Annotated in this window: 36 protein-coding genes and 2 pseudogenes; 21 read left to right on the plus strand and 17 right to left on the minus strand. The window is 54.9% G+C overall.

Annotated features, from left to right (window positions below):
* Positions 1–333: 333 nt before the first annotated feature.
* The 4 genes from ACFPOU_RS16835 (at position 334) to ACFPOU_RS16850 (ending at position 3,188) form a co-directional block, all read left to right on the plus strand.
* Positions 334–1,269 (plus strand): sulfatase-like hydrolase/transferase, encoded by a 936-nt coding sequence (locus tag ACFPOU_RS16835; RefSeq protein WP_379723674.1) that lies wholly within the window; start codon positions 334–336, stop codon positions 1,267–1,269.
* A complete protein-coding gene (locus ACFPOU_RS16840) occupies positions 1,224–1,760 on the plus strand; it encodes a substrate-binding domain-containing protein (RefSeq protein ID WP_379723677.1) in 537 nt (178 codons plus the stop codon). The genes ACFPOU_RS16835 and ACFPOU_RS16840 overlap by 46 nt, the downstream gene beginning before the upstream one ends.
* 481 nt (positions 1,761–2,241) lie before the next feature.
* Positions 2,242–2,733 (plus strand): type II RES/Xre toxin-antitoxin system antitoxin, encoded by a 492-nt coding sequence (parS, locus tag ACFPOU_RS16845; protein ID WP_379723680.1) that lies wholly within the window; start codon positions 2,242–2,244, stop codon positions 2,731–2,733.
* Positions 2,730–3,188, plus strand: coding sequence for an RES family NAD+ phosphorylase (locus tag ACFPOU_RS16850; protein WP_379723683.1), 459 nt, complete (start codon positions 2,730–2,732; stop codon positions 3,186–3,188). The genes parS and ACFPOU_RS16850 overlap by 4 nt, the downstream gene beginning before the upstream one ends.
* A gap of 503 nt (positions 3,189–3,691) precedes the next feature.
* On the opposite strand, the gene ACFPOU_RS16855 is transcribed toward ACFPOU_RS16850, so the two are convergent.
* Together ACFPOU_RS16855 and ACFPOU_RS16860 are read right to left on the minus strand one after the other, a co-directional pair.
* Positions 3,692–3,988 carry a hypothetical protein gene (locus ACFPOU_RS16855; protein WP_379723686.1) on the minus strand — a complete coding sequence of 99 codons (297 nt, stop codon included), beginning with the start codon at positions 3,986–3,988 and terminating at the stop codon, positions 3,692–3,694.
* Between the two features lie 457 nt (positions 3,989–4,445).
* Positions 4,446–6,059, minus strand: a pseudogene (locus ACFPOU_RS16860) (methyl-accepting chemotaxis protein).
* Between the two features lie 284 nt (positions 6,060–6,343).
* On the opposite strand from ACFPOU_RS16860, the gene ACFPOU_RS16865 reads away from it, so the two are divergent.
* The 4 genes from ACFPOU_RS16865 (at position 6,344) to ACFPOU_RS16880 (ending at position 7,542) form a co-directional block, all read left to right on the plus strand.
* Positions 6,344–6,595 carry a response regulator gene (locus ACFPOU_RS16865; protein WP_379723689.1) on the plus strand — a complete coding sequence of 84 codons (252 nt, stop codon included), beginning with the start codon at positions 6,344–6,346 and terminating at the stop codon, positions 6,593–6,595.
* 181 nt (positions 6,596–6,776) lie between these two features.
* Positions 6,777–6,968, plus strand: a complete 192-nt coding sequence (locus ACFPOU_RS16870; RefSeq protein ID WP_379723692.1) for a hypothetical protein — start codon at positions 6,777–6,779, stop codon at positions 6,966–6,968.
* The gene (locus ACFPOU_RS16875; protein WP_379723695.1) at positions 6,965–7,177 is read left to right on the plus strand and encodes a hypothetical protein; all 213 of its coding nucleotides are present in this window, start codon (positions 6,965–6,967) and stop codon (positions 7,175–7,177) included. Before ACFPOU_RS16870 ends, ACFPOU_RS16875 begins: the two co-directional genes overlap by 4 nt.
* 2 nt (positions 7,178–7,179) lie before the next feature.
* Positions 7,180–7,542: a hypothetical protein gene (locus ACFPOU_RS16880; RefSeq protein WP_379723698.1), complete on the plus strand. Its 363-nt coding sequence runs from the start codon at positions 7,180–7,182 to the stop codon at positions 7,540–7,542.
* Positions 7,543–10,378: 2,836 nt separating this feature from the next.
* Here ACFPOU_RS16880 and ACFPOU_RS16885 read toward each other — a convergent pair.
* Both ACFPOU_RS16885 and ACFPOU_RS16890 read right to left on the minus strand, forming a co-directional pair.
* Positions 10,379–11,434, minus strand: a complete 1,056-nt coding sequence (locus ACFPOU_RS16885; protein ID WP_379723701.1) for a ParB/RepB/Spo0J family partition protein — start codon at positions 11,432–11,434, stop codon at positions 10,379–10,381.
* Between the two features lie 32 nt (positions 11,435–11,466).
* Entirely contained in the window at positions 11,467–12,582 is a 1,116-nt protein-coding gene (locus ACFPOU_RS16890) for an AAA family ATPase (RefSeq protein WP_379723704.1), read from the minus strand.
* A 2,366-nt stretch (positions 12,583–14,948) separates the two neighbouring features.
* Between ACFPOU_RS16890 and ACFPOU_RS16895 the strand changes: the two genes are divergently transcribed.
* Positions 14,949–16,316: a RepB family plasmid replication initiator protein gene (locus ACFPOU_RS16895; RefSeq protein ID WP_379723707.1), complete on the plus strand. Its 1,368-nt coding sequence runs from the start codon at positions 14,949–14,951 to the stop codon at positions 16,314–16,316.
* A 245-nt stretch (positions 16,317–16,561) separates the two neighbouring features.
* On the opposite strand, the gene ACFPOU_RS16900 is transcribed toward ACFPOU_RS16895, so the two are convergent.
* The 7 genes from ACFPOU_RS16900 to ACFPOU_RS16930 form a co-directional block, all read right to left on the minus strand.
* Positions 16,562–17,446: a hypothetical protein gene (locus ACFPOU_RS16900; protein ID WP_379723710.1), complete on the minus strand. Its 885-nt coding sequence runs from the start codon at positions 17,444–17,446 to the stop codon at positions 16,562–16,564.
* Positions 17,433–18,455: a tyrosine-type recombinase/integrase gene (locus ACFPOU_RS16905; RefSeq protein ID WP_379723713.1), complete on the minus strand. Its 1,023-nt coding sequence runs from the start codon at positions 18,453–18,455 to the stop codon at positions 17,433–17,435. The genes ACFPOU_RS16900 and ACFPOU_RS16905 overlap by 14 nt, the downstream gene beginning before the upstream one ends.
* Positions 18,456–19,930: 1,475 nt before the next feature.
* On the minus strand, positions 19,931–20,449 hold the full coding sequence (locus ACFPOU_RS16910) for a hypothetical protein (protein WP_379723716.1): 519 nt from the start codon (positions 20,447–20,449) through the stop codon (positions 19,931–19,933).
* Positions 20,450–20,691: 242 nt separating this feature from the next.
* Complete coding sequence (locus tag ACFPOU_RS16915) at positions 20,692–21,216, minus strand: hypothetical protein (protein WP_379723719.1); 525 nt, start codon at positions 21,214–21,216, stop codon at positions 20,692–20,694.
* Positions 21,217–21,989: 773 nt separating this feature from the next.
* The gene (locus tag ACFPOU_RS16920; protein WP_379723722.1) at positions 21,990–22,313 is read right to left on the minus strand and encodes a hypothetical protein; all 324 of its coding nucleotides are present in this window, start codon (positions 22,311–22,313) and stop codon (positions 21,990–21,992) included.
* A gap of 398 nt (positions 22,314–22,711) precedes the next feature.
* Positions 22,712–23,077, minus strand: coding sequence for a hypothetical protein (locus ACFPOU_RS16925; RefSeq protein ID WP_379723725.1), 366 nt, complete (start codon positions 23,075–23,077; stop codon positions 22,712–22,714).
* A gap of 1,067 nt (positions 23,078–24,144) precedes the next feature.
* Positions 24,145–24,645: a hypothetical protein gene (locus ACFPOU_RS16930; protein WP_379723727.1), complete on the minus strand. Its 501-nt coding sequence runs from the start codon at positions 24,643–24,645 to the stop codon at positions 24,145–24,147.
* A gap of 229 nt (positions 24,646–24,874) precedes the next feature.
* Here ACFPOU_RS16930 and ACFPOU_RS16935 point away from each other — a divergent pair, with 229 nt between their 5' ends.
* The 4 genes from ACFPOU_RS16935 (at position 24,875) to ACFPOU_RS16950 (ending at position 27,537) form a co-directional block, all read left to right on the plus strand.
* Positions 24,875–25,345 (plus strand): 3'-5' exoribonuclease domain-containing protein, encoded by a 471-nt coding sequence (locus ACFPOU_RS16935; protein ID WP_379723730.1) that lies wholly within the window; start codon positions 24,875–24,877, stop codon positions 25,343–25,345.
* 49 nt (positions 25,346–25,394) lie between these two features.
* Positions 25,395–26,105, plus strand: coding sequence for a hypothetical protein (locus ACFPOU_RS16940; protein WP_379723733.1), 711 nt, complete (start codon positions 25,395–25,397; stop codon positions 26,103–26,105).
* An 86-nt stretch (positions 26,106–26,191) separates the two neighbouring features.
* Positions 26,192–26,608, plus strand: a complete 417-nt coding sequence (locus tag ACFPOU_RS16945; protein ID WP_379723735.1) for a hypothetical protein — start codon at positions 26,192–26,194, stop codon at positions 26,606–26,608.
* A 437-nt stretch (positions 26,609–27,045) separates the two neighbouring features.
* Positions 27,046–27,537: a transposase gene (locus ACFPOU_RS16950; RefSeq protein WP_379723738.1), complete on the plus strand. Its 492-nt coding sequence runs from the start codon at positions 27,046–27,048 to the stop codon at positions 27,535–27,537.
* Between the two features lie 1,316 nt (positions 27,538–28,853).
* Here the strand turns inward: ACFPOU_RS16950 and ACFPOU_RS16955 are convergent.
* Positions 28,854–30,108: pseudogene (locus ACFPOU_RS16955) on the minus strand (IS3 family transposase).
* 640 nt (positions 30,109–30,748) lie between these two features.
* On the opposite strand from ACFPOU_RS16955, the gene ACFPOU_RS16960 reads away from it, so the two are divergent.
* Positions 30,749–32,281 (plus strand): hypothetical protein, encoded by a 1,533-nt coding sequence (locus tag ACFPOU_RS16960; RefSeq protein WP_379723741.1) that lies wholly within the window; start codon positions 30,749–30,751, stop codon positions 32,279–32,281.
* A gap of 318 nt (positions 32,282–32,599) precedes the next feature.
* Entirely contained in the window at positions 32,600–32,836 is a 237-nt protein-coding gene (locus ACFPOU_RS16965) for a hypothetical protein (protein ID WP_379723744.1), read from the plus strand.
* 130 nt (positions 32,837–32,966) lie between these two features.
* Here the strand turns inward: ACFPOU_RS16965 and ACFPOU_RS16970 are convergent, their stop codons facing one another.
* Positions 32,967–33,164, minus strand: coding sequence for a hypothetical protein (locus tag ACFPOU_RS16970; RefSeq protein ID WP_379723747.1), 198 nt, complete (start codon positions 33,162–33,164; stop codon positions 32,967–32,969).
* Positions 33,165–33,812: 648 nt separating this feature from the next.
* Positions 33,813–34,220, minus strand: a complete 408-nt coding sequence (locus tag ACFPOU_RS16975; RefSeq protein ID WP_379723750.1) for an H-NS histone family protein — start codon at positions 34,218–34,220, stop codon at positions 33,813–33,815.
* 451 nt (positions 34,221–34,671) lie between these two features.
* Here ACFPOU_RS16975 and ACFPOU_RS16980 point away from each other — a divergent pair, with 451 nt between their 5' ends.
* The 3 genes from ACFPOU_RS16980 to ACFPOU_RS16990 are packed head-to-tail and all read left to right on the plus strand — an operon-like array spanning position 34,672 to position 38,462.
* The gene (locus ACFPOU_RS16980; protein WP_379723753.1) at positions 34,672–36,447 is read left to right on the plus strand and encodes a CHASE2 domain-containing protein; all 1,776 of its coding nucleotides are present in this window, start codon (positions 34,672–34,674) and stop codon (positions 36,445–36,447) included.
* Between the two features lie 10 nt (positions 36,448–36,457).
* Positions 36,458–36,829, plus strand: coding sequence for a hypothetical protein (locus ACFPOU_RS16985; RefSeq protein ID WP_379723756.1), 372 nt, complete (start codon positions 36,458–36,460; stop codon positions 36,827–36,829).
* On the plus strand, positions 36,804–38,462 hold the full coding sequence (locus ACFPOU_RS16990; protein ID WP_379723759.1) for a M48 family metalloprotease: 1,659 nt from the start codon (positions 36,804–36,806) through the stop codon (positions 38,460–38,462). The genes ACFPOU_RS16985 and ACFPOU_RS16990 overlap by 26 nt, the downstream gene beginning before the upstream one ends.
* Positions 38,463–38,733: 271 nt before the next feature.
* On the opposite strand, the gene ACFPOU_RS16995 is transcribed toward ACFPOU_RS16990, so the two are convergent.
* Complete coding sequence (locus ACFPOU_RS16995) at positions 38,734–39,867, minus strand: sensor histidine kinase (protein ID WP_379723762.1); 1,134 nt, start codon at positions 39,865–39,867, stop codon at positions 38,734–38,736.
* Positions 39,868–40,386: 519 nt separating this feature from the next.
* Here ACFPOU_RS16995 and ACFPOU_RS17000 point away from each other — a divergent pair.
* The 3 genes from ACFPOU_RS17000 to ACFPOU_RS17010 all read left to right on the plus strand — a co-directional run bounded on the left by ACFPOU_RS17000 (position 40,387) and on the right by ACFPOU_RS17010 (position 42,729).
* Positions 40,387–40,968 (plus strand): recombinase family protein, encoded by a 582-nt coding sequence (locus ACFPOU_RS17000; RefSeq protein WP_379723765.1) that lies wholly within the window; start codon positions 40,387–40,389, stop codon positions 40,966–40,968.
* Positions 40,969–40,978: 10 nt separating this feature from the next.
* The gene (locus ACFPOU_RS17005; protein WP_379723768.1) at positions 40,979–41,260 is read left to right on the plus strand and encodes a hypothetical protein; all 282 of its coding nucleotides are present in this window, start codon (positions 40,979–40,981) and stop codon (positions 41,258–41,260) included.
* 113 nt (positions 41,261–41,373) lie between these two features.
* Entirely contained in the window at positions 41,374–42,729 is a 1,356-nt protein-coding gene (locus ACFPOU_RS17010) for a transposase (protein WP_379723771.1), read from the plus strand.
* A gap of 103 nt (positions 42,730–42,832) precedes the next feature.
* Here the strand turns inward: ACFPOU_RS17010 and ACFPOU_RS17015 are convergent, their stop codons facing one another.
* Positions 42,833–43,207 (minus strand): SpoIIAA family protein, encoded by a 375-nt coding sequence (locus ACFPOU_RS17015; protein ID WP_379723774.1) that lies wholly within the window; start codon positions 43,205–43,207, stop codon positions 42,833–42,835.
* A 167-nt stretch (positions 43,208–43,374) separates the two neighbouring features.
* Positions 43,375–43,568 (minus strand): hypothetical protein (locus ACFPOU_RS17020; RefSeq protein WP_379723777.1); only part of this gene is annotated, 194 nt, incomplete at its 5' end.

Below are 43,568 nucleotides of genomic sequence, written 5' to 3' on the forward strand. Positions count from 1 at the left end.
CGCTTCACAAACGCAATTATCTAACCACCAATTCTGGCCCCGCACACAGAATTCCTGACAGGTCCGAGCGAGCACGCAGATCCCTCAAGATATCCGATTGATCCCGTTTGGCCAGAACATTTTCGAGAGGGGTTACACCACGAGCTCGAGCATCAGGCGAACGAACAGAGTTTAGTCGAAGACCAGCAGCGAATTGTTCGGTTCTTTTACGCATCTAGTTTCACTCCTTTCTCATCCATGTAAGTGTCGAGGGCATCCCAGCATCGATCGTCACCAAGATCGAAACACATCGTCATCGTATAGCAATCGGCTCGCCACAATGCCCTTCCTGCTTTGGTTGACATCAGGTCCAACAAGTCTTTCGCACCAAAACGCACCTGGAAGGCCGCCAGCGCGGTAGGGCTCAACCAGTACCGCCTGCGCGGCGGCCTGGAAGAGCCGATCGCCGGGCCGTCCAGGAGCATCGGCCTGCCGCCGGAACACCCGACGCTGCCCTCGCTGCTGAAGAAGGCCGGCTACCGGACCGCCCTGTTCGGCAAATGGCACCTGGGCTTCCTGCCGGTGTTCAGTCCGCTCAAGAGCGGTTATGACGTCTTCTTCGGCGACTACGGCGGCGGCATCGACTATTTCACGCACAAAGCGCGTTCGGGCGCGCAAGCGCGCGACGACTTGTACGAAGGCGAGGTGCCTGTGCAGAAGGTTGGCTATTACACGGACCTGTTGGCCGAGCGCGCGGTCGAGTATATCGGGCAGCAAAAGAGTGACAACCCGTTCTTCCTGTCGCTTCACTTCACCGCGCCGCATTGGCCATGGGAAGGTCCGCAGGACGAACAGATAGCGCGCGACGTCACCGATATCTTTCACTACGACGGCGGTAACCTGGCCACCTACGCCAAGATGGTGACTGCGCTCGACGCCGCTGTGGGCCGCGTGCTCGCTGCCCTGCAAAAGCGCGGCCTGGCCGACAATACCATCATCGTCTTCACGAGCGATAACGGCGGCGAGCGATTCTCGCGCACCTGGCCATTCAGCGGCCAGAAAACGGAGTTGCTCGAAGGCGGCATCCGCGTCCCCGCCATCGTGCGCTGGCCGCGCAGGCTGGCCGCGGGCCAGGTGTCCGAGCAGGTGGCGATCGCTGGGTGCACATCGAGTCGCCCGACTTCGAATACCCCCAGCGCAATGCAGGCCGGGACATCGAGCTCGACGCGCTGCGCAGCGGCTATGTGGACGCCATGTTCCTGCGCGGGGCTCAGGGCCACGCCACAGTAAGCGACCCGGCGCTCCTCCAACTGGCTGACCTGAACCGGTTGGACGATCCCTTGCAACGCGTCAACAACGGCACGCCAAGGCCGATCACGGTCGACCGCGCTTTCCTTGGCCGCCATCCGGACGTCGTGCGCCGCTACCTTGATGTGCTGGTGCATGCGGCGTCATGGGCACGTGACAATCCGGCCGAGGCAACGCCACTGATCGCGCTCGATAATCCTGGCTATACGGGCGCCCAGGTCGCGGGCGCGCTTGGAGCTGCCTGGCACGACGGGCTGACGCCCGCGCTCGGTTCCGTGCAGGCGGCCGGGCTGGCAGCCCAAAAGGAGTTCTTGCTGGACTGGGGCTATATCCGGCGCGATTTCGATGTGGACGACTGGATCGACCCGGCGCCGCTTTCGGAAGCTTTGGAAGCAACTGCTCGCGTTGCATTGGATCGAACACGAATCACAACCTGTCCTGTGCAAATCGAAAACATGCTTCAGGTTCATTAAATCGGCGAGCGCCGGCGCAGTGGCAAAGCCCAGCGCTACGACAGTACGGATGACCAGACGCGCGAATCCGCTGGGCGAGATATCGGCTGCTGCGCACAAACGCCTGCGCCCTGCCAATGTGGAGATGGGAACATCCGTCTGCGGCGTTCGCGCCACAGACAAAAGCGGCCCCCTCCGCGTTTCCCCATTCTTCGATCGTTCCAAGTGAACGTGCGCTTCTGAAGACTTACTGAATTGTCACGGCATTTCTAAACACTCGAGAGCCGCTGAAAATACTGCTTTTCGTACTCGCCCGGCTGTTGACATTCTGATGCCGCGACAAGAGCAGCCGAGTGGCCGACAGCGACCTGACATTGATGTCGAAAGGTGAGCCTTCACAGGGACCGTGAGCCCCCGACTAAATTACGGTTACTCATCAATTGATCGAGCGCGTCCGCAGTCAAGCGGCAGTAGACGCACTCAGAATTCCATTTGGTGTATCATGAATTACCAAATGGAGGATGCCATGGACAAATCAGATCAGCGAGACCCAAAAGGGGCAAAGCGAGCAACGGTAGGGAATATACAAAATCTGTTTGCAGTGTTGCGCCGGGACCTGAAAGCTGGTCGCGATCCGATCGAAGCGATCCGTACTGGCTTGAATGCAGATCTGCTGACAGCAGCTGGAGATTATTTTGAAGTTCCGGCGGCCCGCATACGGGCTATCACACACGTACCGGATACCACGGCGCACAGACTGATCAAACGCCATGCGCTGCTCGATGCTGCTGCGTCGGAGCGGCTGTGGCGCCTGGCTGATGTTGCCGCGATGGCAGAAGACGTCTTTGAAGACGAGGCAACGGCCAAGCAGTGGTTAAGGTCTCCAAACCAAACATTCCTGGGCACGGCACCGATTGACTATCTGGATACGGAACCTGGTGCGAAGGCGGTGCGGCAGGTCTTGAATGCGATCGCCACCGGCGGAGCGTTGTGAGGCTGTGGCGCATTGCCCAACGCAAGTATGCGCTAGATCGGTTATGTGCTGGGGCAGCCCTGTATGGCGGTCGCTGGAACCCTGTCGGCATGCCGGCACTATACTGTGGTGCTTCTATCGCTATCTGCGCGCTAGAGAAGTTCGTGCACGTGGGACAGGCAGCGCTTCCGCCCTTGGTTTTGGTCTCGGTCGACCTTCCTGATGACTGCGATATTTTGACACCTAAGACAAGTGACCTTCCTGCAGGCTGGGACGAGCTGCCAACCTCGACCAGCGCCCAATCGCTCGGACGGACATGGCTTGAGCGAGGAGAAGCCTTGGCCATGCGTGTGCCCTCAGTCATCCTGCCAGAGGAAAGTAACGTGATCGTCAATCCTCTACATCCGGATTATGCCCAGGTGAAGCTCACCGTAGTGCGGCCCTTCACCTTTGACCAGCGTATGTACAAGCAGTAAGGAGCGGGGCAATTTCCTACCAAGCGTCCTGTTTCAGGTCCTCATGTATGGAACTCGACATTACATTCTGTAATGTCGAGTGAAGCTTTGGTCGAGCTATGATGTGTAGTGACACCATCCGAGGGATCCTATTAACGAAGGAGTTCGTCTAAGCTTGTTGCGTGCTTTGACAACGTGGCGAAACGTGTCGGTCCTGCCGCTTCACGATTGTTCGATCTCGCTGAACTTCCTATCTCATCAGCAATCTGCTCCTTAAGGAAACGTTGCTGAGGCGATTCCGCAAAATGGCGTCATGCCGACCGCGGCGACGTCGAGCGCATCGACGCAGTCGACCCGTTTGACACAAGAAGACGCCGCTCCCCACTTTGCGTCGCAACTAGTCTAAAAACCACACGAGCAACTTTGCTATGCCGGACAGTTGATGTTTGTTCTGACGGTCGAGTCCAGGACGAGCGAGCGCCTTCTTGGTAGTAGGCTCAAGGCATGCGGAAGCGAGTGCATACCTACTGCAACAGCTCGTCTGACCAGGTGAGAAGTACTGCGCACTCGATGGCGCCTCCGTTATCCATGGAGCACCCAATCAATTCTTCGGCCGTGAGCGTGGCCATCTGGAAATGGTCAGGATCTATTTCCATTAAGCTGATCCACTCATCGCGCGAAACTAATTGGCGAGTGACGATTGGCAAGTCTATCCAGAACCCTGTCTCCCTTTCTGCAACTGCCTTGTAGAGTTCTAACTTTTTTCCCATAGTCCAGGTTGGGTTTGATGATTTCAATTTTAATTCATCCTCAGCGTCCATCCTTCTAGATGACCTCCGCAGAGACGTCTCACCCGTCAACGTAGAAACGCCGAGGATTGAGCCACTATTTCTTCTTCAAAACCTTAAAGCTAGTCTGCTACCGGCCTATTATGTTGAAAAATTCGGAAGGCAACATTTTCGGACGATGTGTAAAGCCTTATGTTTCCAACCAAACGACGTTCGTTGAACAGGCGCGGTTTTGGACAGTCGAGGTAACGCTCTTTAATGACCTGCGAGCAAGCTCACTGAGTTTTTGCAACACAATAGGCCAGAAGCGGACCGAGATCGGCGGTGTTTTGGCCGTACAAAAATGCATCCTTCGTCATCAAGGACATATGCCTCGCTTACTTGCCAGACCGTATTGTCGCTCCCGAGCATTCGCAGCAACACTAGCGTGTCCACTGCAATGCAATGGCACGGTCGATCTCACTGCTGCCGCCCAGCGGCGTAGTGGCATCTAGGTCAGCAGGACCCTGCCGCTAGCGCTCGTGCCCCGTACAGGCTTGCTCGCCCGAGTCAGCGCGTTATCGTTGGCGGCCTGCGCATCGTCCTCAAGCTTGAACACGCTAACTACGTCGTTGAGTGCTACGGTCTGCTCACTGAGCGCTTGGGCTGCTACTGCCGCTTCTTCGACCAGAGCCGCGTTCTGCTGGACCGCGCTGTCCATTTCCGTGACGGCGTTGTTGACCTGGTTGATGCCCGCGCCCTGCTCTGACGTCGAGGCGCTGATCTCGGTCATGACGTCCATGACCCGTTTTACGCTGGCGACGATATCAGTCATGGTTGCGCCCGCTTCATTGACTAGGGCACTACCGGCTTCGACGCGCTCACTCGAGGCGCCGATCAGGGCCTTGATTTCCTTGGCAGCCGTGGCGGAACGCTGGGCCAAGTTGCGCACCTCCGATGCGACGACGGCAAAGCCGCGGCCCTGTTCACCGGCGCGGGCCGCTTCCACTGCCGCGTTCAACGCGAGGATATTGGTCTGAAATGCGATGCCTTCGATGACGCCGATGATATCTGCTATCTGTTTCGACGATTCCGTGATGGATTCCATCGTGCCTACTGCACGCTGGACAACCTCGCCGCCCTTGGCGGCAATCTCGCACGCACTGGCGGCAAGCTGATTTGCCTGGCGTGTGTTTTCGGCGTTCTGCTTCACGGTCGAGGTAAGTTCGTCCATCGATGCTGCGGTCTCTTCCAGCGCGCTGGCTTGCTGTTCAGTCCGATTAGAAAGGTCCAGATTGCCCTGAGCGATTTCGCCCGATGCTACCGAGATCGTCTCGGCGCCGCTGCGCACTTTCGTTACGATCCCGACCAGGCTGGCATTCATATCCTTCAGCGCCGCCAGCATTTGGCCAGTTTCATCGTTTGAGGTAATGTGGATCCGGGCACGGAGATCGCCAGCGGCAACCGATTGCGCCACCTTCACGGCATGGCCGAGCGGACGCACGATTGAGCGCGAAACGACGAGGCCGGCAGCAATTGCGGCGCCTGAACCCAGCACCATGGCAAGCACGCTGAGGAGCGTCGCACGCTCGCTTCCAGCCGCTGCCTCGGAAACACTCTTTGCGGTCGCGGCAACGATCTGCTTGCTTACTTTTACCAGCAGTTCAGAGGGCGCCCGATCCTTTCCCTTCACGGCATTATCCCCTGCAGTGGGCTCAAACCCGGCAGCTATAAATTGTGCGTAGCCCTTCCGGTAGTCTGAGCCCATCTGTACATGCGCTTAACTGAACTGCTGTAGAAGGTCGCGTTCCTGACCTGCGGGAAGCGCCTTGACTAGCGCTGCAGCTTCTTCCGTCACCTTGCGTTCACTCTCTTCGAAGGCCTTCCAGTATTTGGCGCGCTGGCTGTCGTCCTTCCCGCGCAGGAGTGTGGTCTTCCATTCCTGAATCTGAGTCTTAAAGGCCGACTGCAGTGTCTCCACCCCTTGCGCCTGGCTATAGCTGATGACCGCGCCTTGGTAGGTGCCGATCGAACGGTTCAGCTCTGAAAGGCCAAAGAAACCCGCGCAGGCTACCAGTAAGGCGACGGCGGCAAAACAGAGGGGAAGTTTACGACTGAGTTTCATGGAAGCTCTTTCTTAGAATTTGCTCGTGTGCAGTTAGTTGCGCCATCCAGGATGCAACGCGGGCAGGCGCGCGCGGATTACCGTTAGTCACTGGCATATGTACATGGATGGTCTAGTCTACGGTAGGAGTAGTCCTACGGAAACTTTCGACTCAAAGAATAATATTAATTAGGCAAGTGTGTCCGGTTTACACCACAGTGAGATAAAGGGGGAGGCGCCGCAACGGCGCCGCCGCTCCTGTTCCAGCCTCGCAGCGGCACCCTACGCCCGGATACCGCTTGTGTATGCTCGAGCGCAGCGCCCGGTTCGGCTACCGCGGGCAGCACCCCTTGCCCGCGCTGGTCCTGCTCGACCTGAAGCTGCCGAGGCGCTCGGGCCTGGAGGTATTGCGCTGGATACGCAGCCAGCCGCACCTGGCGACGATGCCCGTGGTCGTGCTAACCTCGTCGAGCGAAGACGAAGACATCCAGAAAGCGTATGCGCTGGGCGCCAACTCCTACCTGCAAAAGCCGGTGGCGTTCAATGGCTTGGTGTAGCTGCTGGGCGCGCTCGGCCTTTACTGGTTCCAGCCCAACCTGACCCTGCCGCTGCTGCCAACGCTGGCGCAATTTTAAAGGAACACGCAAGAATGAAAATCAACGCATGACCCGACGATCCTGCGGCTCGACGATAACCCGGACGACCGCGCGCTGACGCGGCGCGAACTCGAACGCCACCTTGCCCGGCTGCGCCATCCGCGAGGCGAGCGATCAAACTGGCTGGGAGCGCGAGCTGCAGTCCGGACTGCAGCTCGACCTCGTCAAAACGGATTTCCAGTTGCGCTGGATTACCGGCCTGGACATCCTCAGGCAGGTCAATGCCTTCGATGCGCAGCCACCGGTGCCGAGGAAATCGCGGTCGAAGCGATGAAACTCGGGCTCGACGACTACGTCATCAAGAGCCCGCGCCACTATGCGCGCCTGCCGGTGGCGGCGCGCACCTGCCTCGACCGCAGCAAGGTCCGTGCACGCGCGATACGCTCGGAAACCCGGCTCGCTGCCTTGCTGGAAAATATCCATCTCGGCGTGTTGCGCATGTCGCTTGAGGGCGAGCTGGAAGAGGCCAACCGCGCCTTCTAACGATGCTCGGTGCCGACCCGGCCGCGCCCGAGTCGCTGCGCCATCCCCTGCTCGACCAGGTCGCCGCCCGCCTGCCGCAGTTGCAGGTGGCGTTCGATACGGCGGAATTGCAGGCCGAACTCGGCGCAGTCGACGACACCGGACGTTTCTTCGTCGTGAAGCTGGTACAGGTGAAAGTCAATGGTCACGACGCCATCGACGGCATCGCCGAAGACGCCACCTCGCCGCGCCGGCGCCGAAATCCACCGCCTCAATGCCGAGCTCGCACAACGCATCATCGCGCGCACCTGCTTACGACTACTTCCCCCTCTCTCTGGCTTTACACCATCAGGACGGGCGCTATCGAAAGGCTCATCCATTCGTAGCCCAACGATAGCTACTTGCGATTTCGTTGCACCGTATCGGCCCGGATCCCTGCAACGGATCGGTCAGACCTTTAAGCTCTCGCCACCGGCTCGGAAGGCATGGCTAAGGGCGGTCGCGACCCGCTCGCAAACGATTGAGGTGCAATCGACCGGCGCATGGGTTCACTGCTTAGCATGTGCTTGAGTCGCCCGCTTGAACTCATCCTGGCTAGGGCGCGTGAAACGCGCTCCGCGTCCGGCTGAAAGAGCGAGGTCAACAATGCCCAGTGGATGCAACAGCTGCGGACTGCAGCGTGCTAGCTCCCGTCCTCGTCAGGATCGGGAAGTTGCGTGCGTATCTTCGCGCGGCAGAAGCACGTGATTATCCTAAGTTCTCCACCCGTTGGCCTCATTCCACCATCAGTCGTATTGTTCCGGGACGACGTAAGATTCCAATGCACACTGACGGAATGTCCGTAATGGCGGGAAAATACAGGTATCAGTTCTGTCGAGCGAGCGGGTCTAACGTGCACGCAAGGCTGCGTCACCTCCTGAAGGTGACCGGTGAACCAAAATTGGGATAAGTTATAAGCTGCTTATAAACGCTGAAGATGGCCTTCAGTGACACCGATTTTAGTTTACGAATTTTATAAGCAGCTTATAAGCCGTTAGTCCGACAGTCGAAGTCAGCATTGAGCAGTCGCTCCAATAACAATGTCGGCATCGAATAACCGGCTGGTTTCGTTCCCTTACGGACACGGAGGTCAGCGTTGACAGCGTCGTGGTGCGGCGCTATTTGGGGCGCCGCTCGCGGAATTGGACGCGCGCACTCACGGAAGCTATACGTGAGGGGTTGGTCTGGCAGGATCATTTACGGCTGAGAGGCCGTCATGATTGGGAAGCCGGTACCCAGTTGTGAACCCGTCTCTGGTTGTACGATGAGCGCTTGCCGTACAGGACGTGAACGAATGGCTCGCGACAAGCGACGGGGGCCAAAGTAAAAACGAAGATTCCCAGAACCTGTCCTGGCAAGGCAACCGACACAATCAGCTTTATAAGCAGCTTATATCGGCACTCGTATTGTTCGGAACCAAGCTCGTCGATTGAGTCGGAAGGACAATGCGTCGCTACCACTATCTTTTGAAAACCGCGGAATCAGCCTGCGATAAACGTCACAGCTTGCGGCTCATTACAAAGCACTTTGCTGTCCAATGTGGGGGGGAGACGATGGCCCGGCCTCGGTTCAAAATGCCAATAACACAAATTGACAAGTCCTGATCGCATAGCGACCGGATAGATTGGAAAGCCAATGCCGCCCGGAAGCGAACTCTAGGGATCCTTGCAAAGCTTCCATAAAGCTACGGTGGACTAAACACTCAGCAAAAAGTTGATTGTAGCCAGAACACCTATCAATCCATTCGCTGATGCCGGTTCACGTGACCTAGGTTTATTGCGGGCGGTTTTTCAATGCGGAACTGATCTCAGCACGCTGTTCGGGAAAAACTCATCAGGTCGTATAGTTTGTGGAAATGCTTGTTGCGAAGATGTGGGCTGGCAACCCTGGCCTGACTCGAACAAACGCAACTTTTCATTCAGCAACATCAAACCGGCAATCTGCGAGTGAGGCGCCTGTCCTTAAGTTCTTCGATCGAACCCATCCTCAATCTGTCTCGGCGCAGCTTCTCTACTTGCGCGCTTGCCCAAGCGGCCGAAACCCCACCAACCAGTGAAACTATTTCGCGTCAGCCGATGTGAATTGTGCTCCCTGTTCGGTCTCACCTTTGATGGCATGTTCGTCTGCTCAGCACGCCGATTCACATCAGGAGGCGGCCACTCGACCCGTAAGGAGAACTTTGCAGGAGCGAATTCGTGCGTTCCACCCTGGCCGATATCGAGATACTTCTAGGGTCAATACGTAGGAAATTTGCATGGGTCTGGTCAAGGTTCCGATCATCGTCAGTCCTACGTTTCACGTCCCTGCGGGAGCTCACCATGCTAATAGGTCGTTTTCGATACCCTCTCGAGTTCGTCCATCCGATGTGCCAAGTGAGCTTGTTTAGCATAGGGGTCTGCTACCACCAGCATTTCGTTGTCGGCAGTTAGTTTGAGGCGTCAGGTACAGCGCACAGCTTCTGCGAAGCTTAGGGACCGAAATGAGCTCACTGACGATGGCCTGTAAGCACTCACCTTTCGACTCGACCAATGCCCGCAGGAGCGCGTTTTTTAGTCGACCATCGAAAAACCCTGGCGTGCTGTGCGTACGCGTCGCCACGACCGGCATATGGCGCTTGTACCGGGGCCTTGCGTATCGATGCCCGTGTCTTACTCCCTGTAGACACTCACCTTTCGCATCGAACTGGCACCGTTCTGAATAAATTTAGAGACAATCCACCGGCTTCGGTCACGTACTGCCGGGATCTTGCCACTATTGGTTTTTTGCCGAGAGACATCGGCGACCAAGCTCGCGAGAAAATGGTAGAGAACGCGTGGCAAGCTTATAGGCTTACGAAGTAAGCCTATACCGCGAACTGCGAACATCCCTTGTTGGGGGATGAGGGGCTGCCTGGTCGTGACGAGACGGTCCGGGGAGGGTGGCCGAACATGCCTCGGATTCGACGTCACAGCATGCGTGAGGACTGCGGTATGCCTGTAGCCTGTTCCTCGGTCTCATCACCACATGCTGCTTGTATGGGTGTCACGGACCACTGGTACAAAGCCTGGGTAGGCTTGTGCAGCGTCTACACCCATGCTCTGACTGTGCGTCGCTAATCAAGGGCGCAGAAGGCGCTTGAGTAGCGGTTGTCACGCGCTGGCGAACATCCGTAGCCCATGCGTGGATAGCTGCGGCGACGCACGATCAGTCCGGTGTCTTGTTGGATTTTTGTTTTTTAGGCAACTCAAGCGTTACGGCGAGCTCCCGCAAGGCCAGCACGGCGCTTTGTAGGGCCAGCTCGACGTCTACGCCATCTTCGACCTGGATCACGATATCGCGAGATTTGACTTGAACTCGAAAGGCCGATTCACCGTTCTTATCATTAATGGTACGTGGGACGGGAGCTTTCGTGCGGACACGCTTGGCCTCGAACGGTTTTAACAATACGGCGCGCAGTTCTGACTGATCCATTTGCGGGGTGTCAATCAGAGCCTCGACCGCACGGATGATCGTATCTTCACCAGACGGATGCTTAGCCAAGACTTCCTTGATGACGCGCGCCTTGCGATAGGTGATCAGTTCCGGGTACTTCGCCATCAGTTCCAGCAATGGCTGAGGCAGATCGAACAAGCTCAGACATTGGGAGACGCGCGCTTGCGTACAGCCGAACACCGTGGCAACCCCGGACTGGGTCGACGCATAGCCCTCTTTAAGTGCCGTCTGGTAAGCCAGGCCGCGCTCGTAATCCGATAGCTTGACGTTGCTCTCGTTGTGCACCAAGGTCGCGAGGCAGGCTTCCCGGTCCGAAAAACTGGCGATACGGGCATCTAACTCGGACCAGCCTACCAGTCGCGCGGCTCGAACGCGGCGATGGCCGGCAATGAGCTCATACTTCCCGCCATCAATCTGCCGGAGTGTAATCGGTTCGTCTTGTCCACGTCCCTTTAAGGTCTCGCCCAGCAACTGCAGCTCGGACTCATCGTACTTTTTGCGTGGTTGATAGGGAGAGTCGACGATCAAATGCAGTGGAACGCGCCGAGTCGCGATGACACCGGGATCGTCCAGGCCGGGCGCACGTGGTGATTCATGTGCCGGAGGACTTTGCGATGGCTGGTTTTCGCTCAGCAGGTCGGTCAAGGATTTCGACGGCCCGCTCGGGAGCTCATTCATGTGCATCGGCGCCGCGGTTCGCGGCACGGCGCGCAGGCGTTCCGCCAAGGAAGCGTTGAAGTCCGCTTCTGACTGCTGGTGTTTCGTCACAGATTCTCCATTTTAGGATTGACCGGCCTTGTTTACGCGACGCGCAAGCCATCTTTCTGGGCACTTGAGTTCAACATCGCCATCCGCTCAACCAACTCGCGGGTTGTGGCACGCAGTTCGTCGGCGGGCGTGCTCGTTGGCCGAGCCAAGGCCAACGGCAGGCCGTCGTCGTCGTCGAGTACCTTTTTGAATTCCTCGCTCGAGCTGATTTGATTGTCCATCCACGCTTCCGGATATTTACTCGTGAGCGCAATGACCTGGGCGGCGACGCGTACCCGCTTCGCGTCGAAGAAATTACCAAGTACCGACAGCTGAGGGAACTTGCTATACGTATCCTTCATCTCACCGATCACGTCAGCCAGGTAGGACACTGACTTAGTACTGTAGCGCTCCATCGATACCGGAGCGACAGCGAAGTCGCTGGCTAACAAGGCCCCCCGTGTAGTTTGGTTTTTTGCCGGGGGAGCGTCGAACATGACGATGTCGTACTGTGACAGATCCAAGTTTGGATTACTGCCTGACAGTCCTTCGTCGAGCCAGCGTGCGATTGCCAACTCGGGTTTCTTCCCCATGATAGCGTCGACAGTAAACAGCGCCTCCAGGCGGTCGAGCGTGACTTCGGACGGAATCAGATGGGGGCCGTTCTCTCCGAAAGGTTTTTTGATGACCTTGACCAGTGGCTGTACCGTACCATTTTGTTGCCACTGTGGCAGTAGATGGCCCAGGTGGTACTCGACGCAGGTCGATTGCGGGAGCCCAGCGGCGGTGGCCTCCTCGGGAGTGAGCTCAGGGTCGTAACCAAACGATATTGTCAAGTTGGCCTGGAAATCGAGATCGATCACGAGCACTCGCAAGCCCATCAGGGCAAGAATACAAGCGATGTTCGAACTGATGGTGGTTTTACCTACCCCACCTTTGGGTGCGTACACCGTCAAGATACGCTTGCTCTTGGGCGTCAAACCGTATTTGCGCCCGCGGTGTGCAGCCAAATCGAACACGTTCTCGACGGTGAAAATCCTCGTCTTGGGTCCGCTTCCACCTTGGCGTTCAATTTGCAAGCCGGCTTCGTCGGCGTCACGACGTACAGAGTCGACACTGATGCCAAGCAGTTTGGCCACGCCTTGTACCTTGAATGTCTTGCGTCCCAAGTCAGCCTCCCGAATGTTGATTCAGCAATTTTCTCTCACATGTGGGACTTAATGCAAGGAAAATATGTTGAAATCAAAGGAAATCCTCGCAAGGGCGACTATCGGCTTGGCCGACGGGTTCTCCTTGCAAACGTCAATTTCCAGCAGGATGTCTCCGTCAGGTGAGTCGCTACAGGGACATAAAAACTGAAAACCCGGTGTCAAGGAAGAGAAACGATGGTGGTGACGCAGCGTACTCGTGCGCTTGGGTTTCTGGCAAAAAAAAACCGATGCCTGTGTCGCTAAGGTGAGCCTATACAGGGAGCACTGTGTGCGCCAACCCCGGATCTTTTATTGCTCCTCAGAGAGATCGTTGGGACCTGGCTCGATCCGGTGAACTCCAACGGGGACCGTAACAAATGTACGGCACGGGATGCAATTTGAGCTCAACTTGAACGAAGAGCTTGCGTTGCGGAAGGTGAGGGTGTACGGGGAGCTGGGTCTTCCGCGTCTGTATCGTACTGGAGCCAGTAGATGGTGAGCCAATACAGGGACGTCTCGCTAGGTTTATACGACGACAGCGATATGGCTGACCCAGATGGCCGATGACTCATCATGGCGAATTATGTACTGGTAAGCGGAACATCATGCGGATTTCAGACCTTATCGATTATATGCGTTTTCGCAGGTGGATTGAGAGGTTTTATTAGAAAGAACAAAGTTAACCCTTGTTTACCTGTTTACATCGGCTGAAAGCCAGCATCCATGCGGCTTTCACGGGGTTGAGGTGAGACTCTACGGTGAGAGGGGTGAGATTCCACGGGGAGGTCGGTGAGCGCATACGGGGATGTGGGCTTTGTTGGGTGAGGTCACGCAGGGAGCGAAGGTGAGCGGATTCAGGCACCCACAGCGCTCAAGGTGAGAACAAACAGGGACTTTTGGCAGGAGAGGGTGAGTATCGGCAGGGAGCGTCGGCCTCGGTGAGGTGCTACAGGGAGTCTGCCGGATCGCCGCAGTGCTTATAGGTCGCACATCCCCTGGCTGAGTCGACGATCAGCTTTTCCGGGCAGCCGCCTTGCCTGAAGGTGAGGTTGTTCGGGGACTTGCGTTGGGCGATTTAAGAAAGGTGAGTGTGTACGGGGACGCGTGGCGAATGCTTCTGGCGCCATCTGATAGAGCCACCTGCCCGCCAGGTACACCTAAAGGGGCGATTCATGCGGGTTAAGCAGCTGGAGAAAGATGGTGTCCTTGCTTTGACAGTGCTGGTAACGGGGTGCCGTCGTATTTATTCCTTGCACCCGGATGTTGCAAGAAGACCAGGTGTCATCTTGACTGTCTGGCTTCCATATGGGGCGTTGGAGTCGCTCCCTGCCATCTCGCTGACTGGAGCGGCAAGCAGCTGCCAGGGTAGGCAGGCTGATACGCGACGGCTGTTCGGAGCAGCCTCCGTTTGATCCATGGTTTACCGATGTTCACCGTGCATGCGACCTGTGGGCGTCTCAGCCATTGAGAAGGTTTTATTTGAAAACCATAGTTAACCACCGTTTACCTGTTTACGTTTCTTGAAAGCCAGTGTTCATGCGGCTTCCAGCGATTTGAGGTGAGGCTGCACGGGTACCTCGGTGAGACTGCGCAGGGACCTGGGTGAGTACCTGCGGGGATGCGCTTATTGCAGAGTGAGCATATCCAGGGAGCTAAGGTGAGTGGATTCAGGGAGATCTACTCCAAAGGTGAGATCTGGCAGGGAGTTGCGCTGCGCTTTTGGTGAGGACAAACAGGGACGCCGAGCAGAAAGGTGAGCTTGTACAGGGAGGACGTTGCCTTATGCGTGGTCAGAAAATGCTTTTCCGTTTCCAGTGTCTACATTTTCCGTCTGCCATGCACGCCAAGGTGAGCTTGAAGAGCTGCAGAGCACATGGAGAGCATCTAAGGTGAGTATCTCCAGGGACTGAGACGAATACGTCGGCGCTCCACGCATGTGCGACGTCGTGACCTTGTCGTGCTTATCTGGGAGCGATAGCTAGGCAGGCGGGGACACACCACGATGTCTTCTTGCGATTGTCTCGTGTACCGCTGATGGCGGTCAGGATCTGCAGGGCGTCGGCGACTGCAACATAATGCGTCATCTGTGCGCGCTTGTATCGTGCTATCTCGACGGTGCGCCCTCATGCAGGGGCTGGATTGCCCGCCAGAGCTGGCAAAGGTGAGCTTATTCAGGAACTACAACGTGAATAAAAACACAAGGTGAGACTTTTCAGGGAGGTGACGATTGGTGTGTAGCGGCGCTCACCTCGCGAAGGTGAATATACTTGACTCACGTATGGTGACGCATGTAATAATGTGTTTTAGCAATGAGCCTGGGCGCAACGAGGTAAGGGGAGATGTGAATGGCGGTGAAGGCCCATGAGACGGCTGCCGGTACGAGCGATGTTGTTGACGTGGCTGTGAAGCCGACAGCGCCGCGTTCAGAACTCGAGATTCGTAAGTCAAACGAGGCGATCGGACTTCGCGTTGTTTCTGGCCGTCTGACTCTGCTGAACCGTAAGGTGTTCAATGTCCTCATGTACCACGCTCAGCGGATTCGCAAGCTGGGACAGGACGCGCCGATCGACACTCCCGCTGCGCAAAAATATTTCTGGGTGCCGCTGTCGGTTCTGGCGCGTAACGCAAGTTACGACAGTCGGGACATGCAGTTTTTGCGTGAACAGATTTCCGAAATGCAGGACATTAAGCTTCTGCTCGAGACCGACCGTCAGTGGACCAGCGAGCGTCTGATCGCATCGGTTACCTTCGTGAATCCAAAGGGGCTACATAGCCGGACTGGTCAGGTATGGGTCGGCTTTGCGTTCCCCCCCGAAGTGCACGAGAGTGTCATGCAGCCGGAAACATATACCCGGCTCAGCATTCATTACCAAGGACTCCTCAGGTCCGGTACCGCCTTGGCCTTGTACGAATTGTGCCGGCGCTACGCGACCAATCCATCGAAATTGACGTCGCCTTATTCAGTCGAGCATTGGTACGGTCTGCTTACTGGCAATCCGGTGCCCGAGAAGCCGGAAGATTTACCCGAGTACAAGTATTTCAAACGCGATGTCCTCAAAAACGCGATCGCTGAAGTCAATCGGGTCACCGATATCGAAGTCGAGCTGATCGAGCATAAGCTAGGGCGTCGGGTTCAGCAGCTGCAATTTCGTGTCGAGTTCAAACCAGATACCCAGCAGGACTCAAGTGCGCAGTTCACAATCGACCTGAACTTGGTCGAGAAGTTAATGGCATTGGGGATGACCCAGCAAGAAGCGAGCAATGTCATTGGCGAGTATGCCGACGACAAGATCAACCAGGCGCTGGCCGTCGTCGCGGCCCGCATCAGCTCTTCGAATGGTAGTCCGATCCATTCGAAAGTGGCCTACCTACGTTGGGCCTTGAAGAGTGAAGCCAAGATGCCTGACAAGAAGACGGAACCGCGACTTAAGGCTGGTTCGGCGGCAGAAGGACCCACGCTGCTCGAGCGTTTTTTGAGTGCGCGCGCCAAGCTCGCACTCGACGTGTTCAAGGAGATGGATGCCGATCAGCGGAGCACGACTTATGAACAGTTTCGGGCGCAGGCGACCGGTAAGGTGCCCGCGCTCGACAAAGTGCTCGACAAGGGTGTGACGCGAACGGCCCTGAGCCTGTGGTACGCCGACGCGCTGTGGGGTGAGCCGACTGTCGAAAAGCTGTCTCACTTTGCGGATAAGAGCCAAGTCTTGATCTAACCTCATCTTAAGACGCTTGTCCTGCAATAGTGGGATGGGACGCGCCTGGTCGTCTACATGTGCAGGCAGCTCATGCATGACTGAGATTTTGAAACAGGGGCGAGGTACGCGCCTGCACGGTCAGCTGGACAATGATCTTGTTCGGTTAGTCAAATTCCTGCGGCGGCCAGCGCCGTCCAGCGCCAGCGTCCCTTCGATCTGGATGCGTGGTGAGCCTGATCGGCGTTCACAACGGGGAATTGGCGCTAAGCTTGTCCCGGGAGCGGTTTAACCGCGGTTTGCCCCATCGTTACCATGCGGTCGACCATTGCACGGATGTCGTCGATTCTCAGGTGGCTTTCGTTACGTAATAATTGTTTGTATAACAGCGAAACGATCTGAAACGAGTCTACCGGACGCACTTGAACTGCCACGGCGGCGCGGCTACGCTGGATGAGCCGAAAAAAATAGTGCGAGTCCTGAAACTCGATCTGGAGCGACTTGTCGTGCTCGCGGCCGTGACCATCGAAGCGTAGCGACCGGATCTTGTTCTCCAGCAGAGCCAGCACCTGGTAGGCTTCCTGCACTGTGAGCTGGACCACGATTTTGTTCGGCCAGTCGAACGTCTTGCGAGCGCCGCCGCCGGCGAGCGCCACGGCGCCCTCGATGTTGATCGTGTGCTTGCGCTCCGCCCTGGTTGTGGCCTCTGCGATGCACAGCGCCGCGGCCGACGAAAATATCTTAAAGCTGTAGTACGGTGGATCCGCTGGTGCCGGCGTGCTCTCGGCTACCGCAGCTGCTGCGCCGAGTTCCGCCAGATAGCTCCGCGCGGCCGCGGCGCGTGGCGTACGCAGGGCGATCGCATCGATGGCGTCGAAGAACCGGCGCTGCTCTTTGCACGCGAGTGTCACGAGCTGGTCGACCGGCAGCTGGCCACCGATGCGCTGCAGGGTCGTCCGGGTCTTGGCGTCGAGCACCCGCACGGTTGCCTCCAGCTCGTCGCGCTGCTGGCGATCGCCGGCACCGAAGGCGATGAGGGCCGCCTCAAAGCGTTTGCCGCCGCCAGAGCCGGCCAGCTCGAGCAGCTGGTCGCGCGAGAGCGCAGGCAGTCCGGCCGCGGCCAGGATGCTCGTGATTTCAGAGAGCTTCATCGGACTTCTTCTTCCTTGGCTTTGCGGTTTCGTAAATGTCGGCAGATCGCTCCAAGGCTAGGCCGAGATACCCCTTGACGTCGTTTTTCGTGCGGCCGTGCTCCTTTAATTGTTGCGCGGCGAACGTATTTCGCAAGGTGCGGCCGCCGCTCCTGTTGACGTCGATGCCGGCCCGGGCGAACGTCTCCTTCACTTGGCGCCAGAGAGTCACCTTCGACATCGGCTTGCCTTCTTTGTCGCCGGGGAAGACCAGGTCCCCTTTGATCAGGCGCTGGCCCTTGCCATCTTCGGCCAGCCGCTCGATGAGCCAATAGCGCAGCGCGTCTGCGCCGTAGCCGTGGACGATAGTTTCATGCTCGTAGCTGGTGGCGTGCTTGTCTTCTGGATTGATTTTCAGCCGGATGGGCAGGGGGCTAAACGAATCCTCGACCTCGCCCAAGTGCAGCCCGATCGCTTCGGCCACCTTTAAGCCTCCGAACAGCAGCGTCGCCTGTACGGCGTGGTCACGCCGGCGCTTCCACGCTTTGGGCAGTCGCCCGGGTCGGTTGGGGCCTGGCCGTTCGCGGGAGGGCAGGGCGGCCACGAATGCGTCTACCTGTTCCGGGGCCAGTGCTTCAGTGCCGACGTTTTGCGCAAGGTAGTGGTTGTCGACAGCGAGCTTGGTGGCCGACGTCGCCGGGTTCGGTGCGATCTGCAGGTAGCTGTAGCAGCGCTCGAGCAGGCGCAGATACCGTTCGGTGATCCCGCTGTTTTGCTCGCCGCGCCGGCGCAGCTGGCTGATGAAGCGCACTAGGTCGCGCTCCTCGACCTGCGAGAAGCGGCGGTTCTGGCCAGCCAGCCAGGTCACGAACTTGCGGAACATGAAAATGTAGACCTCAGCCGACTTCGTGGAGATTGCCGCGGGCTCGGCCTCGCCAAGTCGTCGGCTGGTGCTGGCGAAAGCTGGCGTCGTGACGAATGCCGAGAAGGCGGCAAGGGGATCGTCGTCCCACGTTTCCAGGTCAGGCAAAGGCACCTCGTTATTTGCGTTCGCCGCGGCCGCCTGGCGGCTGGCGCCGAAGGCGCGAACGGTCAGGGTTTTTCGGTGTAGAGTATGCCAAGGATACCATAAATGAAACTAACAGACAAACAAGTTACCCGAACCCAAGGGGATGCGACTGCCACTGGCTCCGGTCAGGTGCCGGGGGGATTCTCTGGACTCTCTTTGTTCTTTTTGTTCCTTTTACTCTCTTAGTATCGGTCTGAGAGCGACCAGGCGAAAGGCAGAGCTCGAATAGCCTACGGCGTATCTGTATGGAAGTTTTTTCTATCTTTACTGTCCGTTAGTTTCAATTGTGGTTCATGCTAACGCCGGGGCGACTGGTGGGAAGGAAATGGGGGATCCCCGCCACTCAAACGCGAGGCTGCAGCGTGCCGACGCCAAGAGCGAGACGTCTTGGGGGAGAATTTCGCTAGCAGAATGCCGATGTTGAGAAGTTAATCGCTCACCAGTCTAGCTATCGAACCCAGGAGTGGCGTCCGAGGGACTGTGTGATTGGCCTAGCTAGAAGTAACGCATAGCAGCTGGTGGCCACAGCAACGCCTCGCTGCGCTGGACGCCATTCATCGCATTACAGCCGATAGCGCACCTACGGTCGGGCCTGCTTATCGCTTGAGAGAGTCGAGTCCGCTGAAGATTCGGCCGGCTTCCCTGTGCTTGGCTGATTTCGATGATCCAATCTGCGGAAGTGCGAGGGCCGCGCGAGGCAAGGGACTGCGTTTCGATTGCCCCGAAAGCGCTACCGTTGTCGCTCAAGAATTTTGGGGTTAATCGCTCGCTCGTCAGTGCTTCCAAAGCGTGCCTCTACCGCCTTAATTATCATGTCGCATATCGGTTCACCAGGCAATTTGCGGCCCGTCCCGACACGCTAGGCGACGATCTCATGGTCCAGGCAGCTTTTATAAAACCGCACGTCCCGACGGGGTCGTTATCGCAGGCAATCTCGAAAGTCATCCAACCACTTGCGCTGATTCGATTCTTCGACCGCTACCTTGCAAGCAGGAGCGCGGCCACTGTCTCGGCGTTTGGGCGACTTGGTTACAGCAAGCCCTCTGCCTTCCTTACCAAATATGCGCATGTGAATTACAGACCGTACTCCCATCAGGCTGCGCATGCTGGTCGGGTTGTCCCTAGTCATAGTCACAGTAGTATCACAACCCGTTAGGATACCGCATCGACTGTGTCCGCCGGATCAGGGGCTACCTCACCGATTTGCTGTATTTTCGGGCTGCGACTTCGTTTGCGGCTGGCACTGCCGCACCAGCACATACCTCGCTTAGCCAGATGAGAAGTTACCGACGCGCCTTCAGCGCAGCGTTCTAGGCCTTTCATTTGATCGTTCGCTGCTTTGGTTTTGCAGGAGCGAAAGCAAATTGACAATGTGAGGCATCAACCGTTAACTGGCAAGGATTTGTCCGGGCTGGGGCTCTTACCCGTTTGCGGCGTCAGTTCACTAAATATCCGAATGGCATACCAATTTTCTGCATGCCACGCACCATTATAATGGTTTCAGATTGACCCAACGTCGCGCTGCTTTTCATAAAATTAACATCAAATTTCTTTCGTAGGTGGCTCCGGAAAAAAAATTCATTCGGGAAATGGCCAAAAGAATCATGGTGATCCGAGATTTCGGTCAAATGTTTTTTAACGGTAGCGGCATCGGCATCGTTCTTAATATAAATAGTCGGAGCTTCAGCTTCATCGAGATCGTCGAATACGCGCGCCGAAGTCCATGGGGCAATGTAAGTCACCGCAAGCCTGTGGTCAGGACCGCAAGTTCCCAGATCAAGCTTTAAAGCATCGAAAGTAGCGGCTGTTGACAGAAGCTGCAGTCTACGCAGATCGTCTTCCCCAATTTGAACAATAAGGATTTCCGAAGAAATCGACATAATCTCAAGTGCGTCAAAAAAATTCTCTAACCCTCGCCTGACCTGCTCTAAATATTCGTCTATATCGGTCTTCATATTATTTTCACTATATTTCGTGTCTGCAGTTCCAGCGAATGTGTTAATTTCCGGTGAGCATGGAATCTTTATTTTCGTTGCATTTCCCCTAATGCAAAATCGCGAGGAGTTCCAATCTATTCCCAATCAGAAACTCTAACCAGCCAAAAGCAAAATAAATTTTTGATTTATAGAACATGGGGTGCTTTACGTTTAGGACCGTATTTAATAACTCAGCAAGGCGACCCTTCCAAGGCAAAATCTTATTTCAGCAGAATTCCGATAGACTCAAGAAATTCCCGAGGCTCCATTTTTTCCTTACGCATACCCCGATGCCAAGTTTGTTCAAGGGCATCTACCAACGCCAGTCGCTGCACCGTATCTAGGCTGCAAAGCTTGTCGATGAGCGGAGCGAGGCTGGAAATTTTATATTCATCAAGTTCAATCCCAAGATGGTTGCAGAGGCCAGAGGCTATAGCGTTCATTCGATCTGGGAAAAAAATATCACCTTGGTAGCAATCCAGAAGAGTATAAATGTCCGCCTCGCTGAATAATTTCGTGAGAGTCAACCGTGCTTCCTGAAGCAACCAGTCTAATCGGCCGACCGCCATCAGTGTTGTATTTTTGAAATTTAGGCCCGCGCCGTTGTTCGCATGCTCCTGCAAGTAGTGTTCAATGTAATAGGAACTGAACATCCAGGCCTGTTGCACTTGAAAAGGCATGTCTTCTACTCGCGCAGATAGTTTATTAATCAATCTCTCCGCTTTCGTGATTTCGATAATTTTCATACACTTTCCTGTTATGGCATTAGTTTTCATCTGCGACCTTAATAATGCTGCCGGTAAGTCTTGTCATTTATGTCGTAATTGACACGGCTTAACAACCCGCGACTTCGATTGTTAAGCCTACCGTGGTACTGGATTCAGTTTAAAGTGTCTCTTGCTGGCCCGGTTCCTCCGGCCCATACTCCAACTTTCTTTCGAAGCAAATAGACATCCCTAAACTGCGTATGAGAAAACAAAACCTTATTGTTCCCATATTTTCTGTGCATTACAAAGTGCACAGTTCGGAATTATAATAGCGCTCGAAACACCTAGGGAATAAATTGGATTATCCCGTGGCGTTTCCGTCACGGTGCATTATGCACCTCTATCGAATTCCTAACCCATCGTCCGGCTATCTCTTGGCAGATGTCATATTCTTAATGTCGTTAAGGTTTGATTTTTTGCCATCGAATTACGACGAATATTTTGTACCCGAGCGCTTGTGTAGTCATGCAATATGACCAGGCTCTAGCCTATAAATTTAAAATTAACTATTCTGGAAACCGTGGCAACGAAAACGCAGTTACGGCGAACAAGAGGGAAGTAAAACGATTGGCACAGTAAACGTTCTGTGTGCGAAGGTGGGAATGTTGTTGGCAATAGCCGTCAGGCATAGCCTGTGCCGAGCATGTAGGAACAGGTGCTGACCAGCTCACGCCGACTGTAATGCGCCGGCGTGCCTTAATGGCGCGGAGCGCGCTCGAACAAGTCGGCGACCAAGTCCCATTCTGCGTCGGTTAGGTGGGTGCTGTAATAGGGAACGTCATCGCGCCGGTGCGCCGCCATGTATTGGCAGCTCTTGAGTCTTTATCGGCCGTTGGCGAAACCCACCGCGTCTCCTTGAGCCTGACGATTCCTTGCCCACGCAAGGAACGCCGGATCGTCGCTGTGCGTACCCGCAGCCCACAGCGACGATCCAACTCGTCAGCAATTTCCTCTAAGCTGGCCTGTGCATACTCGGCCACGATTTCGTGTAAAGCTTGGATATGCTCCGGTTTCAATGTCGCGGTATGCCACCAGGAATAGCCGCCGCTGAGAATCGGATCGCCGTTTCGTTGCATGACATGCCCCTCGCATCAGAGGTAGCATGCCATGGTTATATCTGCGATTTTGTCTACACCGTCTAATAGCTCCACAACCAGATTAGATGCGGCACCACTTCTCCCTCAAAGATGGGTGTGCGTTGACGATCGTCAAGTGATGAGCGCGTTGCTAGGGGATTCCCGATCGGTTCTCGGACTCAATAACGGAGACACGCCGTGAATAAATTTTGCGAAAACCCTGGCGACATATCAGGAGACCAACTCAAATTAATAGCTCGGATTGCAAGTAACGAAGTGCTGGTAGGCAAACGAAAATACTAACCCAGCAGCTTAACGGCTCCCTAGCTGCCCACCGAACGAATTTGGCGCCAAGGCAGTTTCTCGCCAAGACGTTTGGGTACGACCGCTTTCGTTCACTACGCGTCCAACGGTGTCCTCACTCCGATCCTTTTTAAAATTTTAAAAATTTCTTGAAGCGCCCGTGCGCGCTTTAAGGTCAGCGCCAGCCGGGGACCTGCCAACAATGTGGTAAGTAAACTGGGTAGTTGCGCGACCACATCTTCCACGCAGTATGGACCAGCGCCGTATACTATATCTTCTACGTCCATACGTCGCTCCTTCGGGGTAAGCTCACGAACACATTCGAAACTCATGCGTCTAGCGAGTTCATATTTTGCGGATTCCTCATCCTTAGCCCATACCAGCTCGCTGAAGTCGCCTTCGGAGGCATCGCTTGGGTTCCAGCCAATAGTAACGCGAAAAAGTTTTTTAGGAGTCTTCATCAAAAATAACCTCAATCTAAAGTTGGGCAGCTCAGGTTTACACGTTGGCGCCAGAAACGGCCGATCCGTTCGTTTCACTATATTAACGTAGCAAAACAAAATTACGGCTCACTTTCTCCAGGTTAGCAAATAATTTGAATATTTTTTGCAAAATTAATTGTCTGTATTTTTGGCCTGCAAGTGTTTCCGCAACTTGATATTTGATTCCTGTAATTTATAAAACGCTCTCTAAATTTGAGAGTGTCTAAAATATTTGAAACCGCTAGACATGCGATCTAGACATTTATGGAATATTCTCTACGCTCTGCCTGGCGCGGCGGACAGAGAAACGGTTACTTAATTATTTGGGTGGCCGTTACAATGCTAAACTTGCTAGGCATTCCTGAGTGTATGGTTGACCCATCAGCCCAAAACTTCCCCATTATCAGCCACGTTTTTAACAGATTTAACGTAATGCCAACAGCTTCGCGTAAGGCAATGTCTCAGACAAGCCAGACATCGGAATCGCTATCATTGCGCCATTTGAAAAGACTGAAAGGTAACTGCGCTCTGATGTGTTTGGCGTGGTTAATTTGGGCCGCTTCCTCTAGTCACGGTAAGCCAACGAACACCGGCATCGTCCTGTGACGGCCACATCCACTAGCCGGTTGCGGAAGTCTGATCGCGAACGGTCCTGGCGGCGACGTACTCTCGGTCACACAACCGCTTCCGGTATTAAGCGTGAGCGCAACCTTTTCGGCCGCGAATGTGCCTACGACGACGGAGAATTCGGACCGGTTACAGCGTGAGCAGCGCTGGCGATTAGAAGGCCGACAACGGCAATCGCGCCGGCGATCATCGTTACAGTGGCAAAGGGCTCAGCACGGGTTTAGAGGCGAATCCCGCGCTCTGCAGGGCATTCAAAAGTGGTTGGCTGATGTGGGCGTTAAGTAGGTTTTTCATGGTGAGTCCTGTTTTTAGATTTTGGTTTCAGCACTGCTGCACTTTCTAATATTACTATCTAACCTCTTTTTTTAAATTCGTGAAAAGTGGCAGCAGATCAAATATTCTTAGAATATTATTATGGGTTACGGACGTGTTTTGTAATTATTGGGGATAAGGGTGCAGTGCATGGCATGATCCCGCATAAATATATCGTGCTTGTACTTAGCTCGTGCATTTCCTAGGAGGAATTCTTCCATCTCAACGGAGTCGTCGTTATGGTCATATTTTTGGTAAGTCGGGGCTTCTAAATAATAGTAGCGAGTGGCGATCTCCCGAAGGACCTGTATCACGTATTCAGGATCGGCTTCATTACTGATGTAAATTGCAGAGTAAGTAGCCTCTGAGAATGGTTCTAGAGGTGTTGATTGATGGTCCGGACAGTAAGTTTCAACGATAAGGGCTTTTTCGGAACGGTCAACTCCGAGCAAGAGCATGATTCCTTCGTGACGCGCCGCTTTAGATAAGCGCTGCACCATCACGATGTCGAATTCTTCAAGCTCAGAAATCGGGATCTGCTTGAGATGATTTAATCCCAGCATCGCGTAGTAAAAAAATTCAAGGTCCTCGTGTTCGTCAGGCGTCATGATGTTTCCTTTTTCGTAATTTTCTATAAAGTACAGCTCTATACAAATATATTAAAACGAATTGTTTGGAAAATTCCTTCACAAGTCTGAAGATGAAGATAATTTTGTTTTCGCTTGCAAGTCGGTCCCAGCTTGGAGATCATAAAAGGGTAGTGCGAGGGACATTTATAGGAAAAAGGGTAGTGCACTACCCATCAGGGTTTCAAAATTACGGACAAGGAGTGTTACTTTGGCGCAACATCTTTTCGTCGATACCGAGTTCACGGGCTTTTCTAATCCGAAGTTGATCAGTATTGGGATAGCCGCCGACAGTGGTGAAGAATTTTATGCGGAAGTTGAGCACGTTGTTGAAGAGTGTAGTGACTTCGTACGGTCGACCGTGCTGCCGCTTCTGAATTCCGAGAAAAAATACTCCCTCGAAGAGCTTCGCGTGCATCTTCTGTCATGGATCGCGGAAGTCAGGAAGCCTGGGTCGATCGTTCTCTGCTATGACTCTGAGTATGATCGTAAGATGCTGGAGCAAGTATTTGATGCGGATTTTCCTAGCGGAACTGTGTTCCGTAACCTAGGCTCTAGCTACGTCAACAAATTAAAGCAATATGAGTGGCATGTGCGGCATAAGCAGCCGGAGCATCACGCATTGCATGACGCGCGAGCTTTAAAGCACGGATTCCGTGGCTGGCTGCGAAAAGTACGCTAAATCAAAATTCTTAAAGATCTGCTTTTTTCGGACGCGCTGCAGCGTTAAGATGGCTATATTGTTAATCTTTGCAGAGGATGCTATGGCGCGTGAAGAATTTCTGGATGAATTATCGGACGACTTCCCGTCGCAGAGGATTTATTCTTACGATGAGAATTTTCGTTATGAGACGGAGAGGCGTTTTTTAATGGACGCCGTCCTTGAGGGTACCTTTGAGCAGTATGAGTGCAACGTCAGGGAAAGCGATTTCGGGTACACGATTACTGCGGATGCAGACTTTCTTCTTGAAGTAAAGTACAAAGAAGATAAGTGGCAAAAGAGTTTTCCGTATATCGCACAGGCTTTCGACATTGCAGAAGCTGCATATCGTTTCTTTGTCGTAGTGCCCCGTGTGCTAGACGAGGGTGAGGTACTCCTGTCTAACGAACGGAACTATGCCATCGATCCTGAATCGTACGAGATGCATGATCATTGCCTGGACGATGATGTGCCTAAGCCGGTGGAGCTCATGTCCCCACCACACCTTCGGGTTAAAGGCGACTTCCTCTTCGCTACTGTCTTTCGGTGCACGGACGGCACCTACGCACTGAGCGTGATTCATGCGCTAGCCGGGAAGCACAGCTCTTTGCTCGAAAAATATTTCAGTGAACCTGATTTCGCCGAGCTGATAGCAAACTCTTACATTGAACTCATGGACAACGAGTTCCCTGGAGCGCCAGACGACGTCTATGAGTATGTCTACAAGCGCATAACGCACTGACTGAGAGGGGTTTCATGGGTTCTACGGCCACTTTTCCCGATTTGGAAGTGCAGAGGCTCGTACAGGTGGGGCTGCTCAGGAAGGGCATGAACTATCGCATCAACCCCACTACAGGGACACTGCTGACGTTCTGCCATCGTTTGCAAGGCCGCACGCTCTTTGCAGAGATAGCATATGACCGCTTATGTTCACCATCAGAGGTCTTCGGAATGGTCGTCACTGAGCAAATTGATGGACAAAAGCTAGAGCTCGTGTCGACGTACCGGCATAGCTCAGTGGAGCACCTGGTACGTGTTGGGAAGGGGCTCCTTTGCTATCACGGCAGTGACCGCAAAGTGAACAAAAAGGCCGAGAAGGCGGTCGTAACTGTACGGGTTGATGAAGAGCTGCGTGTGGCGTTTGAGGCCGCTGTAGAGGCTACAGGCGAGTCACAGGCTGTAGTGATGCGTCAGCTGATGCGCTTCTTCGTTGGGAAAGGACCCGATCCACGCATGATCCGATAGCCATTACAGTCGATTATAGTCCTCTATAGTCTATTATAGTCGTTGCTCAAGCGCAACGACTGCTCCTGCCGATGCGTGTTCTTCGCAGCGTGTCAAAGAAGGCTCCCCACTTGCCAAAATCGTCACCGGCCTCCCACAGCATTCGCAGATACCGGCGGACATGGCCTCAGCCATCGTGATCATCCCGTTCTACTCCTGATCGCCTCCGTGACAATAAAAAGCGAGCTCACCTCCCTTTTCCTTTACCTGAGAAATCACAACCTGCGGTGCCTGATTGCGATCTGTCCGGAACTGGAGGCGTTCGCATAGCATGTCGAGCAGATCAAACCAACCATCTTTGCACATGGTACGTCGACATGGCCTTCCCTTACCAGCTCGGACACTTTCGATAGGTATGATGTCCCCATTGGAGATATTACATGGCACGTGAAAGATAGTTGTTTTCAGATGAGCTCAAGCGCGAGGCGGTCAAGCTGGTAGGCCAGCCTGATGCAAGTAAGGCAGCGATTGCGCGAGGCTTGGGCATTGGCACCAATTTGCTAGGACGCTGGTGCAGAGACGCCGACTTGAGCGCTGAGTTCACTAGCGGGCGAAAAAAGCGTCGACCCAGGAGTATGAGCGTATGCCTCGTGAGCTGGCAAAAGTCAAAGCGCAGCGCCACATCTAAAAAAGGCGCTGGCAGGTTTAACCGGTCAGCGCAACGGTTCGGCAACTTCATCGATCGGCGCCAGATAAGCACGAGTTTTCCTGGTACGTGTGTTCAGCTTGTGCGCAATGACGTTGAGTTCACTCTGCGAGTTCTCCCCCAAGTTTATGCCGTCGGGGGAGTCTTGCGCAGTAATCGGTTAGTGTTTTCTTTCGTCCCACGCTGCCATGGACTACTTGGATCGCAGAAATCTATCCGCTATAAAGTAGCAAAATGCCTTTAACATGCTGTTGTGTCGCGTAAACGCAACACAACCGACGTTCTATTAGGCCCTTTATAAACTGCGCTAATTGCAATAATGTGAATTCGATTTCATCCAATTGTGTCAGAAACGACGCACAATATTGCTTCTTTATTGCTGGTTCAACAATGGAATAGCGCTGAGTCAGCAAAATTGCGTGCCATGGTTAGAGAATTCGGTGCCATCGTTAGAGACAAATGTGCCATCGTTAGAGAACGCAAATTGTGGATAACTTTCGCTTGAGCTAACCTAAGTCGATGAATTATATGGAATATGTCCGATCTTTTTGGATCGCCGAAAGTTATCCACAAAAGCTCTCTAACGATGGCACCGAAATCTCTAACGACGGCACATCTCACTAACGATGGCACATTAGCTCTCTAACCATGGCACCGAACCTCTCTAACCATGGCACATTTGGTCTCTAACCATGGCACATTAGGGAAGGAAAAATCGTTTATAATCAAATGCTTACATGATACGTAAACAAGATCTTAAGGTTTACAATAAAAACTCAAGCTGTTTTTAAACGCGCGAGGAACCAGTCGTAAAAAATTGGCACAGCAAATCGTTAATGTCGGAATGCGACGATTTAGTTACGTGTTGCAAAAATTTCAACTGCGTCGTCCTATTGCGGTAATCGAAAGAACAGGCGAGAATGCAAATGCGACGTGCCAAGACATTTGTCAGTTGACCGGGTATCCTGATGTAGTCATAGCTAACGTCGCAACGTGCTAGCGGAACAGGACTGCTTGCATAATAGTTAATGTTATTTGTTACGAACAAAAGGATTCAACGATGTCAGTTATTAATTTCTCGGGCGGTCGCCTCGACGAACTTATCAGCTTCCAGATCCATTAAAAACGCGAGTCGTTTAACGCCATTTGGTCGAGCTGAGCAAAGTACGTGAGCACATCGTTGTGATCGCAAAAGGCGTGAAAATTATGGTCGATGATTTGATTTTTTTGCGTTTATCAGTAGGCCAGATGCTTGGGGTTGTGGATCCGGGGCAAGTGTCGAACTGAAATGCTCAGCTTCAAAGGAAGGCGTTTTTCGATTGACGTTATCCTGCTCTGCATCTGGTTAAGTTGCTGACTCGCTGAGCCACCGGCACATCAGGGAAATGATGGGAGAGCGCGGCGTGATGTTGACCCCGCTTACCTAAGCCGCAATCCAATGGTCTAGGATTATGGTTACATAATCACGGGCGAGTCTGGTAACGGCGTGATCGACTTCATTATCAGCGCCACTTAGGTGACGGACCTCATGCGCCGCTATTCCCGGACACAGCATGATGCTTAGTTAGCGTCAGTTTGCAAAGCCTGACGTGGTCGCTCTTTCCTAAACAGGCGTGGCGATTTATAGCCCAGCGCCGAGTGAGGATGCACCTCGTTGAAATGCCTGACTGCGCCGGGCAGCTGGGCCAGCACGACGGTGCCGTTGCTGCGGTCCATGCAGCGGACGTAATCGCCTTTAAACGTGGTCACGAAGCTCTCGGCCATGTCTTTCGATTGCGGGCTGTTGACAGGCGTGTGCACCGGCTTGATGCCCAGTTCATGGGCCAAGGCGTGCGTCTCGATTGCCCGGAAAGTGACGCCGTTGTCGCCCAAGAATTCCAGGGTAGTTGCCGCTCGTCCGTGCTTCCAAAGCGTGCCTCTACCGCTTCAATCATCATGTCGCGTACCGATTCGCCGGGCGACCTGCGGCCGATCCAGGTACGCCAGGCGGTGATCTCGCGGTCGCAGCCGTCCTTCATGAAGATGCCCGTCACGACGCCGCCGTTGTCGCAGGCGATCTCGAAGCCATCCGAACACCAGCGTTGGTTCGATTGCTCGACCGCTACCTTGCCATCATGAGCAAGGCCACTATCCCGGCGCTTGAGCGACCTCGGCAGCAGCAAACCATCTGCCTTCGTCACGCGATGCATGCGCTTAAGGTTTACAGGTTGCAGGCCCATCAGCCTGTGCGTGCGGTTTACCAGGGCGCCAGCACGCCGGTAGCTGTAAGTCCGCAGTGCAGTGATCTCAGCACGTACGGAGTCGGCGATCATCGCGTCAGCGACCGGATCAAGCTTAGCCAACGTGCGGCCGTCGACCCAATCTGCAGACGCGCAAGGCGATCAATAACGTTCGAGCGCGCCACACCGAGGACAGCGTAGACCGGCTTCACTGGCCGTCCTTGTCCAATAAGGGCGAGCGCTCAATCCACTTTTCTCGCGCGCTACCTCGACCGCTTCGCGCAGGATTTCCGCTTCCATCGTCTTCTTGCCGAGCATTCGCTGCAGTTGTGCGATCTGGGCGCGTGCCGCAGTCAAGTCACTCGCTGGCACTACCGATTCCTCGGACTGTACAGCTACCAACGCTCCTTCGCGCTCGAGCTTGCGCCAATTGAACAACTGGCTAGCACTGATGCCGTGCTTGCGAGCGACCAGCGACCCGTTCATACCCGGCTCATATGTTTCCTTGACCAGCGAAGCCTTTCCTGCACTGACCAGCGACGGCGCCACTCCCCTGACACCGTCACTACTTCGATGGTTTGGTTGTTCCTCGTCATATTCACAGTCGTATTCCTTTCTGTAAGGATACCGCAACAACTGTGTGTGGTGAATCAGTGGGCTATATCAGAAGGGACGTTGCTAGCTGGATTACGTACGCGAAGTGAGACGCCGGGGAGATAAACGCACCGGGATTTATCGTGATAGAGCGATCGAAGTGCGGAGCGAGTGTGATGGCAGTGCTGAAATTACACACACGCCGACCAGATCCAACGTCCGGTGCGTGTCGGTGCAAAGCCGGTGAAACTCCAGTGCGATAAAGACACCGCGAACTAAATGTCTTTCCCGCTAGGACGACCACGGCGCGTCTGTTTAAAAAAAACTCCCTCGGAAGAGTTCTCCACGCATAGTAGAGGAACGGCGCCAAGCGCGAAATCTAATTCAAGAGTGATTGCGCTTAGCCTCCTGGCAGGCCGTGCGAAGCACTGTGCCCTCGTAAGCGAAGCACATATCCCACGCTAGTGAACCGACACCTCTTGCAGAGAGGTAAGAGTCGGTTACTCATACCTCACAATTCAAAATAAGCGGCAAAAACCCCATACGGTGAATTAATGATATTCAATATGATATTGTTACAACAAAAGGCGATAAATAATTGCATTTGAATTAGGTGGCTCTGGTAATGATGGGAGATAGAAAATGGATGAAGGAATGACGGAACGCCCAATTAGTCAAGGTTTTCAGTTCGCGCGATACGAGCGCTTCTCATTGTCGCCAAGTGTAAAGAATAGACGCATGGGGCATCACCACGCAGATTACGGCAAAACCCGCTCAGGAAGCGCTTGGTCTGTTGCCGATATTTTGCGTGAAGCGGCCCGCCAGCCAAAAGACTGGAAAAAACATTTTCCTCATGTACTGGAACCCCAGCCGCCGACTGTCGCGTATGGATGCGATCCTCTGGAAGTGGAGGAGCTAGCAAAGCACTGGTTGACCACGGTGAAGCAAGCAAATGGGAGGAAAATGCGGCCCGATACTCCTAGCATGGTTGCTGGGGTAATTAGTTGGCCTCCGCACCGTCCAGTCGAAGAATTCAATGAATTTCTCACTTACGGAGTTGAAAAGCTAAAAGAGATATATGGTGAGCGACTCCGAAGCGTTGTCGCCCATTATGACGAAATAACGGAGAACCAAGGGGGAGCCCTTCATTATCATTTCTGGATTGTGGCGCTCGACGGTGAAGACTTCGGAGTGATCGATAAAGCATATGCCGCAGATAAAGGTGAGCGGAAAAGGGCGAATTCCACTGACGACGAAAAGAAAAAGAAAGTCGACAAGTATGGAAAAAAGTATGCGACGGGTGCGCGTAAAGCGATGGGAGCACAGGCCCTCGTAGACTGGCAGGACATGATCCACGACAAGATCTCCAAGAAGTTCGGACTGCTGAGGACTGGCCCACGCCGCGAGCGCTGGACCCGCGACGAAACGATGCTCAGGTTGCGTATGGCTGAGTCGAAGCGGCAGAAGAAAATCGCTGAGGACTCGCTGATGGAGGCGGCTGAGAAGCAAAATCGGATTGATGAGGAGAACGAGAAGATACGTCTGCGCCAGTTTGACCTTGCGCGCTTCGAGAACCAGCGTGAGATTGAGGAGCGTGCATTAAAAGAGGATTTCTACACACAGCTTTTCGATGCAGCAGACGAAAAGGCCCATCGTGAGGAAGAGTTCGATCGCCGTCAAGAAGCCATCGAGTGTGAACTCGCAGAGAGCGAGCGCCTGAGACTGGAAGCAGAGGAGGAGAGCAAACGACTAATTGAGAAATCAAGGATCGTCCTAACCGCCAAGCAGGAATTGGCAGTTCGCGAGCAGCGCATTATAAGATTTATTGAGGGCACACCATCTCAGGTTCTAAATACATTTAAGGAAATGGAGCTCGAAAAGGAAAAGTTAAAAGCAAAACTAGAGTCCGTAACTCGCAAAGTTCAATCTTTAGAGAAGGAACTTGTCGTCCACAAAAACAAGATTTTCGCCTTGGAGAGCGCAGTAGTTGCTATGCGAAAGCTTGTTGGCGATATTTATATGTGGATAAAGCAGAAGAACCTGGACGTCGCGAATTCAGTCGCGATGAAATTTAACGCGATTATGTCGGCATTAAATGGAAGTGAAGCAGAAGGAACCGAAATCGATCCGGCTGTTGAAAAAAAGCGCGGATCTGAATATACGTTAAAGAAGTAAGTTCTGCAATGGTTGGAAATTATTTCACTATGATTGTCGTATAGTTGTTTCATGTGGCACACAAACATAAACGAAAGGAAGTAAAATACGGAAAAGGTTTTCTTACCGATTATGGAAGAAGACGGTATCACGACAGGTGAGTTGATTAAAGGTGAGCCGGGATTAGATCAGGTGGTGACGTTAAAGTCAACAGACGAAAACGGAGTACCTTTTCTACGTACTAGCGTCTGTTATGACGTGAAATAGTTGGGTAATCTAATAACGATCGTCAACTACCTCAGACAGAATTGTTGCTAGCTGAGCCAACCAGGATGCCATATGAAAAGATACAACTCCCCAAAACTTGCTGAAGCTTTGACCATCGAATATGTCGAACTTTCTGCTGGCGTGTACTTAAGTTGCGCGGAAAACATGATCTGTGAGCAGAAGGACTGGGATAACGATGACCCTAGCAAAAACTTCGACTTCACTGCTGCGCCTTTTTGGGTGACGACAAATGATGGCCGGGGACCGTTCGCTGTCTATGATAGTGAAGATCTTTCCGAGTATCTATGACAGCGTAGTTCAGTTCGGGAAGCGTCTTACCGCTTCCTCTCGAGCGCGAAACAACTCTCGCTGGCGATCGGTAAGCATCAGCAAGGCCATGGTCGGCCATCTACTCGGATCCGCGCGATCGGTACCAGCTTTACTTTGCGACTTGCTCATCGCCACACACGCCGAAAAATAGTCTAGAGTCGAGTGCCCGTTCGCGCAGGGCCGCGGCCTTGACGCGGCCATGGTGCAACAGCATGAATATCGCGGCGCATACCAGCACGATATCGTGAGACTGAAAATCACGCTCGATTTCGTCCAGCGTTGACCTTGACGACGATGCCTGTTGCATGCCCCGCATTAGCCGGTTGCTGACGAAACGCGCATTCGCCGACAGATGCGGGGATCGACATCCAGGTCTCAATCCAGACAGCGCGGGACGACAGGCTCCTGGCGTCGATGTAACGCACCCGATTTCTTCGCTCGAACTAAGGGTTTCGGTGCTCTCGGGTTGGGAGTCCCTGGTGGCGATCCAGCATGCTTCATGCCGCACGGCCTTGCCCCAGAGATCCGCTAGCAGCTTTCCATCGTTATGCTGCCAATATGCCGGCCGTTCGCAAGCGGTAATCCAAAGAGTTCCTGCCTGGGCGCTTTGGTTCAAGAACAGCGCGCTGTCGGAACGACGGCGAAAGTAATGTTTCTTCGAAAGGCAGGGCATGTTCGACAGCACGAACCGGGTAGATGGTCTAGCTTGTCACCCGGGTGGGCACTCTTCTTAGATGGTAATTGTTAATACCATCTACACGTCTTTGAATAAAACGCTGGTGCGCTTCCTGCCTATTTTTTAGGCAATGGCCCAAGATCCGCATGAACGCTAGCTCATGCATCCTTTTAAGCAAGGATATCCACAGAAAATGTGGATATCCTTGCTTCGCACCTAGCAGCACTCGGCCCCTCAAAAGCGCAGCGATGTGCCTCCTAACGTTACCGTGAAAATCGGTTAAATTCTGAAATCGTCTAGCGTCTTACCGCCAGCTAATCCATCAGCAATCCACCTCGGCTGCCGGCCACGGCCAGTCCACGTCTTAGCATTATCAGCTGGGTTTCGGTACTGCGCCTCCACCTTTTTGCCAGTGCCCTTCGATTTTCCGCCATTATTCGTAAGCAGCTCTTCTACCGAAACACCCAAACCCTGAGCAATAGCCAGGATCTGTTCACGCGCTTTTGTTACTTCTTGCTGCTGGCGATTCTTAATTTCTTTTTCAATTTCAACTTGCAAACCTTTAAGTTCACTCAGGTTGTAGTCCGACAGATCCACCTTGGCCATATTCTTCCTTCTTTGTTGGGTTGCTTGTGACAAAATTCCACGAGCGATTCTACTATGGACAGGCTCTTGAAGCGTGTTCACGACTTCAGGTTTCTACTAAGGATGAGCGCCGTAGCACACAAGAAGTAAAACAGGTTTTGGAAATGATACGCTCCTTCGATGATCGTCGATCAACGCGCTATCACTTTTCCGAGGACCGCAGCATTCAAGCCATGCTATGCTGGAAAATGAGTTTACCCACGACTCTATCTGAATCCGATTCCAACCAATCCTGTTCAGAGGTTCACATGGCCCAAGCCACCTCGCTCCAGCCGGGGCAAATCCGTCACCTTCTCGGCGTCACTGCAACTACCCGCAGGCAACCAGAGCGAGACATCCATGTTCTTCTGCTGGGCTTAACTGCCGACAATGCCTCGCTGGGATCCCCAACGGCCGTACCAAACTGAGCTGATTTACCGTCGTGCACCTTAGAAGACTCGAAAAGCAGCCGTACTAGCCATGTTGATGGGTTTCCTAATTCGACCACCGTCTTTTGCTTGAAACGCTCGACTATATACGTGCGCTTTGCGCATTTACCAAGGGACAACCCCGGGATGGCCAGCGACGGTATCAGTCCAGGGTGCACCTGGGTAACCAGCTTTTGCTTATCAATAAAAACTTTTACTTTGGCAAGATTGTCTGTACACTTGTTAGTCAAATAACACTTATTGATAACATCTCCTATCGCATGACTTACCGATTCTCTTTCTCGGTTTTGCGCGTTGCCCTAGTCGACGCGCTTCGGCTCAGTAATGAGGAGCGTCGGCCGCCACGTTATCCGTTGCCAACGTTTGTTTGGGCCTTTGTCATTCTCGTACTAGTCTCGTTTGGCATGCTCTACCTAGGAGACAAGCTCAACGCCAGCGGCATGGTACTAACCCGCTTCATGGGTGCCGGTCAAGCCGCCGTGACGGCCCAGATCGGCTATCCCGGCGACGCGCGGGACCAGGTAGCGGTCGTGCTCTACGACGAGCAGTTTCTACGCGCTTATCAGAGTGCATGGCCGATCAGCTACCAAGACCATGCTGATTGGTTGTTGCGCCTTGCGGGCCAACCGGGCGCACGCCCTAAGGCAATCTTCCTCGACATTACTTTTGGCCAGGAGCGCGAGGACCCGACGCTGCTGGCATTGAAAGAGGCCTTCTGTACACTGCGGGATACTTTGCACGTCCCGGTGTTCGTGGCGGCGCTGCCAGACGCGGTCACTGGGAAGCTGGCAGTACGCGAGGGGCTCGGGTCCTGCTTTACCATGGTCGGGGCGGACTACACGCCCGACCCCCTGGACGGCTACGCTTGGACCTATCCGCTGACCAGGCACTTGGAAACGGCGGGGTGGAAGTCTGGTTTGTCCGTGGCGCCGGCACAGCCGGCTTACCGTAGCGCGGCAATGGCGATTGCCCAGGACTCGGCGCGAATCGAGCTTGGCGAGGAGTCCGTGCCGATGGCGCTTGTCTGGGGCGAGAACGCGGCGGGCAACGCGCCGATTGCCGATCGCGACCGGGGCTGTGCACCCGGCCGCTCGTTGGCGCGCAACCTGACCCCAGGCGTGTTCTTTCAGTTCGCCGAGCCGCCGCCGCCTCTGTGCCCCTATCATCACACGCTGTCGATGGAACAGGTCGGTGCCTTACCCGACAACCAGCTCGCTGCAGCGTTGAAGGACCGATATGTCATGGTGGGAGCGAATATCCCCGGCCACAACGATTTCGCCAGGTCTCCAGTGCACGGCCTGGTCCCGGGTGTGCACTACCACGCCATGGCGCTCGACAATCTGCTGAGCTATGGCGCACGCTACAAGCTCAATCAGGAATGGAACATTGAGGGGCTCACGACTCTGTCCTGGCCGGGTTTGCTGACGGTGCTGGCCGTGTTGGCCGTACATTGGCTGTGGTCATGGCTGCTCGCCAAGGTGACGGCGGGTAAGCGCTGGCAGGCGCTAGCGAGCCGCCAGGCGGGCCCACGCTGGCTCCGCACCGGGACCGACGAGGCAACCCTGCGCGGCCGCACCGGGCTCGCGCTGCTTGGGGCGCTCGCTTGGGCTACTCGGCTGACCCTGCAGTTCGTCAGCGCCGCCTTACTCATTGCATTGCTTCAAACCGTGTTCCGGGCCGGGATGCTCCCAGTCGTCGAGTTGATCGGTATGACCTTGTTCGCCGAAGCAGTCGACTACCTCGCGCGGTTGCGCTGGTATGTCCTCGGCAAGGAAACACTGGAATCCGAAGTGACACCCGATCCCGAAGCTCGGCCGATCCCAGTCACAACTACCCTTTGAAAGGACGCACATGAACATCGGCAAGCTCACGCTCCTGCTCTGTATCGCGTTTTCCGGCGGCGCCGCGCTGGCGCAGCAGGCGATCGTCGCCCCCAGCCCCGAAAGCAGCACGAGCTTGGACCTTTATCAGGCACCCGACGCGTCCCTGCAGCCGCGCCAGATCAAGGTGGCCGAAGCAGGCCTGCCGCTGCCGGTGCAGGCGCGCCAGGGCGGCTTCTTGAAAGTCGATATCGGTGGTCAGCCCTACTGGATCCGTAGCGCCAAAGTGCGTGTGAGCCGTAGTAGCACCGCAAACTGCGGCGCGCTGGCGACCCTCGCTTCCCGCGGCCAGACCGCATCCACGCCGGGAGCGAGCGATGATGCCTGCAGCAAGCCGAATTAAGCACACGCGCCGCGCGCTGGGTTACCGCATGCTGACCGCAGTGTTTGGCTTGGGCCTGTTGGCCGGCTGCACCACAGTACCAAGCGGCTTGCCTGCGCTTCCGTTCGCTGGGTCCGCGCCGGCCGCTCCTCTGAACCCGCTCGGCCCCTTGGAGCCGCCGCAGCCCCGAATCTGGCCCGATGCAGCTCAGGACGTGCTGAATCAGCGAGCTCGCGGCTTTGGTCTGGTCCACGCACCCGAGCTACAGCGCTACCTGAACGGTCTGTACGCTCGTATTAAGACCCAAGCGGGCGTGCCGGCATGGCCAGGCGGGGTACAGGTCGTAGCTAACGAATCGCTTGAGGCCTACGCCACCGCCGCCGGCAATATCTATGTCTCGCTTCCATGGCTGACTTCGGTCGAAAGCGAAGATGAGCTCGTTGCACTACTCAGCCACGAGTTCGGGCATGTCTACCTACACTATCACCAGCTTGAAGGCGCGATCGAAGGAGCAGACATGGCCGCTGGAACCGTCGGGATTGGTGTTGCGCTCGCAAAGAAGACTGGTCAGGTCGCGGGCTGGAACCAGCTCGACAGCCTGATGGCAGCGTATTCGCTCGGCAAAGGGCTGGCCACGACTGTTTATAGCCGCACGCAGGAGAGCGCAGCCGACAGCTTTGGGCTGAATGTCTCGCTTAAGATGCGCTATTCCTACGAACACGGTCTGAAGGCTTTCCTCGAACGTATCGCCAGTTGGGAAGACAGCAACCGCGAACGCGACGTACGCAGGCAGGAAAAATTGCTCGCTGCCATACGGGCCGACGCCATGGCAAAGGCGCAGAAGTCGGCTGGCGGGGGCAGGGCGCCCGACGCCGTCCAGTTGCGCGTTGCTCAGACCACTGGCGAAGTGCAGGGCGCAATCGGCGCCACGCTGCAAAACTGGGGCTTTAAGCTCGAGCAGACAATGGGCAAGCTACGCAGCGACCATCCGGATATTACCGAACGGATCGACACCCTCGCTCGCGCCGTAGATGCCGCTCCGGCAGCCCAAGGTGACGCCAATCCGGTCGTCGCCCCGTTATTGGCAGCGCGTAAAGAAAAGCGCACCGCGGCCATCCTGGCAAACTACGAACTAGCGTTCAGGGCGCTGGGTGCGCCAAGCGATCCAGCCTCGCTCGCCGCCGCCAGGCGGGCAACGGCCGAACCGACCGCCACCCACGCAGTGCCGTTGTTTGCGCTTTACACCGTGCTCGGGCAGCAGCCTGGGACGCAGAGCCGGCGCGTGATCGATCCGGGCCTGATCTTCGAAGCGAACTTCCGCTCCGAGCAGGACCGCGCGTGGAAGCTTTATACGGTGCGCGCATTGGGGCTTAAAGCGTCCTCCGGCACGCCCGCCGCGAAGAATGTCATGGAATTGGGCCTGGCTTATTTCGGCAAGGCCGAGGATGCCTGGCCAGATGTGATCCGCTTCTACGGTGAAACGCAGGGATGGGACGAGGCCAAGCGGCGCGCAGCCGAGTGCGGCAAGCTATTCCGGCATGCGGCGGCGCGCTGCAACGGGGCGGCCATCAGCCCGGCCGAGCAGGCCGAAGCTGACCGTAAGGCGCAGGCCAAGGCGGAAAACTTGGTTGACAAGGTCTTCAAGAAAAAGTAGCGGCAGGTGCAAGCGCTAGCGTCTCGGAGCTGCAATAGGTACCGCGGCGAATGCAGGAGGCGTCTGCGGGCACCACTCTGTCCACCGTAAGGCAGCGAAACGCTAGAAAGACTACTACAGCAGAGCTATCTACGAAATGACGTTGAAGGTCCTGGTGCCTCCGACAGTCCAGTCTTTACGGCTCTGTCGCGTTGGCAGCACGGTAGCCCGGAGCAGGTAGAACGTGTTCGAACAGTTTGGAGGCCAGCAGGTGGCGCAACAGCTCCGATACTCAGCTTTTTCCCGAAGAATCAGAAGAACAAGCTTGACAGTCGATTGGAAGTTGTATCGTGAACGTTGTTCCTACGGACGCGGTGCTTGAAACGACTACAGTGCCTCCATGACTTTCGACCACCAGTTGAACAAGGGGAAGACCCAGCCCCCATCCTTTGATATCTATGTCTGCCAGCCGATGGAAGGCGCTAAACAGGCGATGCATCTCATTCTCTGGTATGACGGGACCATCGTTGTGTATGCTAAGGACGAGCCCTCCAGGCGATTTCTCAGTATGGACTTTGATCGGCGCCCGTGGTGCCCCATATTTTTGCGCGTTCGACAGAAGATTCTCAAAAACTCTTTTCATCGAACTTCGGCACCAGAAACCGACTGACGCCTCGCCTGTGCTGATGATGGGATGGTCTGGCAGTGACATGTCAGCAGCAATTTCGTCAACAAGTGACTTCATGTCGAAAGAGGTAATCTTCAATCGGAGTTTTTTGCGTCCATTGACGGCCATGGCATCTAGGAGTGTCCCGATCATTTCGTCCACATTGATGAGCTTCGCACAGACGCGACGGGCGAGCCGGAGGACATTGTCGTCGATAGACTTGACCTGAATCAGCTGCGCGCTTGCGTTAGCGACATTGAGCGGATTTCTAAGGTCATGTGCAAGGCAAGCAATAAATGTTTCACCGATCTCGCGGTGAGCCAGCGCAAAAGCATCCATTGCCTCAAGAGCGCCCGCGTCGACAGTGCGCGCAATTATTGCTCTATCTTGTTGTGCCAGCTGCAAGCCACTGGCATCGGCAGTCTCGAACAAGCTCTGCCGAAACAACTGAAGCTCGTGCAGCAACTCTCTAGGTCCGTACGCCGTCGAGTTGGCGCGGTCTCGAGCATGCAGGGAGATTACGCTGGCCTGTGACGTTTCATTGGACAGATGCGGCGTCTTTCTTAGAGTATCAATAATTTCATCGAAAAATCTCTGCAACGCGCTCGTCACGACCTTTTCCCTGAGCTCCGCTGCCTCTGGGATGGCCGCAGTAACACGGGAAGTCCATTGCTGGAATACGTTTTCGCGCAGCGAGGAGAGAGCGATTGAAGCTTCTATTGCATTCACGGAGGTTAAGCCGTCATCGCAAATATCCATTCGAAAGCTCCACGAATATTATCCAGCAGATAGTTCCAAAGCAGCGCCGCTCAGTATATATCACTACTGTTGACGTGGTCTCGTCTTTTGCCAATTGAAGAGCTTTTTGCGAAAGCAGCTATGACCCCATGTGTTTGTGGTTCGGGTGGGCTTGGAGCACTAAACGCCTTGGGTCGCTTGTTCTTGGTGCTAGTCAAGCACGGGCTCGGCGCTGTCATGCTTATCATGTATGGTCGCTGGCGGCGCCCTTTTGGCGTGTTGTGCATCTCCAGTCGTGATGGCCTGATCCGTGGCTATCTTCCCGAAGCGGTCTTCGCGATCGCATCCGGTCAGCGGCTTTCGCAGGTCGAACCCGCAGCGTGGAGCCGCTATGTTCAAAATAGACCGTTTTTGAACGGGCCTGCAGTGACACTCCCCAACTGTTCATAAAATATGCAATTGATTTTTGAACATGTTCACATGTAAACTGCATGTTATTGAACATCAGCGAACACCAACGAACGAGGGCGGAGAGTCAAAATGGCGGTTTTTGGATACGGCCGGGTAAGCACCAAAGAGCAGCAACGCGAGAATCAACGACTCGAGCTGGAGCGCGCCGGCTACAACGTCTCCTACTGGTTTGCGGACGAAGGTGTAAGCGGCAAGGTGCCGGCGCTGCATCGAGCCCAGTTCCGGATCCTGCTCGACGAGATCCGCGACGGCGAGACCCTAGTGGTGTCGAAGCTCGACCGCCTCGGCCGCGATGCCCAAGACATCGGTGCCACGATCAAGATGCTGGCCGCGCGCCGCATCGAGGTCATCGTCCTGCAGCTCGGGAAGCTGGATCTGACCTCATCGGCCGGCAAGCTGATGCTGACCATGCTTGCGGCAATGGCCGAGATGGAGCGCGATCTGCTGGTCGAGCGCACCCAGTCCGGCCTGGCCCGGGCGAAAGCGGAGGGAAAGACCTTGGGCCGTCCGGCCCTTACTACGGACGAACAGCGCGCGAAGATGGTTGCCCGGTTCAAAGCTGGCGAGTCGATTAGCGCTCTGTCCAGGGATTACGACGTCTCACGCGCCAGCGTGATGCGCATCGTGAAGCCAATCCCCGCCGTCCAATAAGGAAAACGCTATGAAGCGCACGTACGAAATTCACGCGCGGCCAGCAGACATCGGAGACGGCTGGAAGCTAACGTTACTCGAAGACGGACAGGAGGCGGGCGGTGGAGTATTCCCTATTCTGGACGATGATCCGCACCAGGGTATGACTTGGTGGAATGCGCTGACCGAAGAGCGGCGCGCGCACTGGCTGATGATGTCCGCTTCGGCGATGCCAGCTGCAGCGCGCCGTGCCTACTTGCTGGCACATGCCTACAACGAAGCCTTCGAGGAAGGAGAGTCTTGGGCGATGTAAGCACACAGGGTACGGTGCTTCCGCTTACGGCCTATTGCGTTGAAAAAGTCCGCTTGAGTTCGCGATCTCGCTGACCTGTCGCTGTCTAACAGGTCATGACGATGGAGGCCGCGATGATGGGACGCCAGGCAACGAAGCGCGAGCTATTCGTTTCGGTCAGTCTAGACGAATATGTTCCCGGAGACCACTTGTTGAGAGCGGTGGACCGCTACCTCGACCTCAGCGAATTTCGCTCGAATCTCGCTGGTTCCTACAGCCATACCGGCCGGCCGTCGATCGATCCCGAGCTGATGGCCCGCATGCTCATCATCGGCTACTGCTACGGAATCCGGTCGGAACGCCGGCTATGCGAAGAAGTCGGCATGAACCTCGCGTATCGCTGGTTCTGTCGTCTCGGCCTGAAAGACAAGGTGCCGGATCACTCGAGCTTTTCGAAGAATCGGCATGGCCGTTTCCGAGATCACGACGCTTTTCGCCAGCTGTTCGATTCGGTGCTTCGACGCTGCATGGCCGAAGGCCTGGTGCAGGGTGAAGGTTTTGCGACCGATGCCAGCATGATCAAGGCTGACGCCCAGCGTCACCGCTCTTGCCCAGGAGATGTCGGTATCGACTGGGGTGATGCAGAGCAGGCAAGCCGACCGGTGCGTGAATATTTGACCGCGTTAGAGCAGGCAAATCCAATACCTCCGGTTCCGAAAAGAATATCGCTCACCGATCCGGCATCGACCTGGACTGCCGCTGCCGGCCCGGCTATTTTTGCTTACTCAACAAACTACCTGATCGATTTGAAAGCGGGACTAATCGTCGACGTCGAGGCATCGGCCGTAAACAAAATGGCCGAAGTCGAGGCGACCAAAATCATGATCGACCGTGTCGAGGAAAAGTTTGCGATTAAACCGCAGCGCCTGGTGGGCGATACGAACTACGGTGTCGCCGCAATGTTGGGCTGGCTCGTTGATGAAAAAGGAATCGTGCCGCACGTTCCAGTCTGGGACAAATCCGAGCATCACGACGGCACGTTCAGCCGTTCCGATTTCATCTTCGACGTCGAAAACAACCAGTATGTTTGCCCTGCCGGCAAGCATCTCAGGCCGCCCCGGTCCGCCCAGGCGAAAACGCCGTTGCGGTATCGGGCCAGTGTGTACGACTGCCAGGTTTGCGAGTTGAAACCAAAGTGCTGCCCCAACATGGTCGCCCGAAAAATCGACCGCAGTCCGCAGGAACCTGCACGCGATATCGCTCGTGCCATCGGCAAAACCGAGGCTTATCGCGTGTCGCGCCGGGAGCGAAAGAAAGTAGAGATGCTGTTTGCCCACCTCAAACGCATCCTTAAACTCGGCCAATTACGCTTGCGTGGTCCGAGCGGCGCCCATGATGAGTTTCTTTTAGCGGCAACGGCACAAAATCTTCGGCGAATGGCCAAAAAACTGTTCATGCCGAAGCGAGAAGCCGAATTAGCGATGAGTTGAGCGAACACAGCGTTGACTACGCCGCGATTCTTTCCTGTACTCAATCAGGACCGCATTTGCCTGCGAGTTTTTCAACGGAATAGACCCAAAGCGGACCGCCCGTTCACTCCTCAAGCCAGTGCAAGGCTTGCGTAAGGTCGTTATAGAAAACGCGGTATTCCCCCTCACCAAATTGGCCGAAGGCGATCCGCGCTAAGTAAGCCAGTCGTGTATTCGGAACCAAAATCGCTTTACGGAGAGGTCGATCTTGGAATAGTTGCCTTGTTCTGTTGTCGAGTTTTTCTTGCATCAGTGCAAGCTCGACGTTATGCGACTCCATTTCCAATCCGTCATAGAGTACGCGTGTGTAACCGGTATCCTGAAGCAGTTGGACTACCCGCTCGTGTGTTTCTTCAAGCATGCCTTCGGTTAATTCGCCTCTCAGTCGGGCCACAATGACGTTGCCGAGAGGCTCAATCCAAAGTTGAGTATTTGGCATTTTATCCACTTAAATTAGTTTAAAGCTCGCAATTCCACCCCCGCAATACTAAAGGCAGCCGCTCCTTAGATGTGACCGCTTTTGGCCGATAGCAGTCCTATTGTAGCGTCCGCAACCGACCCGACGCGGACCCATCGCTCAAGGAGACTCCTGCGAAGGCCGTTATCTCAGCTAGGAAGTTCTGCCAGCATCTCCGCTAGAGCCTTTTGCGAGTGTTCACTCAGCCTGCGCGCCACCTCGGAATGAAAGACAGCCAGACGGTCCGCAGCCTGGGCTTCAAGAACGCGTGGTCGCACTAGGGAAGCGCTGATCAATTGACGATTTTCAGCGGACCTCCCTTTTTTTGCGGCAAAGACCAGCC

This window comes from Massilia jejuensis (assembly GCF_042656795.1).
In the GTDB taxonomy this organism is placed as follows: Bacteria; Pseudomonadota; Gammaproteobacteria; order Burkholderiales; family Burkholderiaceae_D; genus Telluria; species Telluria jejuensis.

What these genes read in the sequence shown, in the direction of transcription:
- parS (WP_379723680.1), top strand. Translation starts at nt 2,242, where the DNA reads ATGAATTACCAAATGGAGGATGCCATGGACAAATCAGATCAGCGAGAC.
- ACFPOU_RS16855 (WP_379723686.1), bottom strand. Translation starts at nt 3,988, where the DNA reads ATGGACGCTGAGGATGAATTAAAATTGAAATCATCAAACCCAACCTGG.
- ACFPOU_RS16865 (WP_379723689.1), top strand. Translation starts at nt 6,344, where the DNA reads ATGCTCGAGCGCAGCGCCCGGTTCGGCTACCGCGGGCAGCACCCCTTG.
- ACFPOU_RS16875 (WP_379723695.1), top strand. Translation starts at nt 6,965, where the DNA reads ATGAAACTCGGGCTCGACGACTACGTCATCAAGAGCCCGCGCCACTAT.
- ACFPOU_RS16880 (WP_379723698.1), top strand. Translation starts at nt 7,180, where the DNA reads ATGCTCGGTGCCGACCCGGCCGCGCCCGAGTCGCTGCGCCATCCCCTG.
- ACFPOU_RS16895 (WP_379723707.1), top strand. Translation starts at nt 14,949, where the DNA reads ATGGCGGTGAAGGCCCATGAGACGGCTGCCGGTACGAGCGATGTTGTT.
- ACFPOU_RS16900 (WP_379723710.1), bottom strand. Translation starts at nt 17,446, where the DNA reads ATGAAGCTCTCTGAAATCACGAGCATCCTGGCCGCGGCCGGACTGCCT.
- ACFPOU_RS16910 (WP_379723716.1), bottom strand. Translation starts at nt 20,449, where the DNA reads ATGAAGACCGATATAGACGAATATTTAGAGCAGGTCAGGCGAGGGTTA.
- ACFPOU_RS16915 (WP_379723719.1), bottom strand. Translation starts at nt 21,216, where the DNA reads ATGAAAATTATCGAAATCACGAAAGCGGAGAGATTGATTAATAAACTA.
- ACFPOU_RS16920 (WP_379723722.1), bottom strand. Translation starts at nt 22,313, where the DNA reads ATGCAACGAAACGGCGATCCGATTCTCAGCGGCGGCTATTCCTGGTGG.
- ACFPOU_RS16925 (WP_379723725.1), bottom strand. Translation starts at nt 23,077, where the DNA reads ATGAAGACTCCTAAAAAACTTTTTCGCGTTACTATTGGCTGGAACCCA.
- ACFPOU_RS16930 (WP_379723727.1), bottom strand. Translation starts at nt 24,645, where the DNA reads ATGACGCCTGACGAACACGAGGACCTTGAATTTTTTTACTACGCGATG.
- ACFPOU_RS16940 (WP_379723733.1), top strand. Translation starts at nt 25,395, where the DNA reads ATGGCTATATTGTTAATCTTTGCAGAGGATGCTATGGCGCGTGAAGAA.
- ACFPOU_RS16945 (WP_379723735.1), top strand. Translation starts at nt 26,192, where the DNA reads ATGAACTATCGCATCAACCCCACTACAGGGACACTGCTGACGTTCTGC.
- ACFPOU_RS16960 (WP_379723741.1), top strand. Translation starts at nt 30,749, where the DNA reads ATGGATGAAGGAATGACGGAACGCCCAATTAGTCAAGGTTTTCAGTTC.
- ACFPOU_RS16965 (WP_379723744.1), top strand. Translation starts at nt 32,600, where the DNA reads ATGAAAAGATACAACTCCCCAAAACTTGCTGAAGCTTTGACCATCGAA.
- ACFPOU_RS16970 (WP_379723747.1), bottom strand. Translation starts at nt 33,164, where the DNA reads ATGCAACAGGCATCGTCGTCAAGGTCAACGCTGGACGAAATCGAGCGT.
- ACFPOU_RS16985 (WP_379723756.1), top strand. Translation starts at nt 36,458, where the DNA reads ATGAACATCGGCAAGCTCACGCTCCTGCTCTGTATCGCGTTTTCCGGC.
- ACFPOU_RS16990 (WP_379723759.1), top strand. Translation starts at nt 36,804, where the DNA reads ATGATGCCTGCAGCAAGCCGAATTAAGCACACGCGCCGCGCGCTGGGT.
- ACFPOU_RS16995 (WP_379723762.1), bottom strand. Translation starts at nt 39,867, where the DNA reads ATGGATATTTGCGATGACGGCTTAACCTCCGTGAATGCAATAGAAGCT.
- ACFPOU_RS17000 (WP_379723765.1), top strand. Translation starts at nt 40,387, where the DNA reads ATGGCGGTTTTTGGATACGGCCGGGTAAGCACCAAAGAGCAGCAACGC.
- ACFPOU_RS17005 (WP_379723768.1), top strand. Translation starts at nt 40,979, where the DNA reads ATGAAGCGCACGTACGAAATTCACGCGCGGCCAGCAGACATCGGAGAC.
- ACFPOU_RS17010 (WP_379723771.1), top strand. Translation starts at nt 41,374, where the DNA reads ATGATGGGACGCCAGGCAACGAAGCGCGAGCTATTCGTTTCGGTCAGT.
- ACFPOU_RS17015 (WP_379723774.1), bottom strand. Translation starts at nt 43,207, where the DNA reads ATGCCAAATACTCAACTTTGGATTGAGCCTCTCGGCAACGTCATTGTG.